Below are 57,671 nucleotides of genomic sequence, written 5' to 3' on the forward strand. Positions count from 1 at the left end.
TTTTGAGGCAATTCACTATGTTCCTAGCGATTATGTAAGCCTGTTAATCAATTCGTTATTGGGACTTTTCCTATTTGGCTTTTGCATGGCTATTATAGCGAACATCAAATGGGTAAAAAATCGCCAAGAAAAATTTCTGCATCCGATCATTCAGGCCATGAAAATGATGGCTGAAGGAAACTTTAATATCGATCTTTCTTATTATGGAAATCAACATCAGGGACGAGGTCACCCCTATTCCAGAATTGTTGAAAGTATTAGAGATATGGCAGGAAAACTCAGTGCAATGGAGGAAATGCGGCAAGAATTTATTTCGAATGTCTCACATGAAATCCAGTCTCCGTTAACTTCGATTAGTGGGTTTGCCCATGCGTTAAAGAACGAGGAGTTAAGTCCTGATGAACGTAAGCATTACTTAGAAATTATAGAAATGGAAAGCAGCAGGCTTTCGAAATTGAGTGAAAATTTACTGAAACTCACTTCGCTAGAGTCTGATAAATTTCTTTTTGACCAACAAAGCTATCGATTAGACCGCCAGCTTCGCCGAAGTATTCTGGCCATTGAACCGCAATGGGCGGAAAAGCAAATCAATATGGACATTTCTCTCGAAGAATTAACCGTCACTGCCAATAAGGATCTGATGGAACAAGTATGGATGAACCTGCTCCATAACAGTATTAAATTCACACCTAGAGAAGGGAGCATCAGGATTGAAGCGCTGAAGGCACCCGATAATCATCTCATTGTGAAGATCCAAGATACTGGAATTGGCATGGATAAAGAAACGCTAATGCATATATTTGAAAGATTCTATAAAGCGGATCCATCAAGAAACCGCAATTTCGGGGGCAGTGGCCTAGGTTTATCCATTGTCAAAAAAATAGTCGATTTGCATAGTGGCGTCATTCAAGTCCAAAGTGAACCGGGAAAGGGAACCGAAGTAACCATAACATTAAAGCAAACTTTCGATTAAAGTCTGTATGGAGAACGAGAACGCAGAAGGCCCAAAAGAACAGACCGATGCCGTAATTCCTCACGAGGAGCTATGGCTTTTTTTACATAGGGCCAAATAAACAAATGCCAAGGGTTCTTTAGAATTCTAAATCGATTTAAATTATCATATTTATACTAAATAAATATTTAAATCTATCAGTATTATTGATACACTATGATCAGGTAAAAGAAATTATGAATTTGATCCAGAAAAGGTGTGTGACCAGGTTCCGCACTGGCTGCTGTGATGCCTAGCAGGAGCGCTACATCCTTTCTGCAAATATTAGGGTATAAGGACGGTAAAAATGAGTAACAGACAAACGAGTACAGATGTTATCTTAATTGGTGCCGGGATTATGAGTGCAACTTTGGGGACACTGCTGAAACAATTAGTACCGGACTGGGAAATTACAGTGTTTGAGAAGCTTGCCAACGCAGGAGAGGAAAGCTCTAACGAATGGAATAATGCAGGAACGGGACATGCAGCGCTGTGCGAGCTTAACTATACCACCGAGAAACCGGACGGATCTGTAGATGTGAGCAAAGCGATCAAAATTAACGAACAGTTCCAGGTTTCCATGCAGTTCTGGTCTTATCTTGTAAATAGCAATCTCATCCGTAATCCGCAGGATTTTATCGCGCCATTGCCTCATATGAGCTTTGTACAAGGCAAGAAGGATGTGTCGTTTCTAAAGAAACGTTTTAAAGCGCTATCAAACAATCCTTTATTCCGGAATATGGAGTTTTCCGACGACCCGGACAAACTAATGGAATGGATTCCGCTGATGATGAAAGACCGTCCAGCCAATGAGCCTATAGCGGCGACAAGAATCGAGTCGGGGACGGATGTCAATTTCGGTGCTTTAACGCGCATATTGTTCGAGCAATTAAATGGCCAAGGCGTTGATATAAAATATAAACATAGTGTAGATAATATAAAGCGTACAAGCGACGGCTCGTGGGAATTGAAAGTACGGAACGTCGATACCGGCAGCGCCGAGTACCATGCTGCGAAGTTTGTCTTCATTGGCGGCGGGGGAGGAAGCCTGCATCTGCTGCAGAAATCCGGCATTCCGGAAGGTAAACATATCGGAGGCTTCCCGGTAAGCGGACTGTTTATGGTGTGCAACAATCCCGAGGTGATAGAACGGCATCATGCCAAAGTATACGGCAAGGCTAAGGTCGGTGCTCCTCCTATGTCCGTTCCGCATCTCGATACAAGATTTATCGGCAATAAAAAGTCGCTGCTGTTTGGACCGTTTGCCGGCTTCTCGCCGAAATTTTTAAAATCCGGCTCTATGTTTGATTTGATTACGTCTGTAAAACCGGATAATCTTGTAACGATGCTGGCAGCAGGGGCCAAAAACATTCCATTGACAAAATACTTGATCCAGCAAGTGATGCTGTCCAAAGAAAAGCGGATGGAAGAACTGCGGGAATTTATCCCGAACGCGAAAAGCGAAGATTGGGATTTGGTGATAGCGGGCCAACGCGTGCAGGTTATCAAAGATACGGATGCCGGCAAAGGGACGCTGCAATTTGGTACCGAAGTCATTAGCGCTGCCGATGGCTCGATCGCTGCATTGCTCGGCGCTTCTCCGGGTGCTTCAACCGCGGTTTCCGTCATGCTTGAAGTGATCACCAAGTGCTTCCCGCAATATATGGAGGCGTGGGAGCCGAAAATCAAAGAGATGATTCCTTCTTACGGTGCATCACTGCTAGCAAACGCGGAGCTTACCGAGGAAGTTCAGGCTTCAAGCGCGCGGTCGCTTGGTCTTAGCGGTGAAGACCTTCCGGTTGAAATGCACGCATAGCTCTATTCCGCTATAATTTCATTATTTTACGTCAAAAAAGAGAGATCTCCTGCTTTCGCAAGAGGGTCTCTCTTTTGATTTAAGAATTAATGTTTAGGTATTACTTTGTAAAGTTATCGAAATAGCCTTGAATAAACACGATCGGCGTGCCTTTGTCTCCGCTTCCTGAAGTCAGATCGGACAGAGAGCCGATGAGGTCCGTAAGCTTTCTAGGCGTAGTGCCTTGGGTTTCCATCGATCCTACGAGATCGTCACTTTTATTGCTGATGTAATCGGAAATAGCCTGCTTAAGCTCGTCGCCGCTTAAGTCCGCAAAGTTGTTATCCGCAAGATATTTCAACTTGATTTCATTTGGCGTTCCTTCCAGGCCGGCAGTGTAAGCGGGCGATACGACTGGGTCAGCCAACTCCCATATTTTCCCGACCGGGTCTTTGAATGCCCCGTCCCCATAAATCATAACTTCCACATTTTTACCCGTCTTCTCCATAAAAATTTGCTGGATCTTGTCGACGGTCTGCTGACAGTTACGAGGGAAAAGCTTGATTTCATCTTCCGTTGATTTATTCGATCCGAGCAAGCCGTATTCTTCATTAAATCCGCTATGGTCAATAGATTCCGCCAGGATGTCGTCAAGGCTGTAGACGATCTCCCCGCCATTGGCTTTCAAAATCTTCATCGTTCTGAAGCGGGAATGGATGTCGCAGGTCAGCACATTTTTGGTGTAGTCGAGAATCGTTTTTGGGCTATTGGAGAAAATGACCTCGCACTCGGTTCCCTGTTCTTCCACTAAAGTTTTATAGTAATCAATATAATCAATGCCAGTAAACGTATGCTTATTATAGCCAAAAAGCTCACGGAATCGTGCCTCCGTCAGCACATCCGTCCAAGGATTAACGCCTTTTTCATCAAGCGCGTCGAGATCGACCAAGTGGTTGCCAACTTCATCGGAAGGATAGCTCAGCATTAACACGATCTTCTTAACGCCTTTGGCGATGCCGCGGAGACAGACAGCAAAGCGGTTGCGGCTTAAAATCGGGAAGATCACGCCAACCGTTTCGTCACCGAACTTGGAAGCAACATCTTTTGCGATATGATCAATCGTAGCATAATTGCCTTGAGCACGGGCGACAATGGATTCTGTGATGGAAACAATATCTTTATCCCGAATTTGAAAGCCTTCAACTTCGGCAGCTTTTAATACGCTGTCTACAACGATATCCTCTATATGATCGCCTCGTTTGATGATCGGGCAACGAAGGCCCCTAGCGACTGTTCCAACTACTCTTTCCAATACGTTCATCTCCTTAAGATGATTAAGTTTATCTACATTATCTAACCGCCTACTTGTAATATACATCAGCTTAGTGGTATAAGTTAAATTAATATATCGAATATAGGGTATAAGGGGTGATTATATGATAAGCAAATTGGATCTATATAAAATCTTTAGCCAGGTTGCGAAAAGTGAAAGCTTTTCCAGAGCAGCCAAAGAGCTTTATATGACACAGCCGGCTGTCAGCCAGGCGATCATGCAATTAGAAAAAGATTTAGATACACGGCTTTTTAATCGAACGCCCAAAGGGGCTACTTTGACGAATGAAGGCAGCCTTCTATTTGAATACGTGAACTCGGCGATGAATTTGCTGCAAACGGGTGAAGAAAAAATAATGGAATTTAAAAATCTGACAGCCGGTGAATTGAAAATTGGCGTAGGGGATACGATTTCCAGATATTTTTTACTGCCTTATTTAGAGGCTTTTCATAATGAATATCCCAATATTAAGTTTACGATTGTGAACGGCACAACGATAGAGCTTTGTGCGGTTTTAAAATCAGGCGAGGTGGACATTACGATTTGCAATCTCCCCATTGAAGATTCTTCGCTAGAGGTAAGACCCTGCTTTGATATCCAGGATACGTTTGTTTATGGAGAAAGGTTTGCAAAAATTTTGTCACAGCCGGTAAGTCTTCATGAATTGGTGAAGCTTCCCCTGATTTTTCTCGAAACGAAATCCAATTCACGAAAATACGTGGAAGATTACATGATCTCTAAAGGGATCAAGATTGCGCCGGAGTTTGAATTAGGCTCGCATGATTTATTATTGCAGTTTGCTAAAATTAATTTGGGAATCGCTTGTGTAACGAAAGAGTTTTCCCAGGAATATTTATCGAAAGGGCTGCTGTCCGAAGTACAGCTGTTAGAGGAAATTCCAAGGAGAAGCATAGGGGTATGCAACATAAAAAGTGTACCGCTATCGTCAGCTGCCACGAAGTTTGTGGAGCTATTGGAGAATAAATGAGCTGTCCGTTCCCGCAGGAATGGACAGCTTTAACCTTTTATTAGGTTAAGTCCACGACCACTTTAATCGTTTCTTTAGCCTCGATCGCCTTATTGAATGCTGCTTGAATGTCGTCCAATTTATACACCTGTGTCACCATGGTGCCGATCGGTGTCTTCTTCTCATTGATATGGGCAATGACCTTCGTGATATCTTCGTGGTTATAGCTTTTCTGCGGAAAACTATTGAATAAGAAAGTATACATTCAAAAAAAACATATGAATAATTTTTTATACCATGATAGCATCCAAAATGTAGGAAATAACATATGAGAAAGGAAGATCAAGCTATGGATATTAGAGTCGAAACTTTCCCAAATTACCGCCTGGCATATGTACGGCAAATTGGTCCTTATGGTCCTGCCAACGTTCAGGCAATGGAAGAGCTAAAAAGTTGGGCGAGGGAGAAAAAACTGCTCACTGAACCAGCTGTTTTATTCGGAATTCCCCAAGATAACCCGCAAATAACGCCGCCTGAGAAATGCAGATATGATGCATGTATTACTATTACAGAAGAGGACCAAATTGATGACTTCGTCTCCGAAAGTAAACTTGACGGCGGGGATTATGCGATTTTCAGAATCAATCATACAGCAGAGGATATTCAAAGAGCATGGGTGGAAATTTTCCCAGCTTTGCACCGCATGGGACTCCAAACTGCCAACAAACCGATTTTAGAAAAATACACTGATGATTTGGTTAACAATCACTTGTGCGAACTATGTGTGCCAATAAAAAAGGAGCCCCCATTTTTGTAGAATGGCTCTCCTTAATTATCGTTTTTTAGACTTGCAAGGCACGCTCATTGTAAGAGAACATGTTCAACTATGGAGCACTCATTGGCGTACGCTGCACGAACTTCTTGTAATTTTGGACATTGGGGATTCTTTTATGGTGAGAGAGAAGCTTTTTATCGCTGATGACCCAAGTATGGCTGGATGAGTCTTTTCGACGTACGGCGACAAAATTATATTTTCCTGCGGAGTAGACCTTGTATCCCTGCTTTTTGCTTCTGAGGCAAAAAAGATCGTCTTCCCCGACGTTCTGATCGGGAAATTGTACTTTATTTAACACCTGCCGTTTAATGAACAACGTCGCACCGGGAAGTTTAGTGACCGGTCTGTTCTCGTCCTGGTGAAAACGCAGAATCAAAGTTTTAGACCCGCGTAAGTACATATAGTGGGCCCGTTTTCCAACAACATCCGCATTTGCTTTATGCAATGCCTGCAGGCTGTCTTTTAAATAGTAGGGTGCGTAATAATCATCGTCATCGAACTTGGCAATGTAGCTGTATTTCGTTTTGCTGACAGCATAGTTTAGGCAAGCACCGAGAGAGCTGCGGCCTGCAACGCGGTAGACTTGGATGTTCCGGTTTTTTCTAGCTAAACGCTGATAAGGCTCAAGCGGTATTTTATCGTTGTTTACAATAATGATAAGTTCCTTTTTCGGATAGCGCTGTCGAATGTAATTATGAAGCAGGTTGTTTAAAAAACTCTGACGAATCGTACAGGTAATGATGGAAACTCCCTGTGGCCTCTGTTTCATAGAGTCTTTCGATCTCGATCCCATTACATCGCTCCCCCTATCCGTGATGATTAATAGCAGCTTACTCTACATTATGTATACGGAAAAGAAGAGTAACGGCATATCCACCAAGTTGGCAAGAATAAGATATATTATGTTGGAAGATATGAGATTACCCGACGGTCATCTGCTTTATAGAATGAATCAACCAAAAATAATAGTTAATCGCCGAACACGGTAGAGGAGCCGTTTTACTTCCTGAATAACAATGCGGTATCCTCATTTAAGATAAATCAGGAAAGGAGTTACTCGCTTTGGGTGACCAGCATTTTAAAGAAACGGTGGAACTGACTTTGAAGGTGATCGGCGGGAAGTGGAAGCCGGTAATTTTATGCCACTTGACGGAAGGCACGCACCGATTTGGAGAATTGAGACGAGAAATGCCGCAAATTACGCAAAAAATGCTGACGCAGCAGCTGCGTGAATTAGAAAAAGCCGCGATTATCAATCGCAAGGTTTATGACCAGGTGCCGCCTAAGGTGGAGTATTCATTGACTGAGTATGGGCTAACTGTGAAGACGATTTGAGCAAATTCAAGCTCAAAGCTTAATATAGGCTGGATTTAAAAAGGGACAAGAGACCTCTTCATTTGAGGAATCTTGTCCTTGTTTTTGACTTATGCGAAGGTTTTCACCGCTTCATACAGCATGTCCAGCAGCCTTTGGCTCGACACGCTAACGGCGAAGTTCACGTTTTTCGCCCGGTTGGTCCGGCCTCTGAGGTCTACGACCGTTTGCCCACGGGTAAACTCGCCGCTGAGTTCAATTTCTACGTTGCAATGCTGCGTTTCGAACAGCGACGGGTCAATCAGGTAGGCAACGGCGCAGGGATCGTGCATTCCTTCGACCCGATCGTTCCGGAAATAATAGTCCAGCATCGCGGCGATCGCCTGTCCTGTTTGGTTGCCGATGTTTCGTATACGCTCGATATCCTCGATATACATCGGTACTTGGTACGTCACGTTCAGACCGAACATCGTGATCGGAATACCGGAACGGAACACGGTCTGCGCCGCCTCAGGGTCGACGTAGATGTTGAATTCTGCCACCGGGGTCCCGTTCCCCTCCGTGCTCGAACCACCCATGATGGAGAGCTGCTCGATGCGTCCGATAACCTCCGGATACTCAGTCAGCAGTAGAGCCACGTTGGTGAGCGGGCCGATAGCCACGATCGTCACCTTTTGTTCGCTTGCCATAATAACTTCACGCATCGCGTCTATCGCGGACTGTTCAATTACGGACAGCGTTGTATCTCCCAATTCCACCCCGCCGAATCCCGAATCGCCATGGGCTTTCTCGGCAACCACCAGCTCACCGTACAGCGGGCCTGTCGCTCCTCTGGCAACCGGGATGTCCGGCCGCCTGATGAACGACAGCAGCTTGAGCGTATTGGCGGTAATTTTCTCGCTGGTCTGGTTGCCGGCGCAGGTCGTAATCAGTTTGATGTCCAGCTGCTCCGAAGCTGCGGCGAGCAAAATGGCCAGAGCGTCGTCGATTCCTGGATCGCAGTCAATAATAATCGGTTTTACCATGGTGATCCTCCGTTTCTTCATCCATTAACTAAGCAATTTGATGGCGATGACTCCGCCGAAGATCAGGGCGATGCCGAGCATCTCGGTTTGCGCCATTTTTTCCTTCAAGACGACTCGCGCATAGAGCACGATCAACAAGATATTTCCCGAAATAATGGCTGACACTAGCCCCGTTACGCCCAGCTTAAAAGCCGGGAGGATAAAGATCATGGCCAGAAAATTCGTTAAGCCGATGGTCATGCCCCATAATAGGGTCCTGTGAGTGGCTGGGGTAGCCGCCTCTATAACTTTCCCGTTACCCCCGGCATGCGGATGCTCGCTCCGGTCCGTGCGTCCTCGTTCCTTGGATTGCTGCCAGCGCCAGGTGGCAAAGAACAGGATCGCTCCGGTACCGAACATCAGGATCAGCGTAGGCAGTGTCTCTGCGCCCTGTAGGACGGATATTTTACACAGAATATCCGTCATCCCAAAGAACAGCATAGCCAGCAGGCCCCACTGCGACCCCTGCAAATGCCGCCAGGAGAGCTGGTTAGAATAGCTGATCAGGAACACGCCAGAGAAGATGGTCAGGAAGGCCAGACCTTGGCCAAGGCTCATCGTCTCTCTCCACAGCAGGAAGGAAAGCGAAGTTACGACCAGCGGCGACGTGCCTATTAAGATGGCAATTAAAGAGGCTTTGCCCGCGGCATATGCCTTGTACATAGACGAGTTGGATACATAAGCGAACGCGCCGACCCATATGCCAAGCAGGGCGCCTGAATTCCATACCTGTCCGATGAATAAATTCAGAATGACGGACAGGAGGAAGGCTCCGATATAAGCGCCCAGCAGCAGCAGGTTCCGATCGAAGCCCTTGCGGGAGGACCATTGAAACATAATGGCTCTAACCCCGTAGATGATGGCTACGCATATTGCAAATATCAGCCACATACCGCCTAGCTCCCGTGGCGTTCGCGTAAAAATTGCTCAATCTCCCCACGGGTAGGGATCGAGTTCGCCGCCCCTTTCCGGGTAACCGCAATAGCCGCCGCCGCGGAGGCGAATCGAAGCTTCTCCTCGGTGGAGAGCGGCGAGCGCAGCAGCGTGGCCCAGGCTCCGATGAACGTATCACCTGCGGCCGTCGTATCCACCGCATTGACTTGGAATGCCGGTACATCGATTTTGACCAGCGACGTATTCATATACGACGTGCCTTTCTCGCCTAAAGTCAGAATGACTTCCCGCGAACCCTTATGAATCAGGCAGCGCAGCGCTTCCTCGGCTTGCTCCGCGCTGCCTGCAGAAATTCCTGTAATCGTTTCGATTTCGGTTTCGTTCAATATGAGCAAGTCTATTTTCTGCAACAGCTCATCTGAAATGGAGGTGGCCGGAGCGGGATTGAGGATAATGAAGACCCCTTTCCGGCGGGCTTCTTCAATCACCATTTCGTTCGTCTCCCATGGAATTTCGTTTTGCAGCAGCAAAAGATCCGTTTGTTCAAGTATGGAAAGGGATGAGCGAATATCGTCCGGGTTCATTTTGCCGTTGGCGCCTTCGGACAATATGATCGTATTCTCCCCTTTATCGTTGACGTTAATAAAGGCCAAGCCTGAGAAGCCCTCTTTGGACATAACGAGGCTCGTATTCACCCCGTACCCTTGCACCGTGGCAAGGAGCTGGTTCGCGAAGGAATCCTGACCGACCGAACCGATCATCGTTACATTTCCGCCGGCCAATGAAGCTGCAATCGCCTGGTTGGAGCCTTTTCCGCCGCATAGGTATTCCGCTCCCAATCCTTTTACGGTCTCGCCAGCCTCCGGAAATTCGTGCACGCGGTTAATGATGTCCATATTAATGCTGCCGACGACTAAAATATTCAACAAATCGACTCACATCCGTTTTAGTTTAATTAAGTTGTGTGTAGTAACTGCATGGTTAACCTTCTTTGGAACCTGAATTTGCAACACCTTGCACAAAATAACGCTGGAACAACAAAATCAATATTACCGGTACGATGACAGCAATAATGGTAGCGGCAAACATCTCGTTCCAGGCCGTCGCGTGCTCTGTCGTGAACATGCTGATGGCTACCTGAATGACACGGTATTTCTCCGAACGCGTCACGATCAATGGCCACATGAAGGATTCCCATTGGAAAATGAAGGTGAGCAGCGCCGCACTGATCGTAACCGGTTTACAGAGAGGCATAATAATTCCCAAGTAAATTTTCCACCAGGAGGCGCCTTCAAGGCGTGCTGCTTCGATCAAAGACATCGGAAGATCCATGAAAAATTGTCGGTACAAGAAAATGACCAGCCCGTTGGCAATCCCGGGAATAATCAAACCGTAATAGCTGTCGATCCATCCAATGCCGTTCATCAAGCTGTATAGTGGAATGGAGATGACTTCAAACGGGATCATAAAGCTGAATATGACGAGGCCGAATAGAATTTCGCTGCCTTTAAATGTGAACTTGGCAAAAGCGAAAGCCGCCATCGAGTTGAATATGACGCTAAAAAGAACGGTTGTTAAGGCAATGAAGAACGTGTTCACCACGATGGGACCGTAGCCTCTTAGCGCAAACAGATTCGTATAGGCCTCCCAGGTGAAATCGGTGGGAATGAATGTGCGCCAAGAGATCGGAGAGACGTAACGGAAAATGTCATCCACCGGCCGAAAGGAAGAAACCAGCGCGAAGATAAGTGGAAAAAAGACGATCACGAGCAACACCAAATGAATGGTATAGAGAAGCCATTTTGAGGTACTCTTCAAGGTCACAACCTCTTTCTGTTGACTTAATGTTTAGGTTTGAGCAGTTTGAATTGCGCCGCAATGATGATCAGAATTAGCACCAAAAGCATCATGACGATTGCCGAGGCTCTGCCAAGATCGGAGTATTGAAACGCGCTGTTGAAGCTCTCGTTCATCAGAACGTTCGTGCTGTTCTCCGGACCGCCTTTGGTCAAAATATACATTGGCGAGAACATGAGGAAGTTGATGACGGTGTCTGTTACCGTGACAAAGATTAGCGGACGCTTCAGCATCGGAAACGTGACGTTCTTGAAGCGTTCCCAGCGTCCGGCGCCGTCAATCGCGGCAGCTTCGTACAAGGAGCCGGGGATTTCCTGAAGTCCGGCCAGGAGGAATACGGACCAGTAACCGACGCCTCTCCAGGTGGAGATGGCGATAATGACCCATAGCGCCTGCTCGCTGCTGCCGAGGAACGGCTGTGCTGGAAGGCCCAAAGCGACCAGAATCGAGTTGACGATCCCTTGCTCCTGATTGAGCAGAAGCGCCCACAGTACGCAGGCAATCGGCTGGGATACGGCAATAGGGATGAAGTGGATCGAGCGGAAGAAGCCGATGCCCTTCAGCTGAATATTCAGCAGCAGCGCCAGCAACAGGGCAAGCCCGATTTGCAGCGGATTTATGACTACGTTCATCAGTAGCGTTACTTTAACGGAATTCCAGAAGACGGGGTCCTTGAGTAAGGTCACATAATTGTCCAAGGCAACGAAGATTTTCTCGCCTTGCAGGAAAGTCGGGCTGTACAAGCTTTCATTCAATCCTTGAAAGATAGGTAACAGCTTGAACACGATTATTCCGAATAGCGCCGGGAATAAAAATAAATAGGGTACATACGTTTTTTCACGCATCGCTTGCATTTCACCGCCGTTAGTCTTAGTCAGCAAGTATGGGGGGAGGCAGCTCTTCAACTTGCCGTCGATCTTCCCCCCATTGAAACCTACTGCTGAATCATGATGCTCGTCCTACTTTTTCAGTGAATCGTATTTTTTCAACAAGCGGTCGCTTTGCTCCGCTGCCTGATCGAGGGCTTTCTTCGGATCGGATCCGGCCTTTATATCTTCGTAAGCTTTGGTCAGCAGGGACTCCCATTCCAGATAGCCAGGGGATACCGGACGAGGCACTGCCGTATTTTGCGCTTCAAATGCCGCCAAGCGGAATACGCTCGACGGGAATTCCTCAAATTTCGGATCGGTAGTAATGAAATGAAGAACCTCTTTGCTCGCTGGCAATTCATTGCGCTGCTCGAACCAGAACTTGGCGCCTTCGCCCGTTGTCGCGAATTTGATGAATTCTGCGGCGGCCTCCTTCTTGTCAGAGAAGCTGGAGAGCCCAAGGTGGAAACTGCCCGTAGGCGTGGCTGCTTTGTTACCGTTAAAGTAAGGGAACGGCGCTGCGCCAAAAGGAACGCCTCTTTCCGTGAACATTTTGATATAAGCTGTCGAGCCGATCATCATCGCCGTCTTGCCGGTTGCAAAGTATTCCACCGTTTCGTCAGGAGTAATTTTCGGGCTGATCTTCCAGGTGTTGAACGTGTCATAATAGAACTTGGCAGCCTGCACCATTTTGTCGGAGTTCGTGAATCCTTGTGCCGTGAAGCCATCCTTGCTGATGACTTCAGCATCCAGGCTGTTCGCCAGGGGGAGCAATTGATATGGACGTCCTACTTGGCGGAAGGTAAAGCCGAATATGTCGGTTTGGCCGTCTCCGTTCTGATCGAAAGTCAGCTTCTTGGCGAGTTCAACCGTATCTTCCCAGGTCATGCGCTTATCAGGATCTTGGGCAGGGAGATCGATACCTTTCTCTGCAAAAATATCTTTGTTGTAATAAAGCACGTCCGTCGACGTATTCATCGGGGCAGCCATAAACTTGCCATCATAGCTTCCCGCTTGGAGCGATGCGTCGACCCATTTTGCTTTTTCATCATTGCTGAAGTAACTGTCGAGCGGCTCCAGAAATCCTTTAACCGTGTAGTTGGATACGAGCGGGCCATCGACCATGAAGACATCGAATGACGGTTTCTTGGAATTCATTTGCACTTCGATGCCTTCCAGCATTTGACGGAACGGCAGAGACACGAAGTTAATTTTAATGTTAGGGTTTTGCTCTTCGAACTTCGTTGCAAGCGCTTGCAAATCATCGGCCCAAGTGGACACGACCATAAAGTCGACTTCCGTTTTATTTCCGCTGTTTGCTTTGCCGCCGTTTTCGGCAGCGCCTGAAGCCGGTTTTTCTGCCTGGTTGCTACCCTTGGCGCATCCTGCAACGATCGACATAAGCATCATTAAGGATACCAATAAAAGAGATAATTTTCTCACTGATGAATTCCCCCTGGATGAATTGTGATTTTGGCTGTTGTCTACCTCTTGTAATCTTGCTTTGGTAATGGAAATCTCTTAGGCTTTTCGATTTGCGGAAATCCCTCCTTATATGCATCCAACCCAAATGCTCAAAACGTGTAACCGGTTACACAATAGGACAAAAACTTATTTCATTTTCGGAAAAATAACAATGAAATTTTTGTATTATGAACGTGGTACCGGTTACACTTTTCGTACGCTTAGTTTAATGGATGTGACTAAAGTGTGTCAATTGAATTCCTGTGGTAATTCTACCCATGGAAACCATGTGATTATAAAATGAAAAAACCTTCCATGAGAGGAAAAATCGCCTTTCCATAGAATATTAAAAATGTAGAAATAGTTAATTTGTGAAAATTGTTGCAAGGGCAGGTGAGTTAACTGGATTGCGGAATACCGGCTTTGTTCAATTCGAAGACCCTGAATACTAGGAAGGTGTAAAATGTTTAAACCGTCTCAATCAGCGATGAAGAAGATTTCAGCAGCGAGCATAAAGGCAGAAAGAGTGAAAAATTACTTTGCCGGCAGCAGTATCGCCTTGGCCGCTTTTTTATTGACCGTGGTCATGACCTTTGGCTACAATTCTTTTTCTAATATAAAAAATGAATCTGACTTTCAAGCGCTTTTTTACGACGTCCGCCAGGATGAAATTACCCGCATCAGCGAAACAGAGGAGATTAGTCAGTTTGGGCTCTACATGGAAGTAGGCAGAGAGAAGAAAGAAGATCGTTCATTGTCGATGTTGTACACGGACCAGACTATGATGGATTTAACTCATGCCCGTATCGTTCAAGGAGAATTTCCAACGAAGCCAAATGAAATTGCGATTGAACAAGATTACGTTGCATCGGAAGCCGGCAGTCCGGGTCTTGGTGAGCCGATCGTACTGGAGTACAGAAATAATGCCAGTAAACAAATGCAAACGAAGGAATTCGTCATTTCGGGCTGGCTGCAAACAACGGCCTCTGGAGATGACCAGCGTTTGGGGTATAATGCCTTAGTATCGAAAGAATTCATTGCAGCCGATCCGTTTCTCTCCCAAGCGAACTACTCTGTAGCCTTTAATATCAACGATGCTGACAGCTATTCAAACGAAGCGTTAAAGTCCAAAATTCAAGATTTAGGAAAACAAATCGGCATTTCTGAACAGAATGTCCAGATTAATCATCTGAATGTAGATACAAATCATTTATCAGGCAGCACCATACTCTTCATCGCTTGTATTCTGTTTATCATTGTGTTGGCCTGCTCGCTGGTGATTTACAATATTTTTTATATATCCATTAATAAACGAATTAGACAATACGGTCAGCTAAGAACATTAGGAACGACGAGGAAGCAAATGAAACGGCTGGTGCTGTATGAAGGAAAACATCTATCCCGCAAGTATATTCCATTAGGGGTTCTCCTTGGCTGCTTGATGAGCTGGTTAATGAATCCCTCCATCTGGATGATGGTTCCCAGTCTGTTTCTCGCGCTTTTAGCAGGAATATTTACAAGCTTGACGGTCCGAGTGTCGCTAAACGCCCCGGCCAAGTTTGCGGCAAAGACATCTCCGATAGAAGCCATTAAACATGTCGAGACCGGCAACTATACAAAGAAGGAGAGAAAAATCTCGAAGAGATTGACTCCTTTCTCTTTAGCCGCCTTGAACTTATCGAGAGGCAAGAAGAAGACGATGTTGACTTTATTGTCGTTGATTTTAAGCGGGATACTTTTTATTTCATTGGCCACACTGCTCAATTCGGTAGATCCCGTCTCCAAGGCAAAGCGGTACTTTCCAGGCAATGGTCATTTTAACGTTCAAATTAATAGTGAGCTGTACTCTGAAACTGTTAATTTAAGCGATCTCCAAAGTGAGAACCAGCTATCCACTGATTTAAAGGAGAGTATCTTGGCTATCAATGACGTGAACAGCGTCATAGAGCATCAATATCTTGAAGCAGCCGTTAAAGATGCATACACAGAGGAAGGCGCTGTGGTAGTGGGCATCGAAAATATTTCGACGAGCAACATCCAATGGCTAAGCGAGCACTTGGCTGCGGGGACGATCCCTGAAATTCAATCTTCCGACACAGCCTATATTCTCATGAATAGCGCCAGCAGTGAGTTTGAATTTTATGATTTTCAGCACGCTGTGGGGGATCGCATTTCATTCATCATAGGCAACGGCCACGAGAAGGTTGAACATGAATTTGTCATTGCAGGCGAAATTCGCGATAAAGACTCGAGAGTTCCTTTTTATTTGCCATCTGAAGCGATGCAAGCCATCGCCCCCTTTAACCCTAATCGAAGTTTTGAAGTAGTTATGATGGAAAATGCCGATGAACAGCTGGTGAAAAACGAGCTGCAGCACCTTATTGCCAACAAGGAAACATTAAACTTATTATCGTTTTCCGAAGTTGTGGCGTCGAATAAAACAGCCTTCAAAACGATCACGATGGTTATGTATAGTTTTATGGCTTTTATAGCATTATTCGGTGTCATTAATTTGATGAATACGATTATCACTACGATTTCGGCAAGAAAAACCGAGCTTGGCATTATGCAGGCTATTGGTTTGGATCGAAGAAAGCTATCAGCCATGCTAGGATACGAAACAGGATTTTTGATTATAGGAAGCTTAATAGTTGCTCTTATTGCCGGGAACGTGATTGGATACGGAATAAGTGAAGTGGTAGGAAGCCAGGGCGGGTTTTCATATATCCATTATCAATTCCCGTTGAAGGCCATTCTCCTGTATGCCATGGCTATCCTGCTTGTGCAGGCGGGAATTATTCAATTCGTCAAAATTTCCACTTCAAGGCAGACCGTTGTGGAGCTGTTAAGGTAACAGGGGAAGGCTGTCAACCATAGGTGAGAGCTAAAACAGCAGAAGGGATATAGCGGTAGCAGTTTATGCATAATTTCATTCCAAATAACCAAGCCTACAACATAGTAAATATCTAGGAAAGCAGGGGCTGTATTTGCGATGAAATTTCTTCGAATTGTGATTTGCCTGTCCATCCTTTGTTTGAGCTCCAGTTGTATGCAAAAAGATACGCAAAAAGCACAGCAGACTAAGCCGATTGCCAAGTCAGGGCAACCTAAAGTATTACAAACAAAATCTGCCACACCTGATTTGGCAAGCGGGCCGGAAAAAAACATCCGCAAGCCTCATCCTCTCTCCCTGGCAGATTTGCGCAAGAAATACCGCAGCACCTTCCTGTTGAATGGACCTTCATCCAGGCGGGCAGTGGCTTTGACATTCGACGATGCGCCGGATGCTCACTTTACACCGCTTGTTCTGGATGCTTTGAAGAAAGAGGGCGTACAAGCTACGTTTTTTGTAGTCGGAAACCGGGTCGAAGCGCACCCCGAAATTATGAAGCGGATCGTTCAGGAAGGGCATCTTATTGGGAACCACTCCTATAACCATGCCAACCTTCCAAAAGTATCGGATGCCGAGTTTCGGGATCAAGTTCAGAAAACGGATAAGTTAATTAGCCAGTATACCGGTTATACTCCGAATATTATTCGGCCCCCTTACGGAAATATTAGCGAGGGGCAGATCCAGTGGCTAGCCAGCCAAGGGAAAAAAATTATCAATTGGAACGTAGATTCCTTGGATTGGAAGGGGTTGACCACGCAACAGGTTGAGACCAATGTGCTCGCGCATGTCAAGCCGGGATCCATTATTTTGCATCACGCTGCCGGCGGTAAAGGCGAGGACTTGACCTGTACGGTCAACGCTTTGCCCCACATCATCAACCAGCTTAGAAAAGATGGGGTTGAGCTGGTTTGGGTTACGGATTTGCTCGGGCTGGACATTCCGGCTAAATAAACTAAGCGGAGCGGCGAACGATTCAGTATGACTCGTTATATGACTTAAAGTTAATCACACGTTTTTCTCATTGGGAAAAACGTGTTTTTTTATGGGCTACAAGCGCAAATCGAGTACGGCTGACCGTTACCCTACCCTTTTGACTGTTTTTTGATCCAGGGAACAATTTCAGAGTAAAATCGTCCCCCTTTGTTCGTGGATTGCTCCATCCTGACTTATGAAAGGATTGCTTTACAATGAAAATACAACGATGGGAGGGGATATACCATGCATCGAAATCGGGCAGGGGCTTATTTGTTCAGTTTTCCCAGCTTTTTCCTGACAGTGGCACTGGGGATTTATCCGGTGGTATGGGCATTGCGGTATATGTTATACGATTACCAGGGCCATGGTACGCCCAAATTTATCGGGCTTGAGAATTTCGCCAGAATACTCAGAGATACAGAGTTTTGGCAATCCGTTGTAAATACATTCATCTATGCGGGCGGGAAATTAATCATAACTTTGCCATTGTCGCTGATTTTAGCGGTTATTTTAAATCGGAGGCTATTTGGCAGACAGATGTGGAGAGCGATCTATTTTCTCCCTACTATATTTAGCGCGTCCGTAATGTCGATTGTGTTCTACATTATTTTCAACTCCTATAATGGCATTCTGAATCAATATCTGCACAAGCTCAATGCCATTTCCGGACCATTTGACTGGCTGGGCCCCAGCTATGCCATGCTTACGATTATTATTATTGCCGTGTGGGGGGCGGTAGGCAATTATATGCTGCTGTTTATCGCCGGGCTGCAGAGCATCCCCGAGGATGTGTATGAAGCCGCTTCGCTGGATGGTGTAAATGCCTTTCAACGTCTATGGTATATTACGATTCCGCTGCTGGGACCTGTCCTGCAAATGATCGTGATGCTGGCGATTACTACCTCACTGAAAGGCTATGAGAGCATCATGGTATTGACCGAAGGCGGACCATTCGGAAAAACCGAGGTGATGTACCTGTATCTTTATAAATTGTTCTTCCCGATAACGACGGCTCACACTTCTGTACAAAATATTGGCTATGGCAGCGCGGTAGGCTTCACTACTGCCCTCATTGTCGGTCTCATCACGTGGCTGTATTTTTGGATGTCCAGGAAGCTGAACAATATGTACTAACGCAAAGGGGGACACAGGAATGACGTTGAGAAGAGGATTACTGAAACTTCCTGTATGGTGTCTATTAATGGTTACAGCCGTGCTAATGCTGTTTCCAATTGTTGTGGCGATACTCGGCTCCTTCAAGACGAATCTTGAACTAACGACAGGAGCGACAGTATTTCCATCGAGCTGGCAGTTTAAAAACTATGTTCAAGCCTGGAGTCAGGCTAATTTCTCCAAGTATACGTTTAATAGTGTATTCGTATCCGTATTTACTACGGTGGGTACATTGCTGGTGTCCTCTATGGCAGCTTACGCCGTAAATCGGGTATCCTTCAAAGGGAAAAAGCTGTATATTTTTCTGCAATCCTTCACGTTATTTATTTCCATCGGTGCTGTTGTGCTGCGCCCGCAATTCGACATTATGATCAGCCTTGGGCTGCACAAATCATTATGGGGTGTTATTATTATTTTAATAAGCGCACATGCTACCGCTTTCTTTATGATGATAGGCTTCTTCAGCTCGATCCCTAAAGAATTGGACGAGGCTGCACTCATTGATGGCTGCAACTTCTACTCCACCTTCTGGCGAATTATTTTACCTCTGCTGCGCCCGGCCTTGGCAGTAGTTGCATTATTTACCTTCCGCAACGCCTGGAATGAATATATTTTGCCGCTCGTCTTCTCCTTATCGAGACCGGATTTGCAGACGTTGCCGGTTGGACTGGCTAATCTGAGGTACGGAGCGGGGGCGGCGATGGAGAATCAGCTGATGATGGCTGGCGCATGCATTTCTATTCTCCCTTTACTCATCGTCTATTTGTTTGCCAATCGTTCCTTTATGCAGGTTACAGTTGGTTCAGTGAAAGGATAGTCTACTTTGTGTTGAGATGAGGTAGAGTATGAGAAGATTATTCAGAAGAATGTCATTGAAAAAACGTTTGTGGGTATCCTTCATACTCTTGACCGTCATCTGTATTTCTGCCACGGGATCTTATGTTTCCGTGTTTTTTTCTAATCAAATGAAAACTCAGGCGACGAAAACGAGTCAGGATACATTGAACAAAACGGCGCAGGTATTCGATGAAAGATTACGTCATATCGTGGTTTCTATCTACACCTTCATGATGGGAGAGCCCTTTCAGCAGCTGATGATGGATGTTCAGGCCAATAAGCGAAGCAATTATTATAATCAGCTTTCCAGAATTCAAACTTCTTTCGCTCAAATGTTGCTGACGGAACAATCGATTGAGTCGGTGATTGTCCACACCCCGATTGGCGATTTCTATCCGTCGGAGAGCAGGCGGAACAGGGACGTTATTTTCGCTGATACGGAAATACAGAAGCGCATAACCGAGGCGCAGGACCCTTGGAACACCTTATGGATTCCTGGACACCAGGATGAGCTCTTCAATAAGCGATCGAATGTTCTTTCATTAGTGATCAGACCATTATTTGACCCTCCGCAGCCCGGGGTATATGTCGTAGTAAATATTCGTGAAGATGTATTACTAGATATGATACAGGCAAATTTGCAGGAGGGCAGCCTGAGGCAATTTTTAGTAGACCGCAGCGGCAGGCCGGTATTTTCCTCTTCATCGATATTGGAAGAAGCCGATCGGCTGCTCTATGAACAAATTGAATCCAGCGATAAAGGTCATTTTGAATATACGTTTCATGACGGAACTCATTATATGATCAACTACAAGGCGTTGGAGATGAATCCGGGGTGGGTCTTAATCGGCTATCAGTCCAAATCGGAGCTGCTGGCTCCTGTCCGGCACATGAACTGGACCCTGCTTACGATCATGGGGATTTGCATAGCACTAGCGCTGGTCATTTCCAGCATGCTGTCCGGACTATTGCTCAAACCGCTTTATAAGCTTAGAAGTCTAATGTTAAAGGTTGAGCAGAACCATTTGAACGTTCGCTTCGAAAGTGTATTTGAAGATGAAATCAGTCAAGTGGGGCACAGATTTAACCGGATGCTGGAGCAAATTGGAGAACTTATCGAAGAGGTGAAACTGTCGGAACGGGAGAAGAGAAAATCGGAGATCAAAGCGCTGCAGGCGCAAATTGATCCTCATTTTCTGTACAATACGTTAAACACAATTTATTGGAAAAGCCAACTGGAAGAGCATAAGGAAGTTAGTGAAATGATTGTGTCGCTTTCCCTTCTTTTCCGGCTGGGTTTAAACAATGGTCAGGAAATCACAACGCTGCAGCAAGAGCTGGATCACGTTACACAATATTTGAATTTGCAGGCGATGTGCTACCCCGACCTTTTTCAATATGAGCTGGTGTTAAGTGATGATCAGCTCCTGAAGGTACCTGTACTCAAAATACTGCTTCAGCCGTTGGTGGAAAATGCTATACTGCATGGTTTTCAAGGTTTGTCCCGCCAGGGCTGTATTCGAATTGAAGTACAGGCTTCTGCAGGTATGTTGATCATGACGGTGAGTGATAACGGCTGCGGAATGACGGAAGCGCTTGTTGAGAGAGTGTTGAACGATCAGGATAGAGTGCGTTCAAGCTACGCCTTGTCCAATGTAAGGACAAGACTCAGCCTTTATTACGACAATAAAGCTTCTATTAAAATTTCAAGTAAGGTAAACGTTGGTACGTCCGTCCAGATTACAATACCGTTGGCTAGAGGTGAGGATGATGAGCGGGATTAAGATGTGCATCATTGACGATGTAAGGACTGTCATTGACGGGATCATGAAAAAAATAGCTTGGTCAGAGCACGGGATCGAAGTGATCGGCACAGCGGCTAATGGCGAGGAAGGCCTGGAGCTGATCCGTTCCAAGCAGCCGCACATTATTTTGACCGATATTCGTATGCCGATGAGAAGCGGGATTGATATGATCCGTGAGCTGCAGGAGGAAGAAGGGGAGCCTGTAAAAGTCATTTTTTTCAGTGGATACTCTGACTTTGCTTACGCCCAAGAATCTATCCGTCTAGGAGCTTTCGATTATCTGTTAAAACCATTTACGATCCAGCAAGTAGTTGATGTGGTGCTTCGCGCCAAGGAGGAAATCGAAGCGGAAAGGATGGAACAGCTTGATCGGCTCGAGCTGGAGCAGCAGGTTCGGGAAAGTTTGCCTTATTTGCGTCAAGAGTATCTCCGGCTGTTCATTCGGCACGATGAGAGTCTGGAGAGAACGGACGAGAAGTGGGAAGTTCTAGGGATCGATTTGTGGAAAAACGGGTTTGTAACGATGTGCGTCCAGATGGACAGCCTTTCCGACCATAAATCGCTTATGTCGCACTGGGAGGCGGAGCTTTGCCGGTTTGCCGTACAAAATATTTTGGAGGAGACGATTAAGAAGCAAACGAAGGGTGTCGTCTTTCGAGAGCACCTGGATCAGTATGTCGTTCTCTTGAATACTTATGACGCCATGGATATTTATGACCTGGCCGAGAAGTGCCGCGACAATGTATTGCGGTATGCGAAGCAGTATATTTCCCTTGGCATAGGGAGCTTCGTGGAGGAAATATCCGAGATCAGTCTTTCGTATGAGCAGGCAAAAACGGCGTTAAGCTATCAGTTTTATTTTGGAGGCGGTTGCGTCATTTCGTATTCGGATATTCAGAGTGACGGAAGCATTACACCCCAATATGCTTTGGAGAAGGAGACGGAGCTGCTCTATTGCCTTCGTTCCGGCAATTGGAAGGGAACGAGTGTGCTGCTCGACAGCATCTTTGAAGAATGCTTGCGCTACCCGACTCCTCCCGAGCCAGAGGCGGTAACGAACTTGTTTTTTGGGCTTGTATTTTCCATGTACCGGGTCATCGCAGAGAAAGTGGATGAGGAGCAGCGGAAATGGCTCGATGAACGACTGAAACAAATCAAGAAAGGGCATTACCAATCTACGGAGGAACTGCAGCAGGACGTCAAGGAATTTGGCAGGACTAGCTGCGAATGGATGCAAAAACGGCAAAATAATGATTACAGTCAGCTTATTCAGCAAGCTAAAAGCTATGTGAACAACAGACTCGGCAGCGATTTGAGCGTCCAGGAATGCTCGAATGTTGTCCATTTAAGTCCCAGCTATTTCTCCAGCCTGTTTAAGAAGCATACAGGAATGACCTTTATGCAATATGTGACCTGGGCGCGGATGGAAAGGGCGAAGGAATTGCTGCTGGAGGGCAGGCAGGTTCAGGATATTACCTATGAACTTGGCTATAAGGATCGTCCTTACTTTACAGAGCTATTCAAAAAGCATGCAGGCTTAACACCGACGGAATTCAGGGGTAAGTATGAAGCAACGGAGTAAGGAAATAAAGCCAGGAAGTGAAATCAGGAAATGAAGAGATTCTTCCCTCTATCATCGTATGTTTGTCCTTCATGGATCGTATAGGACAAGTGCTACAATGTACCCATAGCATCGAGCACATAAAGGGGAGGTATAACAAATGAACAAACGAGGTCAAAAAAAGAAGGCGCTTTCAATCATCCTGCTTGCCCTGGTTTTTCTGTTAGCCGCTTGCTCTGGAAATCAAGGAGCTGCAGAAAATCAGAACGGGAAGGCAACCGGCACCGGCGGTGAGTCTGCCAAATCCGCTGGTGAGAAGATTAAGCTGTCGTATTGGACAATGGATCGCCATGACATGGACTACATGCAGGAGCAAGTCGATAAGTTCAATGAAACCAATGAGGATAACATTGAGGTAGAAATGAAGGTCATGGCGGATAACTACAACCAGTCAATTGAAGTAGCGTTTGTGAGTAATCAGGCACCAGATGTGTTTAAGGTGAATGATTTCCAGACCTACGTAAGCAGAGGATATCTAGCCCCGTTGGATGATATGTTCTCAGCAGAGTTTTTGCAAAAATTCGATGGGCTGCTGGTAGACAATGTTTATAAAAAGGACGGTAAAATATATTCCCTGCCAAACACGGGGCAATTCTGGAGACTGTTGTATAACGTAGATTTAATGGAGCAGGCGGGCTATACGGAGCCGCCAAAAACATTGGCGGAAATGGTAGATGCTGCCAAGAAAATTACCGAAAACGGAAAAGCTGACGGGATCTACGGCTTTGCAAGCAACTTCAAGAGCGGCTCAGGGTTTACCCGCCCGGCTTATGCTATCGGCTCCCTAAGTTCCAGCACCTCACATGAAGGGTTCAACTATCAAACGGGTGAATTTGACTTTGGCATGTTCCGGGATGTTGCGGAAGCTTTACGTCAAATCAAGGAAGACGGCAGCTTGATTCCGGGGGCTGAATCGCTGGATATCGATCCGCTGCGCGCCCAGTTTGCCCAAGGAAAAATCGGGATGTATGTTAACCATTCCAGCGAGCCTTCTGTCTACCAGTCCCAATTCCCAACGGACATTCGCTGGGCTTCGTCCATCGTACCTACCGTGGATGGTCAGATCAACGGGGTTACATGGGTCAATGCTACGGGCTACATTGGCATTAATGCCAATACGGATAAGAAGGAAGCTGCGGCAAAATTTATGGAGTTCATTTACTCTCCGGAGCTGCGTGTGGACCATCAGGAGAAAGGATTGGGCCTCTCCGTTCTTCCTTATGTCAACGAAGCCGCTGCCAAGCCGGAGTTAAAAGGAATCGAAGATTTCCTGCCGACGCAATATGACGGCATTTATCCTGCCAATCCGCTGGCCATAACGGAAAGCAAGCTTGAGGGCAAGAAAATGACGGACGCCTTCATCGAATATATTTTCACGCACAATCAAGAGATGGACGCTTTAATTGAAGATTTGAACACGAGATACGGGAAGGCGCTTGCCCTTGTAAACGCGGAGGGCCTGAATAACATCACAGCCGACCCGAGCTTTAGCGCTACAAAACTTCAAGGCACGTTGGGGAATTAGGAATAGAGATGTATGTATTCTCCTATTTTAAAACGAATGATGAGGCAATGTATCTTGCGATTAGTGATGATGGCTTAAGCTGGCGTGAGGCATGTGATGGGCTTCCTGTACTACGAAGCCGTGTAGGGACAGGGAGATTGCGCGATCCCTTCATTATTCGGGATCAGACGGGGACCTTTCAAGCTCTCTGGACGGACGGATGGGAGAGTCCGGCGATAGGGTGTGCCAGCTCAACGGATCTGATTCATTGGGAGGAGCAGCGGCTCCTCCCTGTAATGATGGATGTGCCTGGAGTGAGAAATTGCTGGGCTCCTGAAGCCTACTGGGATGAAGCAGCAGGGATGTACCGGATCATCTGGTCTTCTACTGTTCTTGCCCAGAGCGAGGAGGAGCGCAGGGATCATAGAATTTGGTCTGTCCATACAGCAGACTTCAATTCCTGCTCGCCGCCTGCTGTCTTTTTTGACCCGGGCTATAACGTCATTGATGCCACCGTGACAGGGCTGGATGATCGATATGTCATGCTGTTTAAAGATGAGCGCGGACATAACGAGCTGGGGACGGCATACAAGGCCATTCGCTCAGTCCAATGGGGGAAGCAGGCACATACTGGGCCAAGTACAGTCGAATCATCGGATTTACTGACACCAGCGCTTACGGAGGGGCCGACTCTGTATCGTGATCCAAGCGGACAATGGATCATGCTTTATGATGCTTTTCAAGATGGGTATTACGGAGGCGTGTGCAGCGATGATCTAACCGTCTGGGAGCCGCTTGGCTCCAGGCTGAAACTCCCGCAAGGCGTCCGGCATGGGAGCGTGCTCCAGATTGACGGAGATGATAATGCGTTAACAGGGAGATGAGCTCATGGAGTATTTATTTTTTTCAGAAGCGGATCGAAGGGAATGGGGGGAGCAGTTTAAGCGCCTGTTTCCGGACAGTGCGCAGAAGGCGAAGGCGGAGGCCGATTATTATTGCGAGAATAATGCTTTTCTTTGGAAAGGCCAGGTCATTGAGATGGGTACGCCGATTAATTGGCTGCACAACCCTACAGGGGACAAGGAATTTACGTGGTCAATGAACCGCTTTAAGCATTTGAGAAGTCTAGGTATTTCTTATGCTTGCACAGGAGACGAGCGCTATGCGGCGAAGGCGCTGGAGCATATCATCGGTTGGATTGAAACCCAGCCATGCCCCCGTCATTTGCCTGAGGCGGAATTGACGTACTTTCAGCGACCAGGCCCTTGGCGGCTGCTTGAGGTAGGCTTAAGACTTCGCCAATGGGTGTATGCTTATCATTTCTTCCATGGTTCGGAGAGCTGGACCACGGATTTGGAGCAGCGATTTTTTGATTCGGTAAAGGAACATGGCTGGTTTCTCTCGACGTATATGGCCAGCTTGGAAATTAACCATTCCATTATGCATATGATTGGGCTGCTGAGTGTATCCCTTACCTTTGAATCCTGGGAGGAGAGCAAGGCTTGGCGCCAGAAAGCTGTCGAGCGACTGGAGCAGTGCATTCGGGTGCAGGTTCTGCCGGATGGCGTGCATACGGAGCTGACGCCGCATTATCATATGGTATCGCTGGAGCTGTTCACCGACTGTGCCTATATGATGAGTAAAAGAGGTTATTCCTTCTCCGAGGAATATGAACGGATTCTTGGCGAAATGGTCTCCTTCGCACGCTGTATGAAGCGGCCGGACGGGGGGCTTGCGCCTTTCGCTGATTCCTACGCGGGCAACCTGTTGGATATCAACGCGACCGCTCTATATTGCCATCGTCCCGGGGACTTGCTGAAATCCCAACTGCATGAACAGTTCTGGACATTCGGTCCCGAGGCCATTGTTCAAATGCTGCATGAGGCGGAAAACACGCCATCCATAGAAGCTGAAGCAGAGCTGCCCTTTGCCTTTCCGTCTGCCGGCTATTATGGGATGGGAAACCGCGAGCATAAAATGATCTTTGATGCTGCTGGCTTAGGAGGCCCGCACGGGCACGCAGATGCGCTGTCGTTCGAACTATACGCTTTTGGCGAACCGATATTTGTGGACACCGGCACATATACGTATATGGAAAACCCGTGGCGCCGGTATTTTAAAAGTACGGCTGCACATAATACGATCCTGGTAGACGGGCAGGATCAAACGCCATACCTTAGAACACAGCGGTGGGGCGAGCCGGAGGCTCAAGTTTCTTTGCTGGCCTGGGATCCGGACGGGCAGTTCATATGCGCTGAGCATGATGGGTATAAGATTCGTGGTATAATGCATAGAAGGGCTGTATGGTTTTTAGAGACAGGAGAATGGATTCTCTTCGACCGATTGCAGCGAACGGACAACCCTGTAACGGGTGCCCATACAACGGGTGCTCATACTACCGATGATCGTACAACGGGTGCCGATACAACGGGTGCTCATACTACCGATGATCGTACAATGGGTGCCGATACAACGGGTGCTCATACTACCGATGATCGTACAATGGGTGCTCATACAACGAGTGCTCATACTACCGATGATCGTACAATCGACGCTCGTACAACAGGTGTTCATACTATAGGCGCTCATACGTATCAGCATCGTCTGCACAGCCGGTTATTGCATTGGCAGGTGCAGGACAATAGTGAAGGACCCTTCGTGAAGTTTTATGCCGAAGGTACAGGAAGCGATAACGAAGCTATCGGGTGCGAACTGCTTCTATTCGGATGTCAAGGTACGGAGCTGGATGTGGAGGACAGCTGGGAATCGGTAGAGTCCTTAAAGCTTGACCCGCTCAAAGTGGTGCAAGGGTTGCTGACAACCGGGGAGAAGGCGTGGTTTATTACTGTACTGAGTCCTTATCAGGGGCAGCGCAAGCTGCAGCCCGAACAGTGGAGTGTCGTTTTGGATGAGGCTGACCGTCCGGTGCTGCATGTCCAGAGAGCGGGCGACAGCACGTCCTATACGATGCCGGAATAGAAGGAGATGAGCGCGTGAGCAATTTGAACGAATGGGAGAACGCTGAGCCGGGAGTTAAACGCAAAATTTTTCCTCCGGGGGAGAGCGTCATGATGATGGAGGTTCATTTTGAACAAGGGGCGAAGGGCTATTTGCATCGCCATGTCCATGAGCAGTTATCTTATTGCCTGGAGGGCAGGCTTGAATTTACTATAAACGGCGAGAAAACGACTGTATCTGCGGGGGAAACCCTGTTCATCCCCAGCATGGCGGAGCACGGCTGCGAGGCGCTTGAGCCTAGCAAGCTGCTGGATACGTTTACGCCGCTGCGCGAGGATTTATTGAAATAATTTTGGTTTTTTTAACACAAAAATCATAACAAACACGCGTGCGGTAGCTGGAAGCAGGGATTGCGTATGAAAAATCATACACAATCGCCTCGCAGTGGCCAGGTGCAGGCATTGTATATGAAAAGTCATATACAAAGACCCTGCAGTGGCCAGGTGCAGGTATTGTATATGAAAAATCATATACAAACACGCGCTTAGTGGCCAGAAGTAGGATTGTATATGAAAAATCATACACAATCACGCGCATGGCGGCTGGCTACAGGTGTTGTATATGAAAAATCATATACAACACCTCCGTAGTGGTTAGATACAAGAATTGTGTATGAGAAATTATACACAATACTCCAGCAGCAGCCAGGTCTAAGCGGAAAAGATCTGAAATCCACTGCGGATTCGGCAAATAATGGGGACGGAGGCTGCTCTGTTCCCATTATTTTAGTCGAACTTCCCTTTTTTGCTGTTCCACCCTTTACATATCGATTGGCTGGCGTTAGCTGCCTCCACAAGTCATTGGCGCTACTCTTCGTCACGCCCCTCTCTGCTCTCCGCCACTCCCCATCACAACTCTCAGCAAGTGATCGTCGCTACCTTCGCCACTCCCCATTGCAGCTCTCCGCAGTGATCGTCGCTACCTTCGCCACTCCCCATTGCAGCTCTCCGCAGTGATCGTCGCTACTTTTGCCACTTCCCATTGCTGCTTCGCAAGTCATCGCCACTAACCTTCGCGGCTCTCCGTAAGTCGCACCAACCTTTCTCCACAAATCATCGCTTTTACCTTTCCGCCACCAATCCCTCGCAGCCAATTCCTCGCGGCCCTGGGAGCTAATTCCTCGCAGGCTAGCTATTTGCCGCAAGCCATTCGCCCTTGGCCACAAAAAATACTTTGCCGCCGATCCGGATATCGAATGTACCGCCGCTGCTCTTTGATGCCGCTATATGGAGGAGAGAAGGACGGCCAATCGCATATCCTTGCTCTACTCGCAGCCGAATCTCACTACTCTGCTTAAATTCGTGCTCCAGCAGGTAGCCGGCCAGATTCCCGTTGGCACTGCCGGTAGCCGGGTCTTCATAGTATCCTGTGTCATTTACAAATACCCGGACATGGAGGTCATTCTGTTCATGGACCGTTTCTTCTGTAAACACAAGAATGTTCGCATCCGCTACATTTTCCAGAAATGCCTTGTACGGTTTGTGGTCGATGACACAATTTTGAACGGCTTTCAGCGTTTTTAAAGGGACGATAACGGATGGAAGACCTGTGGAGGATACAAGGATGGGGAAGTCAGTACGGATGTCCTCCAAGCCGATTTGCAGCAGATCGGCGATGACGGCCGGGTCAATGGGCTCCCCGAAAGCGGGCTGCGGCTGTTTCATCCACAGTTCTTGAGTTTCTCCATCCGCTAAGGAAACCGGGATGGGCCCCACCCGGAGATTCAAGGTGATCAGAGGGCTTTTCTGCTGATCGAGCACATGGTGAATTACGAACGCTGTTCCCAAGGAAGGGTGCCCCGCAAAAGGGATTTCCATATCCGGGGTAAAAATCCGGACGTTATAACCTCCATTCTCCTCTCGCTGATCCGACATAATAAAAGTCGTTTCGGAGAAGTTGATTTCCTTCGCAATCTGCTGCATTTCAGCAGCAGCCAGCGCCCTCTTCGGCAGCAGCACGGCAAGCGGGTTGCCTTCATATTTTCGTTCGGCAAACACATCCACAATATAGAAACGCATACGAAACCTCTCCCTTATGGCAAAATGAACGCACCCGATAAAAAGTGAACGAACCCGATAAAAATGAATGACAACCACCGAAAACAATGAATGCCTCGATAAAAATGAATACCACCCGAAAAATAAATAACACCCGAAAAAATGAAAACAACAAAAAATCAGTAAATTCGGATACAGCCGAACCGTCTTTTACATAAAATCATAAAAATAACGAACTACGTGGAAAAACACCGGCGAAGTATAGGCCAAGCTGTCGACTTGGCTAAGGTAGCTTCTTTTTAAGACGTCGAGCTTATTATCGTCCCCGATTAACAAATCCCGTTTCAACACGGAAACCGTCAAGCTTCCAAAGTAACCGCTAAGGCTGATCAGCATGCCTATAAAAAGCCCGAAAGCCGGATCAAGCGGCGTCAGGTAAGGGGAAATCGCATACGACACCCCAGTCGTCACGAGAAACGCACATATGAAGCCTTCCCAGGTCAAATTCGGATTCGCGGTAGGCACCACCTTGCGCTTGCCGAAATAAATCGAAGCCAGATGGTGGACAACATCGTTCAGTTGGGTCAGCACGACCAGAAACAGCACAAGCCCCCCTCCGTACTCCGGTGTAGCAAATTGAAAATAAGCGAGATGGCTGAGCCCGAAGACCATCAGCATAAGTCCCCATTGAGTAGAGCTTACGCTGCGCAGAAAGCCGACCGTTCCTTTGTTGATCAAGCGCGGCAGCGGCATGAACAGAAATACATAGATTGGGATAAAAATAATAAACATCCCGTACCATTCAATGTATATCCAATAAAATTGCACAGGAATAGACAAGTACGCCCACAAATATAACCTGCGGTCGGCTTTTCTTGAACGGATCATGGAAAAATACTCCTTCAACGCGAAGAAGGTAAGCACCATGAGGGATAGCAGCGATACTACCGGGTTAAACAGGGTGGCCAAACAAAAGATGACGAACATGCCCCACCAGGTCTTGATCTTTGTGCCAATTGCTTTATAATCTTTGTTTGGCTGCGTTCTGCTTAGCACATAATAAATGCAATGAATGGCCAATAAGGCCGTAAAAATAACCGTTAACGTTATTAGCGAGCTGTTCAATGCTTATCACCAACTTGTTATGGTCTGATCTCATTAAAGCGATCTTATGTTATTATGAAGGAATAATTCATTTTTGATAAGGGGAATTCGTAAATGGCAGCTGATCGATCGGTTTTTATTTTGCTAACGAATACCGGGACGCTTTTTACGAAGATCATTAAAGGCTACACGAGAGCGCCGTACAATCACGCCTCGGTCTCCTTTAACCGGGAGCTTTCGGAGCTGTACAGCTTCGGGCGAAAGAACCCGAGCAACCCGCTAAATGGCGGGTTTGTTAAGGAGGATATTAAGACAGGCACGTTCAGCAAATATCCGAATACAACGTGCGTCCTTTACGAGCTTCAGGTCACCGATCGGGAAGTTGAGAAAATGAAGCGGGTGCTGCAAATTTTTATCCGCAGCCGCAATAAATATCTTTATAATATTTTGGGCGTCGTTGGCATTACACTCAAAGAGCCCGTTGAATTCAGCAACTCATATTTCTGCTCGCAATTCGTTGCGGAAATTTTGGAGCGGTCCGGGATCAAGCTGTGGGATAAGCTGCCTGCCCTCGTCACGCCGGATGATTTTCGGAAGTGCAGCCGGTTGAAGCTGATCTACGAAGGAAAGCTTAGCGAGTACGAGCCCGAAAAATATGAGTCAGGCACTTGATTCAAGTTGTATCCCTTGATTCAGGTTACATCCCTTGAATCATGTTGAATTAGTTTGATCAGCCGCTGGTTGCAGCGGCTTTTTTGCGGTTTTCGTCAGGCAGACATGTAACAACAAACCGGCTGTTCATCGATAGGCAGACGTTTCTATGGACAAACCGACTGTCTATCGATCAGCAGACATGTCAATCGATAAACCGACCTGGTCTACCGGCCAGACAGATGGTCTATCGATAAACCGACCTGTCTATCGACAAGCAGACATATTTATCGATAAACAGACATGTAAAATGTGCTGTTTGTACGTGCATTTTTTAGGAATAAGGGTAAACTGTAAATTTAGGTGTATAAGTAAATGGTGCGCCTGCAGCAACTTGGAGGTTTATTGGACAGCTGGATCACGGAGACTGGAAGGAGTCGGGAAATGTCGAATCAGGAGAGGGAACATAAACATATAAACAATCAGGAACAAGGTGCGCTGCACAAGAAGCTGCAGCCTCGTCACATTACCTTTATGGCGATGGGCGGTGTGATCGGGACGGGAATATTCAAAGGCAGCTATGAGACGATTAGTATCGCGGGACCGGGCATCGTCATTTCGTACGTGCTGGCAGGCTTACTGCTGCTGATCGTGATGGCAGCCATTGCCGAGATGGCGATGGTGTATCCGAACCGGAATATGAAAGATTTCATCCGGGAGGCGTTCGGGGAGCGGCTGTCTTTTATAATCGGCTGGCTCTACTGCTTCATGTGGTTGACGGTATGCGTCATAGAGGTGCTTGCCGCGGGCAGTTTTTTGCAATACTGGCTTCCTGATGCCCCTTTATGGCTGTTGACCTTAGGGTGTGCTGTGCTGGTTCTCGGAATAAATATGCTGAGCGTCAGCGGTTTTGGGGAAGCAGAGTTTTGGCTGGCGGGCATTAAGATCGGCATGATCATAGTGTTTATTGTGCTGGGCGTGCTGATTCTGTCCGGTGTATGGTCTGTAGGGGGCACGGGAGGACTGCATAATCTGGTGGAGTACGGCGGATTTCTGCCGAATGGCTGGACGGCGATAATTGCTGCCCTGCTCGTGGTGATGTTCTCCTATGGCGGTTCAGAGCTGATCGGGCTTACCTTGACGGAAACGAAGGACGTAGAAAGGGTGCTGCCCAAAGTAGTGAAGAGCTTTATTTTACGCGTCATTCTTTTCTATACGCTGCCGATCCTCGTGATTTGCAGCCTGATTCCCTGGAATCAGTTGAACAGCGAGAGCAGCCCCTTTGTGCAGGTGCTGGCCAGCACGGGGTTGCAGGGATCAGCGCACGTGATGAATTTTATTCTCGTGACAGCGGTATTGTCCGCAGCCAACTCGGGTATTTACGGGGCCACCCGCATGCTGCATTCGATGGCGGCAAGCGGGGAAGCATCACCTTATCTGGCCCGCACGACGAAATGGGGAGTCCCGATGAACAGCCTGAAGCTGTGTGCGGCGGTATTAATCGGGGGTGCTATTCTGGCCTACCTGTTCCAAGACGGCTTATTCCGCTTTCTCATGGCGGTCCCGGGGTTTGTCGTACTGCTGGTTTGGATCAGCATCTGTTTATCCCAGTTGAAGCTGCGCCGCAGCTACCCGAAACAGCCAAGTTTTCGCGTCTGGGGCTTTCCTTACATTACGATATTGGCTGCGGTAAGCTTAACGGTGATCGCCGTACTGTTCCTCTTTGACCGTCAAAATGTACTTAGCATCGGTGCTTGTTTGGCATTCCTGCTGTTTCTGTATCTTTGGTCGCTGGTCAAGTTCAAGAGGGCTCGGAGGTAGAAGCGGAAATTTGCCCAACTTTTGGCTTGAATCTTGCTGCGAACTAGTTCTATATACCTATATAGAGTTAACGAGAGTTAACCATTAATTAGGCGGGGGGACTAGTTTTGGCCGATTTATATTCTTCTTTGTTTAACATGATTGAGGCTCGCAATAATCATTTACGTTCACTGAATGTATCCGAAGGCGTAACAGGCAACCTTGAATTGAGATCTGGCAACGGCGAGGTTTTTGGAGAACTCCGTGAAGGGGTTCTCGGGCAAGTGGAGATGGCCATCGGCGGTGATACGGCGACCATTACCGATAACGTCATGGGCGGAACAAAATTGACTTTGGGAATGGTGAGGTCATCAACAGCTATGAGAACATTTATGGTGGCGGGACATTTCACAGCCTTTCTGAGGTAGTCGGTTAAACGAAACCTGACCCTTTGTCCGACGGCATGGATTTATTCAATGGGGGCTACGATGGATTCATTTATGCTTAAGGCATGGCCGCACAGAAACATTGCGTGTATTGTTGGATTATGGGCTGAATGCTGAGCCGTAATCATGATGGGGAATTTTATCAAGGGGAGCAGGGCTACGAGCAGCGCGAAGACATTGATGGGAAATTATGGTACAAGGTTACCTTACTAATGGTGAAACTGGCTGGGTTAGCAGCAAAACTGTAGGTGGGAAGAGTAGCAGGTAAAAATATTGACCGTTCTTCATAAAGTAGGAGAACGGTCTTTTTTTGTTGCCCAGCACGGGCGTCATCTATATGGTGGAAATCCCCAAACCCGTGGTCATGATTTAATTACCCCAAAATTACAGTGAAAGCCCCAGGCCTGAAAATAACGCCTATGTTTGGAAGCTTGAGGCTTATTAGAAACTATTGTCCATCACCCTGCAGAACATTTACAGATTTCTGCATCCTATACTTCTGCATCCTATACTAAGTATTTACGAATGGCCACGCAGTCACGCTGGAAAACCACGTCGTTAACTTCGGTTTTGGAGAATGTTATTCCTTACAAATTTAGATATCAGCGACTGTTGTTTGATTCTAACGAAACTCATCCACGCTATTAGCACATATTTGCGATGTTTTTAAACCTAACGAATCTCAGACACTCTATTTGCGGTTTATCCTCTGTTTGGAGCATTAAAGAACTGAAATAACGTTGCCCAGCTTCGTTACATTTTGGGAAGGGTTATTTTTACACAGTTAGCGATCATCAGCTTCGTTATAAAATTCCGTTCCCGTTCTGAGTCACATTTTCGATCTAAGCCCTGGGCAGAAGGATATGAAGTAAGTACAGTGGGCCTAAATGAAGCTACTGTAGCGGAACTGTAGCGAAATACATTCGTGAACAAGAAGCACATGATCAAGCCATAGATATGCTGAGTGTAAAAGAGTATGAAGATCCGTTCAGCAGCAACAAGAGCAAAAAGAAATAAACCAGTTTAACTGGTAAGTGAAAGTGACAAATAACACTGAGCCTGAACAGATTTGTGGTCAGGCTAGCGTCTTTAGGCGCAGTTTGGCAACAGGGGATTATCCCCCACAAGAGGTCCCCTACTCTTTGGACGGGTGGTCATGATTGAATATATCAGTGAGTATTGAGTGCGCAGCTAGAACCTCCTAATATTGCAACCAGCTACTTTTTGATACCGAAGTAGGTATCGTTATACTCCCAATGCCCCGGTTCTTAAATCCTATTGATTTGGAAAAATTTATATCGGAAGATATTTTTAATGATTGACAAAATACAATAGCAGTAAAGGATATGCTAGTTTTTTAAGGTGGAATGATCAGCTGTGAATATATGGTTAACTCTGGGGATTGACCCTACGGATGACATGTCATTGATTCGGAAGACGTATGCCCGCTTGTTGAAGATTCATCATCCTGAAGATGATCCGGCGGGATATCAGAGGCTGCGCGAGGCTTATCACGAGGCCATGCGATGGGCGAAAGAGCAGCGCCAGCCTCACCCTGATACCGGGAGCAGCCGGGAAGAGGCTGGCAAGGCCACCGGGGCTGTGGATCGGGATGAAGGTTTTGCCGGGCAGGCCGCCGGGGCTACCGGAATTACAGACCGGGACAAAGACTTTGCGGGACAAGACGCCGGGGCTACGGATCGGAACGATGGCTTTCCGGGACAAGACGCCGGCATCTTTGAGGATGGCCACGATGACAAGCCGCTGGCGGACATGAGCTCGCTCCCCCGGATTTCTGCCTGGCCAGAGCCAGAGCCGGATACGCTCCCGGTTGACCGGGAGCAGCGGCGGGGAAGCCGGGAAGAGTTTATGGCTCAGTTGGATGCCTTGTACCAAGACCTTCCCTCACGCCTTAATGTAGACCTGTGGCTGGAACTGCTGAATCAGGATGCCCTTTGGCAGATGGACCGGGAAAATGATCTGGCACGCAACATACTCTCTTATTTAAATGAACATTATTTCTTGCCTGAAGAAGTATGGGATTTGCTTGTAGGCACCTTCCATTGGAAAGAGCTGGCTTCCGAAGATCCCGAGGCTTTTCTGGGGGAACTCCCTAAAGTATATGCCTATGCGGTTAACAGGGCGCCGGAGGCACGTATGTCGTATTCCGCTGTTCTCGCTGCGGGGGACGTCCCGTTCGATACTTTTTTCCGTTACCGGGAAGCTTTGGCATCGGCGTTGATCCGGCAGGAGAAGGAGGAGGCACAGCAGGCGCTTGCCAAGGCGCTCGCCCTATTCGAGGCGGACCCCGATTTGCTCCGCTTGCAGACTGAATATTACTGGCAAGCGGGGGACACGGAGAAGAGCCTGGCGGCCTGTGAGCATTATATTCGCCTTGCTAAGCCGGATAACGATATGCGCCTGCTCCGCGTACGCCTGCTTATTCAGTTGGAGCGGGTATCTGAAGCACTGGATCAACTTGATCAAATTGCAGCGATCGCTCCTGAGCTTCCAGAGGTACTATCGCTAAGGGGACAATGTTATAGAAGGCAAGGGCGGCTGGATGCTGCTGAGAGTACATATAATCATCTGCTGGAGCTGAACAGCAGAGATGTTGAGGCTGTGGTAAGCCTGGCCCAAATTCATACATCTACAAGGGAAAGCTTGCCCCGGTTGGACCCAAGCCAACGCAAGGAGGCTAAGCAGAAGCTCAGAAGCAAATTGAGCCGGCATTCCTGGGGAACCCGGTTGGGGGTGGCAGTCCATTTTCTGATGGCCAGCAAGTGGCTTACTTTGATTGGCATTTTTCTGCTTCTTGTGCTCATAGCGGGTTCCTGGCATAAGCATGTCGGTATTGCTCCATGGGCGTATGCCAGTCAGCAATATAAGTCGGAAGCTCAAGTAATTACGACCATAGACGAGCTGGAGAACTTGCCTAAAGGTATAAATGCAGTTCGAGTGAAGCTGTCGAAAGCGACTTTTGTCAACATTCTGGAGCTGAATGAAGCAAGGGGAAAAGGTTCAGGGCAGAGCTCCTTTATTTTCAACAATCAGGTGGAGGATTTGAGTCAGCTGGTGAAAGTATCGGGATATTTATGCATGGGCTATTTGGATGGCACGGCGGTTATCTTTTTGGCGAATGAAGATCAATTTAATAAACTTAAGGACACGCGGACAATTGAAGTGGACGGGATCGTGCGAGAGCTGCCATCAGGAAGCTTTATGACCCTATTTGAACAGCGAGACAAAGAGGTCAACTATTTGGGGAGCAAGCCGTTATCCAATTATTATCTGAATACAAAATATGGCATCTCAGGCAGTGATGTCTTGCCGCCTATCCCGTTTCGGATTTATGTGTACGTCATGCTGCTCGGCATGTTCCTGATTTCGTTAAATGTCGAACTGCGAAGAACGAGAAGATTTTTGCAATACCGTTAATAGACGAGGAGAGAAGTTCATGAGTCAGAATGGTGCATTGCGGCGAGAGGTGCTGCAGTTGTACGTGGATGCGGCAGTGGCATTCATTCCTATGGATCTCTATGCTGAATACTACATTATGAACCCAGAGATGCTGGTGGATGTAAGCAGGCAGACGATGTGGGAAATTTTAAATACTTTTCACATTCGCAACGAGGACGAGCTCCGAAGGGATATCGCCTGGACTATTGCCGTCGGCAGACGGCTTGAATTTGCCCGGACTTGCCAGCAGCTCTCCATTCTTTCAGAGGCCGAGCGGAACAAATTTATTGAAGAAGCCGAGACGGCGCAAGACAAGCATAAAAGGGCTGTTGCGAACTATTATTTGCGGCGTATGCCGGCGGGCGGAATCGGCGCTTATGATTTCAGCTATGCCGTCTTCAAATGCCTCGGGGGCAGGCAACTGAAATGCTTGTCGGAGGACGAAATGTGGGGCTATATCGGCAGTCTGGCAAACTTGATGCGAAGTAGCTACTCCAATTGGTACGATTACACGATGGGCTTCGCCGTAGGATTCGAATATTTTTCCCCGGAGATGTCCCAGACTTACCTGTCGGCCGACAGGCAGCGTTTGATGAGGCTGCTAAATCTTAGGAAGAGCCCGCTGCTGCAGATTAGGTTGTAATGGAAGCCGGGCTGTGCTTCGGATGCAAAGAAGAAAGTATTAAAATACTTAAAAAAATATTAAAATACTAGCATGAATAGAATGACGTTGATAGATTGAAGGGACAAATGATGTCTGAGCATGACAATGATTTGGAATATGTAAAAACGAGCCGAAGCGGGGACCCTAGACCGGATCTGCATGCAGATTGCGGCAGCTGCTTCGGTTTATGCTGCGCTGCGCTGCCCTTTGCAGCATCGGCGGATTTTGCAATCGATAAAGCAGCCGGGGAGCCGTGCGCCAATTTGCAGCCCTATTATCGCTGCGGTGTACACAACAGCCTTAGAGAGCTGGGCTTCCGGGGATGCACGGTCTATGATTGCCTCGGCGCCGGGCAGCAGGTCTCGCGAGTGACCTTCGGCGGACAGGATTGGCGGCAAGCTCCACACTCTGCGAAGCAAATGTTCGAGGTGTTCCCGATCATGCGGCAGCTCCATGAGCTTCTCTGGTATTTGACGGAGGCGCTGACATTCCAGTCTGCCCGCTCGATCCACGATGATCTCAGCGAGGCGCTCGAAGAGACGGAACGGCTGACCCGTCTTGATCCTGACTCCATCCTCGGCTTGGATGTAGCGGCTCACCGGGCTGGAGTCAACGCCTTGCTCTTACGGGCGAGTGAACTTGTGCGCTCCCCGGTGCTTCGCTCGCAGAAGGGCGCACCAGGCCGCCGGAAGCCTTACGGCCGCGGTGCTGACCTTATTGGAGCGAAGTTAAGAGGAGCCGATCTTCGAGGCGCCAATTTAAGGGGGGCCTATCTTATAGCCGCTGACCTAAGGGAGGCGGACATGAGAATGGCTGACCTCATCGGTGCAGATTTGCGGGATACGGACCTTCGGGGGGCCAATCTTACGGACAGCATTTTCCTGACGCAAGCTCAGATCAACTCCGCCAAGGGCGATGTCCGCACCAAGCTGCCTCCGGGTTTCAGCCGGCCGGGGCACTGGCTCTAGCCCTTGCCTAGCGGGGGCCGGAACTGGTCCTCGTTGCATCTATCCTAAAAATTCGTACTAGAAATGTATAGCTGCAGGCTGTATTTTTACATCCGGTCTACCATAACCCCCTAGCCCTGAAAAGTCTTCGCATCGAAATAGGAAGCTTCTTCCGCAGTAGTGAGCATTGAAGACGCTTTTTGGGGTGACCGAATGGAGGCGGTCAGCTTGCTGAGGTCATTTTCTCCTCCAGATGCAGATTGGTCCGTTCATGGAAGGTCGGTTCGTCATGCGTCTGCTGCCCGTCTACTGTTCCATAATGACGCCGTTGTGTGTTCGCTTCAATATGCCTGCCCATTCAATTTTTGCTAAATCCCGGCGAATCGCAGCTCCGTGCACGTTGAATCCTCTAGCTGCTGCGAATGCTGTGACTATGCGGTCCGGTATTAGACGCACATAGTTCACGATCCATCTAGTTCTCTCCAGGGACCAGTAAAATTTATCCTTCTCTTACATTTACTTTGGGTTTAGTGAGTAACCTTTTGGAGAAAATTTCGTTTTATGGAGAGAGGAGAAAGGAGAGAAATCATGAATAGATTAAGTAAAATAGGATTTACGGTGATTGGAGCTATTCTGGTGGGGATGCTGGCGGCCTGCAGCGGCACGCCTAATGCAGCGCTGGAGTCAGAAGGCCAGGTCCAGAACCAGCCTCAAGTTTCGCAGCAACCGGAGCAAGAGCAATCCCAAGCCCTGCCGCAGGATTCATCCCCTGCACTGTCGGAAGAGCAAGCGTCTCAAGAGGATTATCCGGAGAATCAGGAGCTGTCGGAGGGAATGCCTGCGACAGCATTGGAAGCTGCCGCCACGGTAATGAGGGCTCTGAAGAGCGAGAATATGGACACGCTCGCGGCCTGGGCAGATGCGGAAGGAATTCGTTTCTCGCCGTATGGTGATGTGAATGCGGAGGAGGATCTCGTAATTTCCAGGGATGAAGTAGGAGGTTTAATGAACGAGACCAAGAAGCGGGTGTGGCGCTCGTTTCCTGGCATCGGCGATCAGATCGAAATGACCTACGCTGAGTACCATAAGCGATTTGTCTACGATGCAGACTTTATCGAGGAAGCCACAATCGCGAAGAATAAAGGAATATCTCCTGGTGGAGAGATTAGCAATTTAAATGAAGTATATCCCAAGGATAACTACGATTTCGTCGAATATTATATAGAAGGCAGTGATCCGAACGCCGAAGTGAGCGACTGGCGCAGCCTGCGTCTTGTCTTCAAGAAGATCGGGGAGGACCGTGCGCTCGCTGGGATTATTCATGATCAATGGACACCCTAGACGTATAGTCAGGGGCAGACGTATTAGGAAGGGGCCGCAACACCATTCAGGTGGCTGGGGCCGTTTTCTTAATTGCCCGGATCTGGTAAATCAAGCTTTTTTAGCAGGTGCAAAGATTTCCCTAAAGGAGGAGGACATTTACGCATGAATACGAAACAGCAGGGCGGTATAGCCGTGAACCAGCTTGGTTATCGCAGCAGAGATGCAAAGATGGCTATGATTGCAGGAGAGGTAGGCCGCTTTCGGCTAGTCAACCATGTAAGCGGCGAGACAGTCTGGAGCGGGGACACATTGCCAGCGGTTGCCGATGCGGCTAGTGGAATTACGGTGAGCCGGGGTGATTTTTCGGCTTGGGAGCGGCCGGGGACATACCGGATTGAAACCGAGGACGGGCAAAGCTCGTATCCGTTCGTCATTTCAGAAGCGGTATATGAGGAAGCCCATCAGGCATTGTTGAAAGCGTTTTATTATTTTCGCTGCGGCATGGAGCTGGAGGAGAAGTATGCAGGCCCGTGGAAGCATGCGGCCTGTCATCTTACGCCTGCGCTGGTCTATGGCGAAGAGCCGCGAACAGTCGATGCTTGGGGAGGGTGGCACGATGCCGGGGATTACGGCAAATATGTAGCGCCAGGAGCCAAAGCAGCAGCGGATTTGCTGCTGGCCTACGAGTGCTATCCGCAGGCCTTCCAGAGGGCGCTGCCGCTGCCGGAGAGTGATGGCGTCTTGCTGGATGTGCTTCACGAATGCCGGTACGAGCTGGAATGGCTGCTCCGCATGCAGGATGGCGGGAGCGGCGGCGCATTCCATAAGCTCACGACATTGCAGTTCCCCGGCCCGGATGTGATGCCGGAGGAGGATACGGCGGCGCTGTACATCACCCCGATATCCGCGACGGCAACGGGATGCTTTGCCGGCGTTATGGCCATGGCGGCGCGGGTCTATGCTCCGTATGACGCCGCCTTTGCGGCATCTTGCCTGCGGGCAGCGGAGCGGGCCTGGGCCTGGCTGGAGCGCCATCCCGAATATCCGGGGTTCCGCAATCCGCCGGAAATTGTCACCGGGGAGTACGGGGACGAGCAGGATCAGGATGAACGCTACTGGGCTGCGGCCGAATTGTACCGTACTACCGGGGATGCCCGTTATCATGAAGCATTCCGCGAGCTTGCCGGGCAGGGAGCCTTTGATCAATATGAGCTGGGCTGGGCCGACATGGGCGGATATGGCACGATCTCCTACTTGATGTCGGGGAAGGAGCGGGAGCAGGATGCTGAACTGGCTGCACGTTTACTGGCCGGTTTGCAGCAGCGCGCCGCTGAGCTTGCAACGGTTAGCAGCCAGGACGGGTTCGGCATATCGCTAAAGCCGGAGCAGTATATTTGGGGCAGCAACATGCTGGTGATGAATCATGCCATGCTACTGCTGATCGCTGGCCGTTTGTCGGGTTCCACAACCTATGAGCGATGTGCGCTCGAACATGTTCATTACTTGTTTGGAGCGAATGTGGTTGGCATGAGCTTTGTTACCGGATTCGGCAGCCGGCCGATCCTGCATCCGCATCATCGTCCCTCCGAGGGAGACGGCGTCGAAGCGCCTGTTCCCGGGCTGGTCTCAGGCGGACCGAACTATGGCAAGCAGGATGATTATGCGCGAGAGCATTTGGCGGATAAGGCGCCTGCCGCCTCTTTTGCTGATGTCATGGAGAGCTACGCGACCAATGAGGTCACGATTTATTGGAACTCTCCCGCGGTGTTCGTGCTGTCTCATTTTGTATAAAGAACAGAACAAGCAATCAAAAGAGCCCCGCTGAGAACGGGGCTTTTGCTGTGCCATTAACCAAATCGCAGTTGTCCTGCTATTGTAAATTTACAATCTCTAAATTTTGTTTTTTTAGAAATTGAATGATTTGCGGCAGCGCGTCTATCGTCGCTTGAGATTCGTGAAGCAGGATGATTGATCCGTCCACGTCGGCTTTTGCAACGGAATTGTAGATTTTACCGGCATCCCGGCTCTCCCAATCCTTCGTATCAATATCCCAAAGCACCATCTTATGATTCATCCCGCGCAATATGTCGATGATAGAGTCATTTTTGGCGCCATAAGGCGGCCGGAAGAGAGTTACCTGTTCCTGAATGATTTCTTCAATCAACTTGTTGGACTGCAAAATTTCATATTTCAGCTTGTCATCAGACAGTTTGGTCAGCTCCAGATGATTCATGCTATGGCTGCCGATCGCGTACCCGCTTGACTTGGCATATTGAACGGATTCAGGGTATTTTTTAACGTTTTTACCTATGAAAAAAAAGGTACCCCCCACCTGATACTCCATTAAGATGTCGGTGATCTCCTTGGTGTATTTAGAGGGGCCGTCATCGAAGGTAAGTGCTGCTTTTCCGCCCGGAAGGCTAAAGGTGACTGTGTCCTCCAATGCGATCGACGGCAAAACGGGCTTCACCGGCTCTTTTAAAGTGACGAGCCGCTCATTTAATGGGATGCCCAGTTCGCTATCGGAGGCGGATTTGAGTTGTGCGCTAACAGTAACGGCTCTATAACCATCAACATAACCGCCCATAGTTCTATTTATTTGGCTCTCCGTAACCTGTATGTCCCTATCTTCGCCGCTGGCTGTTTTGCTAATGAACGCAGGCATGGAAGAGCCCGATAGTATCGTTAAGATGATACTCATGAAGGCGATAACCGTCCAGGTTAAAAGACGGCTGCCCCTGCTTGCCCGCTCTTGCTGCGTGACTAGAGCCAGATGAGATGTCCATGCTTCGGGCAAGGACGCTTGAGTCTGGATTTGGCTGACGGGCTCGTTACTTTTGATAGAGTTTAAACCGCTTACATAGGCCTCGGAGCAGGGGAAGTAAACTTTTTCGCTTTGATCGCGATAAGTTTTGGTCAAGAAGCTTACATACTGGTTTTGGGCGGAATTCCACGAGCTGTGGAAGGATAACCTGTATTTGTAGATTCTTTCGGACTCCATGATGGACTCGAGACTTTCCGCCGTCTCCTCATCAATATTCCACAGCAGCTCCGTAACTTGATCAGAGATGAGCTTGAGCCGCAAATGGGATCGGTTCGATTCTCTATGGACAGAATGAAGCTCTAGCAGCTTCATTTGATAGACATGCACGGACATAGTTATCTCCTTTCTCTAGTAGTGACTAGAGAGCAGGTGGTCGTTATTCGGAATTTACCGTTTTTGAAGAGAAGGAGAAAGACATTCGCTCGGTAAAATCGTTGATCGTCTGCATTAACTCGGCCTTTTCCGCCACGATTTTAGCGCTTTGCGTCTCCAGTTTCTTGTTCTCTGCTTCCAACTCTCTGATTTTCTCTTCCAGTTCTCTTATGTTCAGCATGTTTTGATTTTGAATATTGGCCGACTCTTCCTTGAGCAGGATATACTTGCTAGTTTCTTTCTCCAGTTGATTCGACACCTTTTCGAAGTCATGGTTTGCCGTGCTCTGATATTCTTTATAGTCCTCGAGAAGCTGGTCATATCCCATTTGCTTGTTAGTCAGACTTGTCTCCAGAGCGCGGATTTCCTTGTTGCGATCCTGGATAAGCTGATCTTTCTTCACCAGGTCATACTTTAGCCGGTTTATCGTTTCATTCGCCGTATCTAGCTGCTGCTCGTAGTCTTCATTTTTGTACAAAATCAATTGCCGCTCATTCAGCATGTTCTCCAGAGAAACGACCAAGTCCAGCGATATTTTGTCGAGATTCTCTTTCGATAGGATGTATTTCTTGCTAGCGTTTTCAGGCGGACTAGGTATTTCCATGTTACTAGCGATACTTTCCATTCGCTCTTGAGATTCTTCATTCCCTTCCTTTTCAGCTGAAGCGGGTTCATTTTGATTAGATAGAACGCCTTTTAACCAACCTATTGACTTGTTTTTAGCATCCCTAGCCATAGCTTCGTCTCCTAATTGAAATAGTTTTAGACATTCAAGAACTGGTAGATGTGAAAACTATTACTAAAGTAACTATTATGTATGGTAAAAGTTGTGTTTTTTTAGAAAGAAGTGATCTAATCACATTGTATTATTATGTGGAATAATGTCAATATAACCCCGAAGTATTAGTTCTTATATCCTATAAAAATAGTTGGATAAGCTGCGAAAGAGCAGGATTTTCCGATAAAACTCCCTGTTTTGTAATTTGCAGGGATGGTATTATTACTTTATGTAATAGAAGAAACGCATTGAATGCAGATGAAAAGGACGTTTAAAGTACGTTTTAAGGTGGAATGGTTATTTTGAAAAGCTGGTCGATTCTTGGCATTGCCCCTACCGATGATCTCTCGCTGATCCGGAAGGCATATGCCCGGCTGTTAAAGATTCATCATCCAGAGGATGATCCAGAGGGATATCAGCGGCTGAGGGAAGCTTATGACATGGCGATCAAGCTGGCAAAGGAGCGCCAGCGTCTCGCGGAGGCGGCTGAGGACGTGGAAGCAGATGAAGCCGATGAAGCTGATGATTCGGATGACTTAGATGAATTAGATGACTATGAAGCAGGCGATATCCCGCTGGACCTTGGGGGAGATATCCATGACGATGGGGCCTGCGAGGATTGGGAGGAGGATGACACGCTGCAGTTTCCGCTCATCCCGCCGTGGGGAGAGCAGCATACAGTGCCGGTAATGCAAGAGAAGTCTATGTCGGAAATCGCCGAAGAGTTCATGGAGCAGGTCGAATCCTTGTACATGGAATTAGCCTCCCGCCTGAATGCACATTTATGGGCCGAACTGCTGAATAGCGATGCCGTTTGGAGAGTGGAGTATCAGAATATGTTGTCGGATCGGCTGCTCTACTATTTGAACAAGCATTACTTCTTACCGGGAGAAATTTGGGCATTGCTAGAGGCTACTTTCCATTGGAAGGAAAGAGCGCGTCTCGATGAGGAGTATTTTGTGAAGCAATATCCTAAAGTATATACATATGCCATTAAAAAATCCCTGGAGTCCAGACTGGGCTATGCCGCTATTTTAAAGGCGGGTGTGGGGGAATACGAGGAATACGAGGAGTATTTTCGCTGTCGCGAAGCCTTTGTGCTAGCATGGAGGCGACAAAAGATGAAGCAGGAAGCCGGTCAAGCGTTAGAGGCAGCAACGAAAATTTTTGCGGACGATCCGGATTTGCTTCGTTTACAAATTGAGTTCTGCTGCGACAATAACGATTTCGAGCAGGGGCTGGCTGTATACGATCATTATATCCGGCAAGCCTCTGAGGACATCGGCGCGTATTTGCTGCGGTCACGCCTATTGATGGGGTTGAATCGGTTTCCCGACGCGCTGGAGCAGCTTGAACAGGTATTTGCGGCTGAACCGGATCATATAGAGGCGCTGTCGCTAGCGGGACAATGCTATATGAGGCTCTATCAGTTGAAATCTGCGCGGGATGTTTACAGCCGCATTCTGGAATTGAATGGAGAAGATGCTGAAGCGGTCGTAAACCTGGCCAAAATTCACGAGTATTGTAAAAGAAGCTTGCCACGCATGCAAAGAAGTGAGCGGCGGGAGGCGAAACGAGAGTTAAAGACGGAAATGGCCAAGGCGAGGCCAGCTGCCGGTAAACGGTTTAAGGTCGCTGTACTCAGCCTTATAGGCTATAAATGGGTGACTTTATTTTTCCTTGTTCTGTTTCATATTATTATAGCCAGCTCCTGGCATAAACATATGGGCATGTCGATGGGCTATTATTTGCAGCAGCAGTTCTATGGGGATGCTCTGCTGCCGGCCATCCCGGTGAGAATTTACATCTATGCAGTCATTTTGGGCTTGTATTATTTTTCGCTTTTTAAAGAGCTAAGAAGAGTAGGAAGGTATTTGCGGTACCGTTGATAGATTTGAGAGGAGGGTGTTTATAATCGTCGGAAATACGGAGAGCCCGTTAGTACGGACAACGGAGGAAAGGCGAAAATTTTTGAAGCCGTATGTGGATGCGATGCTGGCCGCTCTGCCCATAGGAGAAGCCGCAGAGTACTATATGATGAATCCCGAGAGATGTACTAGCGGCACAAATAAAGCGTTATGGAGCAGATTATCCATATACAACATTAAGGATGGAAATACGCTTAAAGCATTCACAGAATGGAATCTTTCTGACGGCATGCGCCAGGAATTTGAAGAGATTCAGGAGGCATTGTTGTATCTTCCTGAAATAGAGCGGGCTCAATATGTTGAAGCTGCGGGAGAGCCGGAGGCTATCCATAAGCGAAAGGTCGTCCATTATTATTTACGGAGGCTGCCCCCTGGCGGAATCGGAGCGTATGACTTTACGATTGCTCTTTGCAATTGCTTAATTGGCCGTAATCTCCGTTTAATAACGGAGGAGGAAACCTCGGAGTACGCCGAGAGATTGGTATACAGAACAAAGGAAAGTTACCGCAGCTGGTATGATTATACGATGGGGTTTGCGATAGGGCTGGAGTTTTGGTCTTATCCGATGCCGTCTAATTACATATCCAACGAACGAAATCGGTTAATGAGAATGCTGACGCTTAAGAACAGCCCGATGCTGAAAGTTCCTTTGTGATCAGTATGCATATTTGCCAATAAGAGAAGACTGTGACACTATATAAGGCATACGGAAGCGCCTGTATGTCTTGTCTTTTTTTGCGGGATTATAAACTTTACAATGAATCATAATGAATGGAGGACATGGAAATTATGCCATTGCCAAATTGCCCGAAATGCAGTTCAGAATATACATATGAAGATAGAGAGTTGTTGATTTGTCCGGAATGCGGCCATGAGTGGCCGGCTCATGACGGCGGCAGCGGAGGAAGCGCGGGAGAAGAAGGCAGGATTGTGAAGGATGCTAACGGAAATATTTTGAAGGATGGCGATTCGATTACGGTTATTAAAGATTTGAAGGTGAAGGGCAGCTCTTCCGTAGTTAAAATCGGCACTAAAGTGAAGAACATCCGCTTGATTGATGGGGACCATGATATCGATTGCAAAATTGACGGCTTCGGAGCGATGAAGCTGAAATCGGAATTTGTGAAAAAAATATAGATTCGGAAATATAGACTCAGAAAATAGGCCAGAAATGTAGATTCGGTTGGGGATCATCCTCCAAAGCCTGATTGATTACCCGCCTCTGTCCTGGAATTAGCCAAAGCGGCTGGAATAGGATAAAATGAGGGGAAGTATAACTCACTGTTTGAATGGTTCTTACTTTTAGAAAGTTATTAGAGGCCATAAATGAAGTGAAGTAGAGGGCTGCAGGAGGGATTTGAATGGAAATAGGGATAAGCACTTTTGTAGAGACGTCGCCGGACGCACATACCGGTGAGGTGATGAGTCATGCCCAGCGGCTGCGCGAGGTAGTCGAGGAAATCGTCCTGGCTGACAAAGTAGGACTGGATGTCTACGGAGTTGGCGAGCATCACCGCAAGGATTATGCGGCATCTTCCCCAGCCGTTGTCCTGGCTGCCGCGGCGGCTCAGACGTCACGGATTCGGCTGACGAGCGCGGTTACAGTGCTCTCTTCCGACGATCCGGTGCGGGTGTTCCAGGATTTCTCTACGCTGGACGGGATATCGAATGGGCGGGCGGAAATCATGGCGGGACGGGGGTCTTTCATCGAGTCTTTCCCGCTGTTCGGGTATGATTTGCAAAACTATGACGAGCTGTTCGATGAGAAGCTGGATTTGCTGCTGCAAATATGCGAGCACGAGAAGGTTACTTGGAGCGGCAAGCATCGGGCGGCGATCAATAACCTGGGCGTCTACCCGCGTCCGGTGCAAAATCCACTGCCCGTATGGATCGGCAGCGGCGGGAATAGGGAGTCCGTGATACGTGCCGGGCTGCTCGGGCTTCCACTCGTGCTGGCCATTATCGGCGGCCGGCCGATTCAGTTCGCCCCGCTCGTGCAGCTGTACAAGCGGGCCGCCGCTCAGGCAGGTCATGATGTATCCAAGCTGCCAATCGCTTCGCACTCCCACGGCTTCGTTGGGGAGGAGACGGAGGCCGCTGCGGACAAGTTCTTCCCTTCCACGCAGGCGACGATGAATGTCATTGGCCGGGAACGGGGCTGGGGCCATTACGACCGGGCCAGCTTCGATGCTGCCCGCAGCTTTGAAGGGGCGCTGTATGTAGGCGATCCGGAAACGGTGGCTCAGAAGATTATCCACTTGCGCAAGCATGTCGGGATCACCCGCTTCTTCCTTCATGTTCCGCTTGGCACGATGCCGCACGAGGATGTCATGCGGGCTATCGAGCTGCTGGGGACCGAGGTCGCCCCGCGGGTGCGGGAGGAAGTTGCCCGCTGGGAGGCGGAGAACGAAGGGAGCATCTGATTCCAGTTAGCGGATGAAAGCTATACATTGACAAAACTCTAGTAAAGCAGTTATGATTTAAAAAACTTCATATCTTCCTAAAGGGGAGTAGCTGATACAACAAAGTCGTCAATTCGAAGACTGGCGTCTTCCGGCTTTGTTGGCAACAGAATTGTTGTTAGCAAGACCTTTGCCTATGTTTATTCAGGCAGAGGTCTTTTTTGAATTTAAAACCTTTGCCTGAATGGGCAAAGGTTTTAGTTTTTTAGACTCGGTTGGGGGGCGGATCTGATTGAAGCAGCAAGAATGATTGCATGGATGGTTGCAAGTATAAAAGCTAACAATAACTAAAGTAAAGAACGAATCAGGAGAGGGGATGGAGTATGGATTTTTCAATTTTGCTGGAATACGGTTGGGTCTTGGTATTGTTAGTCGCCCTGGAGGGCCTGCTGGCTGCGGATAACGCCCTGGTGCTGGCGATCATGGTGAAGCATTTGCCCGAAAAGGATAGAAAAAGAGCTTTATTCTACGGGCTCGCGGGCGCTTTTGTGTTCCGGCTGGCCTCGCTGTTTATCATTTCATATCTGGTCGATGTGTGGCAAATTCAAGCGATAGGGGCTCTGTATTTATTGTTTATTGCGATCAATCACATCGTCAGAAAAGTGTTTTTGAACAAGGGAGAGGTCAAGGCAGAAAAGGAAAAGAAGCAATCCGGCTTCTGGGTTACCGTTTTGAAAGTCGAATTGGCGGACATTGCGTTCGCGGTAGACTCAATTTTGGCGGCCGTCGCGATGGCGATGACGCTTCCCGATACACCGCTTCCGGCCATTGGCGGCATGGACGGCGGCAAATTTATCGTCGTGTTTGCAGGGGGGCTAATCGGGCTGATCATTATGCGGTTTGCGGCTAACCTGTTTGTGAATTTGCTGCAATCCAGACCCGGGCTGGAAATTGCCGCTTTCGCGATTGTCGGCTGGGTCGGCGTCAAACTGGCTGTGTTAACGCTCGGACATGAGGACGTGGGCATTATTTCAACTGAATTTGCACATTCTACGCTGTGGAAAGTCATTTTCTATTTTGTGCTTATTGTAATTGGTGCGTCAGGCTGGTTTCTCTCCAAGGAGAAGAGGCCGTCTACGGTTGGATAATACCTTGGGCAGACTGCAGCTTCGATAGGTTATCAACTCGGATAGACAGCAACAATAACAACTTAGATAGGGTAACAACTTGGGGAGGTTTATCTTTAATAGGTACAACTCCAAGGGGTAGTAAATTGAGTAAAAAATTAATTTAACGGGCATAGCCCGTTGGGAATAGAAGTAAACTTTAAAGGGGCTGTGCCGCAAGTCGAAGGACTTGGGGGCAGCCCTTTTAGAGTTGAAGCTCCCGATTTAGTTCAAAACCGGCTTCAGTCGTTCATTAGTGATGCAGGCCAGCGGCAATAGATCGCCGGTCTCGGGCTCGTCGGATTGCAGAAGGCGTAGGATTTTGCCGCGAAGCTGAATGAATCCGGCTTCCGTTCTAATGCGCGGCCGGGGGAGGGAAACCGGAATATTGTCTTTGATTGTGCCTGGTCCGGGCGTCATGATAATAATTCTGTCGGCCAAATAGATCGCCTCCTCCACATCATGGGTTACAAGTATGAACGACTTGTTTTCCCGCCGCCAAATGCGGACCATCTCCTCTTGCATCTTTTGCCGAAGAATTGCATCCAGCGCAGCGAACGGCTCATCCAGCAGGAGCAGCCGGGGATTCAAGCACAGCGCCCTTGCGATCGCAACCCGCTGGCTCATGCCGCCGGACAGCTGCTTTGGATACAACCGGGCGGCCTTTTCCAGGCCGAGAAGGCGCAGATAGTCGTTGACGGTGTTCTTTTTCGTTTTCCTATCCAGTCTTTTCATATCGAGACCGAAAGAGATATTATCACGAACATTGAGCCACGGAAATAGAGCATGTTCCTGAAAGACAAACCCCCGTTCGGGCGAGGGGCCCGACATATGAGCTCCCCCGACCTGTACGCTGCCTGAAGAAGAGGATTCAATGCCGGCAATCAGTTTAAGCAAAGTGCTTTTTCCGCAGCCCGAAGGTCCAAGAAGACAAACGAACTCGCTATTCTCTATAGTTAAAGAGATGTTATCCAAAGCTTTAACGGCATATCCGCCGCCTGAGGCATACGTCTTGGACACGTGTTGAATTTTTACATGCAATGGCCATCCCTCCTGATGATAGGGTGAAGGTGAGTTCTCATTTCCATTTAATTACCGTACGTTCAAGCCCCCGAACTAGGGCAGATGAGGCGAAGCCAAGCATGCCGATCGTAAACATCCCTATTATGGATTGCTGGTAATCGAGCAAATGATAAGCCTGCCACGTCGTATAGCCAATACCTGTCTGCCCCGACATCATCTCTCCGGTGATTACCCCCATCCACGATGCGCCGACTCCCACGGACAGACCGGTGAATACTTCCGGTAACATGGCTGGCAAATAGACGCGCCAGATTAACCGTGCAGGGCCGCAGCCGAGGCAGCGCGCTGATTGTACAAGGCTGGGCGGGACTCTCCCGGCAGCATCCTTCGTGCTGATCAGGATCGGAAAGAACGCCCCGAGAAATGTAATAAAAATGATGCTGCTCTCAATAGTAGGGAACAGCAGCATGGCGACAGGCAAAAAAGCGATTAGCGGAATAGGGCGGAACAGCTCGAGGCTAGGGAACAAGGCGTCCCTGGCCAGTTTGCGCTGCCCGATCCACATCCCGATCGGCAGCGCCGTAAAGAAACCAAGAGCGATTCCGCTCAGAACCCGTGCCGTGCTCACTAAAATGTTCTTATAATAGCTGCCTTGCTTCAGGTAGGATAGCCAGGTCGCGATGACATCTATAGGGTCCGGGAGGTTGCCGAATTGCAGCGGCCAGATCAGATTGGCCCGGACCAGCCACATCCATACCAGCAAAAATCCGGCAACGGAAAACATACGAAGGGCATAAGACAACAATTTGGTTGGCCGGTTCATCGTTTAATATACCTTGCCTTCCACCCATTGGCCCTGTAATTCCGTATCGGACAGATAGGTTTTTCCGTTGGCTTTTACCGCAATCTTTAAGTAGTTGTCATCGACGAAGGTTTGTAAATCGAGCTTCTTCTGGAGTTTGCCTATCCCGGTCAGAAACGCTATGCTTCCGTTAAGTGTGTCCAGATCTTTCTGGTAGATCGCCGAATCAAAACGAATATGCTGCACCATTTGCAGGCAAATTTCCAGCGGGAACTGGCTTTCCGCCTCAAAAATTTTGGCAGCTTCCTCCGGATGTGAAATCGCGAATTCATGAGCTTCGTTCAAGGCCTGAAGAAAAGCGGTAACATACTGCTCATTGGCTTCAGCCCAGTCCAGATTGGCTACTACACCAGCTAAGTAGTCGATTTTCGTTTCTTCACCGAATTGCAGCACGGTGCCGATGTCCTTGAATTGGATCAAGCTCGGGTAAGGCTCCCATGTGGAATGGGCGTCTATTTTATTCTGCTCGATACTTTGCATGCCTACCGTAACGGATTGATCAACGATCGTCACCTGGTCTACCAGGTCAACGGCTCGAAGGGATTCCAGCAGCATCCGATGGGCGCTGCTTCCGATCGGCGTTGATACGGTTTTTCCTTTCAGATCGGATATTTTCTTAATGTCGCTGTTATTAGGTACCAGAATGGCCTGGTTCCGGCCCTGTTCTCCTTTACCGTCAAAGGCGAGAAACACGGAGCGATAGTTCGCTTGCGTGATGCTCAGCACCCCATTCAGCAAGGAGGGCATATCGCCAAGAAATGAAATCTGGATTTTGCCGCCGGCCATATTGTTATTCAGAATAGAGCCGGCTGGCGCATCGAACCATTCGACCTTAATGTGTTGATTGGGCGCTTGCTGCTCCAGGTATTTCTCGAACAGCTTCTGATGCTTGATGATCAGCGCGCCCCATGTTTGGGCGGTCGGGGACTGATAGCCGACCGTGATCGTTACCGTCTCTCCCTCCCGCGAGGCGCTGCCTGATGCGGAAGAGGAGCTTCCTGTGCTCCCGTTTTCTCGGGGGGCCGCCGGCGGATTGGGCGCGCAAGCCTGCAGCAGCAGGAGCACGAGGATTAGCGCCGTGACTTTTTTGGCGGCTTGGATGGGAATTCGCTTATTCATGCATTCAACCTTCCTTTTTTAGGGGAAATAAAATTAAAGCTATCTCACCAAGTAGGGGATATTGACTGTGACGGCATCTACCGGGCAATCCGTCTGACAAGGTGTGCAATACCAGCATTCGTCATATTGCATATAGGCCTTGCCGTCCTGATCCAGGGTGAGAATTCCCATCGGGCAAACTTGAACGCAAATGTTGCATCCGATGCATTTGTCCCGGTCGATAATGACGCTGGCTTCTACTCGCTGCGGAACAAAGTTCGCGGATAAATTACTCATGTCGGTTACGCTCCTTTTTCCTTTTCTTATTGGTTAATGGGTTAGGGCCTGTTGATCGGTGCTATCCGCCTCCGCTTCCACCCCCGCCTCCGGTTCTGGCTCCGGCTTCAAAATATACGGCGGGAGCTCCTTAGTATACAGCTCGCAATCGCCGCTTGCGCTCTTTCGGACAATGACACGTTTCAGCCAGTTTTCATCGTCGCGTTCCGGATAGTCCAGGAAGTAATGGTAGAATCCCCAGCGGCTCTCTTTACGAAACAGCGACGCTTTGGCCATCAATTCTGCGCAGTCCACGATGCTGTGGACTTCCAGCGCGCGGCCGACCTCGTGCGGATCCCTTGCGCCAAGCAGCTGCAGATCCACCTTCCGAAAATGGGCGATCTTCTCCAAAGCCATCTCCATTTTGACGATAGTTTTAGGCGGCATAAGGTATTGCGTGACAATACGCCTGATTTTATATTCCACCTGTTGATGAGGGACACCGTCCGAATGGCCTGCAATGCGGGCGATTCGTTGTTTTTCCGCTTCAATTTGTCCGGGGTCGGGCTCGATGTGGGTCACGCTATCCGCAAAGTGAGCGGCATTGGTGCCCGCGATTTTGCCGAAGGTCAGTGCGCCCAGCAAATATTGGTGAGGGACGCAGGCCATATCGCCAGCTGCGTATAAGCCTTTCACGGAGGTTTCCGCCTCATGGTTGACAAGGACGCCGGAGGCGCTGTGCCCGCTGCACAGGCCGAGCTCCGAGAAGTGAAGCTCCACCATATCCGTACGGTAATCCTTTCCGCGCCCCGCATGGAATCGATCGCGGCTCGGCCGCTCGTTATTGTGGAGAATGGCTTCGATTTGGGAAATGGCCGCGTCATCCAAATGGGACAGCTTCAAGAATAACGGCCATTCCCCCTTGTTGGCCATCTTCCACATGTTCATGATTAGCTCGCCGCTCCAATAGTCGCAGCCCGTAACGCGTTCTCCCTTGGCGTTTGCGGTATACCCGCCGAACGGACCGGCGACATAGGCGCATGCAGGACCGTTATAGTCCTTCATCGTCGGGTTGATTTGGTAGCATTCGATCCCTGTCAGTTCCGCCCCGGCATGATAAGCCATAGCGAATCCCTCACCGGAGTTGGTCGGGTTCTCATACGTGCTGTACAAATAGCCCGAGTCCGTCAGCCCCATTCTCCCGGCGGCACCGGCCGTCATCACGACCGCCTTGGCCTGCACGATGACAAGCTCGCCGGTCCGCACATCATAACCGATCGCTCCGACCGCCTGATTTCCTTTCGTAAGCAGTCTGGTCGCCATGACCCGGTTTACTACTTTGCAGCGCATTTGCTTGACCTTTTTGGCTAGAATCAGTTTCAGGTCGCTAGCTTTCGGCATGGGCAGCACATACCGGCCTTTCCGGTGTACCCGGTAAACTTCATAGTTTCCGTTTACGTCTTTTTCGAAGTCTACTCCCCAGGAGTCGAGCTCCTGGACAATGCTATAGCATTCCGAGGCTTGCCGAAAGACGGCAAGCTGGTCCACAATTCCGTCATTGGAAGCCGTAATCTCAAGCGTATACTCCTCAGGCGTAGCTTTGCCTGGAATAACCGCATTGTTCAGACCGTCCATCCCCATACTGATCGCGCCGCTTCGGCGAATATCGGCCTTGTCGAGCACGAGCACCTCCAGTTCGGGATGGGCAGCCTTCGCTTTGATTGCGGCCATCGTGCCAGCCGTTCCGCCCCCGATAATCAGCACATCGGTAGTATAAGTTCTTGTTTCCATCCGGATATCGATCCCCCTTTAAAAATAAATAAAGACACAGTACCTTGTATAAAAGGCAGCTGTGTCTCTGGCTTTCCAGTCGACATCTGTTATTCCAATGGAATTACTGTGTCTTTAGATTTGTTATGCATCTTATCATCGGGACCAAAGAAGCGTCAAGACATTACGGACCGATGAGGAGCTATGAGGAACAATGAGGGAGATTGAGGAATGGAAGCTACAAATGAGTTGTTTCGGAGGAAAGAATTAGTTTACAATGATAAAAATCACATTATTCACATTAATTTTATCGGATTATAGTGGAGGTGGGAGGGATGACCCAGAGCGGGTTGCGTTTGATTACGCTGCAGGAGGCAATGAATCTCTTTGGCGTAAGCCGGGCGACGATTGACCGCTGGCGGCAAACGAAAGGATTGCCGTATATTAAGATCGGCAAGGAGGTATTTATCGATTCGGTGCAACTGCAGGGGTGGGTGCGCGGCTTTACTTATGAGCAAAGCCAGCCGGAACCGGAGAAGAAGGAAAACGGGCCGGTCAGGGTGGGGGTCGGCTATCAAAGCGGAACCGCTCATATGTGGAGCGCGCTCCTGATCAAGGAGGCTGGTTTTTTCGAAGAAGAGCTTAGCCGCCTTTTCCCGGGGCGGCATGCCGAAGTCGATTGGTATAACGGCAGCAGCGGTATTGAACTGGTGGAAGGGCTGATTATGGGACGTATTCAAATCGCCTCATTGGGTGATTATCCTATTCAAATCGCCCATAAATTGAGTGAAATGCTGCCCTCTTTTCAATCCGTGCTGCTTGCCTTCGATGGCAAGACTTCAAACGGGAAGGGTATTTCGATTGTAGTTCCACCGGGCTGCCTGATTCAGCGATTTGAGGATCTTGAAGAGAGGGAGATATTTACAGTGCCGCATTCGAGTGCAAGCTCCCGGTTGGAGCGGCTGCTGACTGCCGCCGGGCACAAAGCGGCCGGCCGCCAAATCGTGGCGAAGCCTATGCGTGAAAGCATGGAACGGATGATGAGCTGCAAAGCTGGCGCATGTGCGATGTGGGAGCCTTATCCGAGTCTGCTTCAGGATGCGGGAGCGGGGAAAATACTGTTCGAGGAAGGGATCGGCGAAGATTACTTGACCGGCGTTGTCGCGAACAAGGCATGGGCGGCTGCCCATCCGGCAATGACCACTGCCTATCTGAAGGCTCATCTGAGAGCCCATCAGCTGATCCGGGCACATGTAGACAAGGCGGTGACGCTGATCCACCGCTCCACGGGGGTTCCTGAAAGAACCGCGGCCAAGGTTCTGCAGCGGGTTCGTTGGGACGCAGCGATTTATGAGCGCGACCTGCATACTTTGCATAAGCTGGATGCGCCTGATGCTGATCCCAAGGATCGTGAAACCTCTCCATTCCATGTTGAGACGGCGTATTTGCAGGCTGCTGTAAAACACGTGAGGCTGCCTGCCGTCCCCGATGCTCCCATCCGGGGAGAATGGTCCTCTGCGGCTGTGTATTAAGATGGCTTCTCCGGTGACGTTCTCCGGTGACGGGGGGCGTTGCCGGGGAAGTCTGAATTACGGCAAATTTATGGATTGGAGGCGATATAACTTAAATGATATATCGAGCTATCAGTGGATGATCCCCGTCCTGCATGGCAGGGGCAAGGTTTAGAAGGGATGCTGTTATTTTTGAAATACATAAATAGGAGAAATATCGGTGTGTCAAGGATTAAAAGGGGACAGAACGGCAAGGATTATGGGAGCGCAGCGTCGAAGTAAGAGCACTACAAGGCATTCGTGTGCCCCATCTGTAAAAATTGGAGTGAGTAATTTAAGTGGCAACGATAGAGGATTTTTTGAAGTTGGATATTCGTATAGGCACCGTGATCAAAGCAGAGCCTTTCCCGGAAGCGCGAAAACCTGCGATAAAACTAGAAATTGATTTCGGCGAGATCGGCATCAAGCGTTCTTCTGCGCAAATCACGAAAAGATATGAACCGGAGCAGCTTATAGGCCGGCAAGTGGCGGCCGTAGTCAACTTTCCAGTCAGGCGGATTGCCGGTTTTGCATCGGAAGTGCTGGTCATTGGGGGTGTGCCGGGAGAAGATGACGTCGTACTATTACAACCAGATCAGCCCGTTAAAAATGGTACGCCCATTGCTTAGCTACCTTTCGTAAAACATTTCATTCAACGATAAGATCTAACGTAAGCTGAATAAAAAGAATGAATAAAAAGAGCCTAGCGGCATTGCCGTCAGGCTCTTCGGATTACGTTCTCAATAGCACCTGATTATTCGCCTCGTCCCGGCGGACACGGCTGTATTCACGTCAGTAGAGGCTTAGGCTTAGTTGCGTAGGTTGGCACACTCTTTTTTCCTCAATAAAATACCTTCTGATGAATCACATCCAGCGCACGATCAATTTCCTGCAGCTCTTCCTCAGAAAGATTCGCAATCCGCTCTTTAAATTGGGACTCTATACGTCCAAACGCATCGTTCATCATCGTCTCCCCTTGCTTAGAAAGCCGAATATATTGCTTGCGCCGGTCTTTCTCGTCCGTGACCTTGTCGCATAGCTGTTTCTCGCTTAACTTTCGAAGCTCCCGGCTGGTATTTGGCATGGAAATATGCAGGCATTCGCTGATCTTGCTTAGTGTCACCGGCTGGCTGATTGCAATGAATTCAAGCATTTTATATTGAAGGGGGGTAATATCTTCAGATCTAACATCTTTGGTCATATCATTCGTGATTTGATGCACAGACGCTATAAAAGCCACGAGCTTTTGGAATAATGCACCTTTGTCCACAGGATCACCTCAACAAACACGATAGCAAAATGATTGTCATAAAACAATTATCATTTAATAATTATCATTTGACAATTAAATTAGGTATGTGATAATCTTTGCTTATCATTTGATAAGTAAAAGTTGAAGGGGCGTTTGGCCATGAAACTATTAATTGTATTTACGCATCCGAATCCTCAGAGCTTGAATTATGCATTTTTACAGGAGGTCATCCGGGGCAGTCAGGAGAATGCGGCAATTGAAGAAATGAAGGTGCTTGATCTGTATGAAGAAGGCTTTAATCCGGTGCTGGTGTTCAATGAACATAAGCGGAGGAGAGATATGCATCTTGATCCGGATCTCGCTCCCTATAGGGAGCAGCTTATGTGGGCGGACAAGATTGTATTTATTTATCCGATCTGGTGGGGGCGTCCTCCAGCGATGCTGCTCGGATATATTGACCAGATGTTTGCTTCAGGGTTTGCGTATAGAGATAAAGGCGGAATCTTTCCAGAGGGATTGCTAAAAGGGAAGTCCGTCGTTTGTATTTCTACAATGATGGGGCCGACCAGCTATCCGCTATTCTGGTTGAACAACGCCCACAAAACGTTAATGCGCAAAGCACTGTTTAACTATGTCGGCATCAAGAAGGTGAAGTTTTTTGAGTTCGGCAGCATGGAGAGTCCGCGGGGCAAGCAAAAGGAGAAGCTGGAGAGGGTGTATCGTTTTTTCAGGGAAGTGGCAAATTAAAGAGGCCCGATATCCGAAAGAAA

The 57,671-nt window shown here is 48.3% G+C and carries 54 protein-coding genes and 1 pseudogene (1 of these 55 cut by a window edge); 33 read left to right on the forward strand and 22 right to left on the reverse strand.

Features of this window, described 5'->3' with window-relative positions; all coding sequences use genetic code 11:
• Together G358_RS0113760 and G358_RS0113765 are read left to right on the forward strand one after the other, a co-directional pair.
• Nucleotides 1-973, forward strand: the 3' portion of a protein-coding gene (locus G358_RS0113760) for a sensor histidine kinase (RefSeq protein WP_019637817.1). Its footprint begins 101 nt before the window's first position; the window shows 973 of its 1,074 coding nt (coding positions 102-1,074); its start codon lies off the left edge, out of view; the stop codon is at nt 971-973.
• Between the two features lie 325 nt (nt 974-1,298).
• A complete protein-coding gene (locus tag G358_RS0113765) occupies nt 1,299-2,807 on the forward strand; it encodes a malate:quinone oxidoreductase (RefSeq protein WP_019637818.1) in 1,509 nt (502 codons plus the stop codon).
• Nucleotides 2,808-2,907: 100 nt separating this feature from the next.
• On the opposite strand, the gene G358_RS0113770 is transcribed toward G358_RS0113765, so the two are convergent.
• A complete protein-coding gene (locus G358_RS0113770; protein ID WP_019637819.1) occupies nt 2,908-4,098 on the reverse strand; it encodes a coenzyme F420-0:L-glutamate ligase in 1,191 nt (396 codons plus the stop codon).
• 124 nt (nt 4,099-4,222) lie between these two features.
• On the opposite strand from G358_RS0113770, the gene G358_RS0113775 reads away from it, so the two are divergent.
• Nucleotides 4,223-5,107, forward strand: a complete 885-nt coding sequence (locus G358_RS0113775; protein WP_019637820.1) for a LysR family transcriptional regulator — start codon at nt 4,223-4,225, stop codon at nt 5,105-5,107.
• A gap of 40 nt (nt 5,108-5,147) precedes the next feature.
• Here the strand turns inward: G358_RS0113775 and G358_RS0113780 are convergent, their stop codons facing one another.
• Nucleotides 5,148-5,351 carry a hypothetical protein gene (locus G358_RS0113780; protein ID WP_019637821.1) on the reverse strand — a complete coding sequence of 68 codons (204 nt, stop codon included), beginning with the start codon at nt 5,349-5,351 and terminating at the stop codon, nt 5,148-5,150.
• Nucleotides 5,352-5,414: 63 nt separating this feature from the next.
• Between G358_RS0113780 and G358_RS0113785 the strand changes: the two genes are divergently transcribed.
• Nucleotides 5,415-5,903, forward strand: a complete 489-nt coding sequence (locus G358_RS0113785) for a GyrI-like domain-containing protein (protein WP_019637822.1) — start codon at nt 5,415-5,417, stop codon at nt 5,901-5,903.
• A 67-nt stretch (nt 5,904-5,970) separates the two neighbouring features.
• Here the strand turns inward: G358_RS0113785 and G358_RS0113790 are convergent, their stop codons facing one another.
• Complete coding sequence (locus tag G358_RS0113790; protein WP_019637823.1) at nt 5,971-6,714, reverse strand: glycosyltransferase family 2 protein; 744 nt, start codon at nt 6,712-6,714, stop codon at nt 5,971-5,973.
• A 269-nt stretch (nt 6,715-6,983) separates the two neighbouring features.
• Here G358_RS0113790 and G358_RS30165 point away from each other — a divergent pair, with 269 nt between their 5' ends.
• Entirely contained in the window at nt 6,984-7,256 is a 273-nt protein-coding gene (locus tag G358_RS30165; RefSeq protein WP_019637824.1) for a winged helix-turn-helix transcriptional regulator, read from the forward strand.
• A gap of 89 nt (nt 7,257-7,345) precedes the next feature.
• Here the strand turns inward: G358_RS30165 and G358_RS0113800 are convergent, their stop codons facing one another.
• The 6 genes from G358_RS0113800 to G358_RS0113825 form a co-directional block, all read right to left on the reverse strand.
• On the reverse strand, nt 7,346-8,260 hold the full coding sequence (locus tag G358_RS0113800) for a nucleoside hydrolase (RefSeq protein ID WP_019637825.1): 915 nt from the start codon (nt 8,258-8,260) through the stop codon (nt 7,346-7,348).
• A gap of 24 nt (nt 8,261-8,284) precedes the next feature.
• Nucleotides 8,285-9,190 carry a DMT family transporter gene (locus G358_RS0113805; RefSeq protein WP_019637826.1) on the reverse strand — a complete coding sequence of 302 codons (906 nt, stop codon included), beginning with the start codon at nt 9,188-9,190 and terminating at the stop codon, nt 8,285-8,287.
• 5 nt (nt 9,191-9,195) lie between these two features.
• Complete coding sequence (gene rbsK / locus G358_RS0113810; protein WP_019637827.1) at nt 9,196-10,122, reverse strand: ribokinase; 927 nt, start codon at nt 10,120-10,122, stop codon at nt 9,196-9,198.
• Nucleotides 10,123-10,174: 52 nt separating this feature from the next.
• Complete coding sequence (locus G358_RS0113815) at nt 10,175-11,017, reverse strand: carbohydrate ABC transporter permease (protein ID WP_157274369.1); 843 nt, start codon at nt 11,015-11,017, stop codon at nt 10,175-10,177.
• A 17-nt stretch (nt 11,018-11,034) separates the two neighbouring features.
• On the reverse strand, nt 11,035-11,895 hold the full coding sequence (locus G358_RS0113820; RefSeq protein ID WP_019637829.1) for a carbohydrate ABC transporter permease: 861 nt from the start codon (nt 11,893-11,895) through the stop codon (nt 11,035-11,037).
• A gap of 114 nt (nt 11,896-12,009) precedes the next feature.
• Nucleotides 12,010-13,362 (reverse strand): ABC transporter substrate-binding protein, encoded by a 1,353-nt coding sequence (locus tag G358_RS0113825; protein ID WP_019637830.1) that lies wholly within the window; start codon nt 13,360-13,362, stop codon nt 12,010-12,012.
• A 484-nt stretch (nt 13,363-13,846) separates the two neighbouring features.
• Between G358_RS0113825 and G358_RS0113830 the strand changes: the two genes are divergently transcribed.
• From G358_RS0113830 to G358_RS0113875, 10 genes are all read left to right on the forward strand, one after another.
• Complete coding sequence (locus G358_RS0113830) at nt 13,847-16,237, forward strand: ABC transporter permease (RefSeq protein WP_019637831.1); 2,391 nt, start codon at nt 13,847-13,849, stop codon at nt 16,235-16,237.
• Between the two features lie 138 nt (nt 16,238-16,375).
• Nucleotides 16,376-17,227 (forward strand): polysaccharide deacetylase family protein, encoded by an 852-nt coding sequence (locus tag G358_RS0113835; RefSeq protein WP_026342254.1) that lies wholly within the window; start codon nt 16,376-16,378, stop codon nt 17,225-17,227.
• A gap of 267 nt (nt 17,228-17,494) precedes the next feature.
• Nucleotides 17,495-18,385 carry a carbohydrate ABC transporter permease gene (locus G358_RS0113840; RefSeq protein WP_019637833.1) on the forward strand — a complete coding sequence of 297 codons (891 nt, stop codon included), beginning with the start codon at nt 17,495-17,497 and terminating at the stop codon, nt 18,383-18,385.
• Between the two features lie 19 nt (nt 18,386-18,404).
• Nucleotides 18,405-19,241, forward strand: a complete 837-nt coding sequence (locus G358_RS0113845; RefSeq protein WP_019637834.1) for a carbohydrate ABC transporter permease — start codon at nt 18,405-18,407, stop codon at nt 19,239-19,241.
• A gap of 49 nt (nt 19,242-19,290) precedes the next feature.
• Nucleotides 19,291-21,045, forward strand: coding sequence for a cache domain-containing sensor histidine kinase (locus G358_RS0113850; protein ID WP_240480029.1), 1,755 nt, complete (start codon nt 19,291-19,293; stop codon nt 21,043-21,045).
• Entirely contained in the window at nt 21,029-22,648 is a 1,620-nt protein-coding gene (locus G358_RS0113855; protein ID WP_026342255.1) for a helix-turn-helix domain-containing protein, read from the forward strand. The genes G358_RS0113850 and G358_RS0113855 overlap by 17 nt, the downstream gene beginning before the upstream one ends.
• A 139-nt stretch (nt 22,649-22,787) precedes the next feature.
• Entirely contained in the window at nt 22,788-24,212 is a 1,425-nt protein-coding gene (locus G358_RS0113860; RefSeq protein WP_019637837.1) for an extracellular solute-binding protein, read from the forward strand.
• Nucleotides 24,213-24,220: 8 nt separating this feature from the next.
• Nucleotides 24,221-25,075, forward strand: a complete 855-nt coding sequence (locus tag G358_RS0113865) for a glycoside hydrolase family 43 protein (RefSeq protein WP_019637838.1) — start codon at nt 24,221-24,223, stop codon at nt 25,073-25,075.
• A 4-nt stretch (nt 25,076-25,079) separates the two neighbouring features.
• On the forward strand, nt 25,080-27,170 hold the full coding sequence (locus G358_RS31750) for an alginate lyase family protein (protein ID WP_019637839.1): 2,091 nt from the start codon (nt 25,080-25,082) through the stop codon (nt 27,168-27,170).
• 14 nt (nt 27,171-27,184) lie between these two features.
• Nucleotides 27,185-27,499, forward strand: a complete 315-nt coding sequence (locus tag G358_RS0113875; RefSeq protein ID WP_019637840.1) for a cupin domain-containing protein — start codon at nt 27,185-27,187, stop codon at nt 27,497-27,499.
• A gap of 584 nt (nt 27,500-28,083) precedes the next feature.
• Here the strand turns inward: G358_RS0113875 and G358_RS0113880 are convergent.
• From G358_RS0113880 to G358_RS0113890, 3 genes are all read right to left on the reverse strand, one after another.
• Nucleotides 28,084-28,353 (reverse strand): hypothetical protein, encoded by a 270-nt coding sequence (locus G358_RS0113880; RefSeq protein ID WP_019637841.1) that lies wholly within the window; start codon nt 28,351-28,353, stop codon nt 28,084-28,086.
• On the reverse strand, nt 28,337-29,227 hold the full coding sequence (locus G358_RS0113885; RefSeq protein ID WP_019637842.1) for a PhzF family phenazine biosynthesis protein: 891 nt from the start codon (nt 29,225-29,227) through the stop codon (nt 28,337-28,339). The genes G358_RS0113880 and G358_RS0113885 overlap by 17 nt, the downstream gene beginning before the upstream one ends.
• A 189-nt stretch (nt 29,228-29,416) precedes the next feature.
• Complete coding sequence (locus G358_RS0113890; RefSeq protein WP_019637843.1) at nt 29,417-30,331, reverse strand: phosphatidate cytidylyltransferase; 915 nt, start codon at nt 30,329-30,331, stop codon at nt 29,417-29,419.
• A 93-nt stretch (nt 30,332-30,424) separates the two neighbouring features.
• Here G358_RS0113890 and G358_RS0113895 point away from each other — a divergent pair, with 93 nt between their 5' ends.
• From G358_RS0113895 to G358_RS0113925, 8 genes and pseudogenes are all read left to right on the forward strand, one after another.
• Complete coding sequence (locus tag G358_RS0113895; protein ID WP_019637844.1) at nt 30,425-30,982, forward strand: hypothetical protein; 558 nt, start codon at nt 30,425-30,427, stop codon at nt 30,980-30,982.
• Between the two features lie 423 nt (nt 30,983-31,405).
• Nucleotides 31,406-32,782, forward strand: coding sequence for an amino acid permease (locus G358_RS0113900; RefSeq protein ID WP_157274370.1), 1,377 nt, complete (start codon nt 31,406-31,408; stop codon nt 32,780-32,782).
• Nucleotides 32,783-32,889: 107 nt separating this feature from the next.
• Nucleotides 32,890-33,189 (forward strand): hypothetical protein, encoded by a 300-nt coding sequence (locus G358_RS0113905; RefSeq protein ID WP_019637846.1) that lies wholly within the window; start codon nt 32,890-32,892, stop codon nt 33,187-33,189.
• A gap of 128 nt (nt 33,190-33,317) precedes the next feature.
• Nucleotides 33,318-33,455, forward strand: a complete 138-nt coding sequence (locus tag G358_RS33095) for a hypothetical protein (RefSeq protein WP_019637847.1) — start codon at nt 33,318-33,320, stop codon at nt 33,453-33,455.
• 596 nt (nt 33,456-34,051) lie between these two features.
• Nucleotides 34,052-34,224: pseudogene (locus G358_RS32350) on the forward strand (IS200/IS605 family transposase); the annotation flags it as partial.
• A 1,398-nt stretch (nt 34,225-35,622) separates the two neighbouring features.
• On the forward strand, nt 35,623-36,645 hold the full coding sequence (locus G358_RS34565) for a tetratricopeptide repeat protein (protein WP_420836060.1): 1,023 nt from the start codon (nt 35,623-35,625) through the stop codon (nt 36,643-36,645).
• Nucleotides 36,646-36,664: 19 nt separating this feature from the next.
• Nucleotides 36,665-37,309 (forward strand): DUF1266 domain-containing protein, encoded by a 645-nt coding sequence (locus G358_RS0113920; protein WP_019637849.1) that lies wholly within the window; start codon nt 36,665-36,667, stop codon nt 37,307-37,309.
• Between the two features lie 110 nt (nt 37,310-37,419).
• Nucleotides 37,420-38,298, forward strand: coding sequence for a pentapeptide repeat-containing protein (locus tag G358_RS0113925; RefSeq protein WP_019637850.1), 879 nt, complete (start codon nt 37,420-37,422; stop codon nt 38,296-38,298).
• A 202-nt stretch (nt 38,299-38,500) separates the two neighbouring features.
• Here G358_RS0113925 and G358_RS34295 read toward each other — a convergent pair whose 3' ends face one another.
• Together G358_RS34295 and G358_RS34415 are read right to left on the reverse strand one after the other, a co-directional pair.
• Nucleotides 38,501-38,635 carry a hypothetical protein gene (locus G358_RS34295; RefSeq protein WP_276203568.1) on the reverse strand — a complete coding sequence of 45 codons (135 nt, stop codon included), beginning with the start codon at nt 38,633-38,635 and terminating at the stop codon, nt 38,501-38,503.
• Nucleotides 38,584-38,742, reverse strand: coding sequence for a DeoR family transcriptional regulator (locus G358_RS34415; protein WP_338042702.1), 159 nt, complete (start codon nt 38,740-38,742; stop codon nt 38,584-38,586). The genes G358_RS34295 and G358_RS34415 overlap by 52 nt, the downstream gene beginning before the upstream one ends.
• Nucleotides 38,743-38,865: 123 nt before the next feature.
• Between G358_RS34415 and G358_RS0113930 the strand changes: the two genes are divergently transcribed.
• Together G358_RS0113930 and G358_RS0113935 are read left to right on the forward strand one after the other, a co-directional pair.
• Nucleotides 38,866-39,618 (forward strand): hypothetical protein, encoded by a 753-nt coding sequence (locus G358_RS0113930; RefSeq protein ID WP_019637851.1) that lies wholly within the window; start codon nt 38,866-38,868, stop codon nt 39,616-39,618.
• A gap of 144 nt (nt 39,619-39,762) precedes the next feature.
• Nucleotides 39,763-41,391 carry a glycoside hydrolase family 9 protein gene (locus G358_RS0113935; RefSeq protein WP_019637852.1) on the forward strand — a complete coding sequence of 543 codons (1,629 nt, stop codon included), beginning with the start codon at nt 39,763-39,765 and terminating at the stop codon, nt 41,389-41,391.
• Between the two features lie 79 nt (nt 41,392-41,470).
• Here the strand turns inward: G358_RS0113935 and G358_RS31755 are convergent, their stop codons facing one another.
• Nucleotides 41,471-42,757, reverse strand: a complete 1,287-nt coding sequence (locus G358_RS31755; protein WP_019637853.1) for a polysaccharide deacetylase family protein — start codon at nt 42,755-42,757, stop codon at nt 41,471-41,473.
• A gap of 43 nt (nt 42,758-42,800) precedes the next feature.
• A complete protein-coding gene (locus tag G358_RS0113945) occupies nt 42,801-43,532 on the reverse strand; it encodes a hypothetical protein (protein WP_019637854.1) in 732 nt (243 codons plus the stop codon).
• A 344-nt stretch (nt 43,533-43,876) separates the two neighbouring features.
• On the opposite strand from G358_RS0113945, the gene G358_RS0113950 reads away from it, so the two are divergent.
• From G358_RS0113950 to G358_RS0113970, 5 genes are all read left to right on the forward strand, one after another.
• Complete coding sequence (locus G358_RS0113950) at nt 43,877-45,463, forward strand: J domain-containing protein (RefSeq protein WP_019637855.1); 1,587 nt, start codon at nt 43,877-43,879, stop codon at nt 45,461-45,463.
• Between the two features lie 16 nt (nt 45,464-45,479).
• Nucleotides 45,480-46,157: a DUF1266 domain-containing protein gene (locus G358_RS31760; RefSeq protein WP_019637856.1), complete on the forward strand. Its 678-nt coding sequence runs from the start codon at nt 45,480-45,482 to the stop codon at nt 46,155-46,157.
• A 134-nt stretch (nt 46,158-46,291) separates the two neighbouring features.
• Nucleotides 46,292-46,639: a zinc ribbon domain-containing protein YjdM gene (locus tag G358_RS0113960; RefSeq protein ID WP_019637857.1), complete on the forward strand. Its 348-nt coding sequence runs from the start codon at nt 46,292-46,294 to the stop codon at nt 46,637-46,639.
• Between the two features lie 224 nt (nt 46,640-46,863).
• On the forward strand, nt 46,864-47,925 hold the full coding sequence (locus tag G358_RS0113965; protein WP_019637858.1) for an LLM class flavin-dependent oxidoreductase: 1,062 nt from the start codon (nt 46,864-46,866) through the stop codon (nt 47,923-47,925).
• 362 nt (nt 47,926-48,287) lie between these two features.
• The gene (locus G358_RS0113970) at nt 48,288-49,052 is read left to right on the forward strand and encodes a TerC family protein (protein ID WP_019637859.1); all 765 of its coding nucleotides are present in this window, start codon (nt 48,288-48,290) and stop codon (nt 49,050-49,052) included.
• Nucleotides 49,053-49,295: 243 nt separating this feature from the next.
• Here the strand turns inward: G358_RS0113970 and G358_RS0113975 are convergent, their stop codons facing one another.
• Genes G358_RS0113975 through G358_RS0113995 form a run of 5 tightly spaced genes read right to left on the reverse strand, consistent with a single transcriptional unit; the run spans nt 49,296 to nt 54,120 of the window.
• Nucleotides 49,296-50,111, reverse strand: a complete 816-nt coding sequence (locus G358_RS0113975) for an ABC transporter ATP-binding protein (protein ID WP_019637860.1) — start codon at nt 50,109-50,111, stop codon at nt 49,296-49,298.
• A gap of 37 nt (nt 50,112-50,148) precedes the next feature.
• Nucleotides 50,149-50,916 carry an ABC transporter permease gene (locus G358_RS0113980; RefSeq protein ID WP_019637861.1) on the reverse strand — a complete coding sequence of 256 codons (768 nt, stop codon included), beginning with the start codon at nt 50,914-50,916 and terminating at the stop codon, nt 50,149-50,151.
• A gap of 3 nt (nt 50,917-50,919) precedes the next feature.
• Entirely contained in the window at nt 50,920-52,074 is a 1,155-nt protein-coding gene (locus G358_RS0113985) for an ABC transporter substrate-binding protein (protein WP_019637862.1), read from the reverse strand.
• A 39-nt stretch (nt 52,075-52,113) separates the two neighbouring features.
• Nucleotides 52,114-52,350, reverse strand: a complete 237-nt coding sequence (locus tag G358_RS0113990; RefSeq protein ID WP_019637863.1) for a 4Fe-4S dicluster domain-containing protein — start codon at nt 52,348-52,350, stop codon at nt 52,114-52,116.
• A gap of 33 nt (nt 52,351-52,383) precedes the next feature.
• Nucleotides 52,384-54,120 carry a fumarate reductase/succinate dehydrogenase flavoprotein subunit gene (locus tag G358_RS0113995; protein WP_019637864.1) on the reverse strand — a complete coding sequence of 579 codons (1,737 nt, stop codon included), beginning with the start codon at nt 54,118-54,120 and terminating at the stop codon, nt 52,384-52,386.
• A 314-nt stretch (nt 54,121-54,434) separates the two neighbouring features.
• On the opposite strand from G358_RS0113995, the gene G358_RS0114005 reads away from it, so the two are divergent.
• Both G358_RS0114005 and csaA read left to right on the forward strand, forming a co-directional pair.
• Nucleotides 54,435-55,631, forward strand: a complete 1,197-nt coding sequence (locus tag G358_RS0114005; RefSeq protein WP_019637866.1) for a helix-turn-helix domain-containing protein — start codon at nt 54,435-54,437, stop codon at nt 55,629-55,631.
• 317 nt (nt 55,632-55,948) lie between these two features.
• Entirely contained in the window at nt 55,949-56,278 is a 330-nt protein-coding gene (gene csaA, locus G358_RS0114010) for a chaperone CsaA (RefSeq protein ID WP_019637867.1), read from the forward strand.
• 212 nt (nt 56,279-56,490) lie between these two features.
• Here the strand turns inward: csaA and G358_RS0114015 are convergent, their stop codons facing one another.
• Nucleotides 56,491-56,919 carry a MarR family winged helix-turn-helix transcriptional regulator gene (locus G358_RS0114015; RefSeq protein WP_019637868.1) on the reverse strand — a complete coding sequence of 143 codons (429 nt, stop codon included), beginning with the start codon at nt 56,917-56,919 and terminating at the stop codon, nt 56,491-56,493.
• Between the two features lie 141 nt (nt 56,920-57,060).
• On the opposite strand from G358_RS0114015, the gene G358_RS0114020 reads away from it, so the two are divergent.
• Nucleotides 57,061-57,648, forward strand: a complete 588-nt coding sequence (locus tag G358_RS0114020; protein WP_019637869.1) for an NAD(P)H-dependent oxidoreductase — start codon at nt 57,061-57,063, stop codon at nt 57,646-57,648.
• The last annotated feature ends 23 nt before the right edge of the window (nt 57,649-57,671 follow it).

The sequence above is a fragment of the Paenibacillus fonticola DSM 21315 genome (assembly GCF_000381905.1).
GTDB lineage: Bacteria > Bacillota > Bacilli > Paenibacillales > Paenibacillaceae > Fontibacillus > Fontibacillus fonticola.

Bases quoted from the DNA above. Each gene is read 5' to 3' on its own strand.
- G358_RS0114020 (WP_019637869.1), top strand. From the start codon at position 57,061: ATGAAACTATTAATTGTATTTACGCATCCGAATCCTCAGAGCTTGAAT.
- G358_RS0113985 (WP_019637862.1), bottom strand. From the start codon at position 52,074: ATGAATAAGCGAATTCCCATCCAAGCCGCCAAAAAAGTCACGGCGCTA.
- G358_RS0113930 (WP_019637851.1), top strand. From the start codon at position 38,866: ATGAATAGATTAAGTAAAATAGGATTTACGGTGATTGGAGCTATTCTG.
- G358_RS0113800 (WP_019637825.1), bottom strand. From the start codon at position 8,260: ATGGTAAAACCGATTATTATTGACTGCGATCCAGGAATCGACGACGCT.
- G358_RS0113835 (WP_026342254.1), top strand. From the start codon at position 16,376: ATGAAATTTCTTCGAATTGTGATTTGCCTGTCCATCCTTTGTTTGAGC.
- G358_RS0113860 (WP_019637837.1), top strand. From the start codon at position 22,788: ATGAACAAACGAGGTCAAAAAAAGAAGGCGCTTTCAATCATCCTGCTT.
- G358_RS33095 (WP_019637847.1), top strand. From the start codon at position 33,318: ATGCTGAGCCGTAATCATGATGGGGAATTTTATCAAGGGGAGCAGGGC.
- G358_RS0113775 (WP_019637820.1), top strand. From the start codon at position 4,223: ATGATAAGCAAATTGGATCTATATAAAATCTTTAGCCAGGTTGCGAAA.
- G358_RS0113920 (WP_019637849.1), top strand. From the start codon at position 36,665: ATGAGTCAGAATGGTGCATTGCGGCGAGAGGTGCTGCAGTTGTACGTG.
- G358_RS0113820 (WP_019637829.1), bottom strand. From the start codon at position 11,895: ATGCGTGAAAAAACGTATGTACCCTATTTATTTTTATTCCCGGCGCTA.
- G358_RS0113845 (WP_019637834.1), top strand. From the start codon at position 18,405: ATGACGTTGAGAAGAGGATTACTGAAACTTCCTGTATGGTGTCTATTA.
- G358_RS0113765 (WP_019637818.1), top strand. From the start codon at position 1,299: ATGAGTAACAGACAAACGAGTACAGATGTTATCTTAATTGGTGCCGGG.
- G358_RS0113805 (WP_019637826.1), bottom strand. From the start codon at position 9,190: ATGTGGCTGATATTTGCAATATGCGTAGCCATCATCTACGGGGTTAGA.
- G358_RS0113855 (WP_026342255.1), top strand. From the start codon at position 21,029: ATGATGAGCGGGATTAAGATGTGCATCATTGACGATGTAAGGACTGTC.
- G358_RS0113900 (WP_157274370.1), top strand. From the start codon at position 31,406: ATGTCGAATCAGGAGAGGGAACATAAACATATAAACAATCAGGAACAA.
- G358_RS0113830 (WP_019637831.1), top strand. From the start codon at position 13,847: ATGTTTAAACCGTCTCAATCAGCGATGAAGAAGATTTCAGCAGCGAGC.
- G358_RS0113945 (WP_019637854.1), bottom strand. From the start codon at position 43,532: ATGGCTAGGGATGCTAAAAACAAGTCAATAGGTTGGTTAAAAGGCGTT.
- G358_RS34295 (WP_276203568.1), bottom strand. From the start codon at position 38,635: ATGGGCAGGCATATTGAAGCGAACACACAACGGCGTCATTATGGAACA.
- G358_RS0113885 (WP_019637842.1), bottom strand. From the start codon at position 29,227: ATGCGTTTCTATATTGTGGATGTGTTTGCCGAACGAAAATATGAAGGC.
- G358_RS0113850 (WP_240480029.1), top strand. From the start codon at position 19,291: ATGTCATTGAAAAAACGTTTGTGGGTATCCTTCATACTCTTGACCGTC.
- G358_RS0113780 (WP_019637821.1), bottom strand. From the start codon at position 5,351: ATGTATACTTTCTTATTCAATAGTTTTCCGCAGAAAAGCTATAACCAC.
- G358_RS0113965 (WP_019637858.1), top strand. From the start codon at position 46,864: ATGGAAATAGGGATAAGCACTTTTGTAGAGACGTCGCCGGACGCACAT.
- G358_RS0113990 (WP_019637863.1), bottom strand. From the start codon at position 52,350: ATGAGTAATTTATCCGCGAACTTTGTTCCGCAGCGAGTAGAAGCCAGC.
- G358_RS0113925 (WP_019637850.1), top strand. From the start codon at position 37,420: ATGTCTGAGCATGACAATGATTTGGAATATGTAAAAACGAGCCGAAGC.
- G358_RS34565 (WP_420836060.1), top strand. From the start codon at position 35,623: ATGCGCCTGCTCCGCGTACGCCTGCTTATTCAGTTGGAGCGGGTATCT.
- G358_RS0113935 (WP_019637852.1), top strand. From the start codon at position 39,763: ATGAATACGAAACAGCAGGGCGGTATAGCCGTGAACCAGCTTGGTTAT.
- G358_RS0113960 (WP_019637857.1), top strand. From the start codon at position 46,292: ATGCCATTGCCAAATTGCCCGAAATGCAGTTCAGAATATACATATGAA.
- G358_RS0113970 (WP_019637859.1), top strand. From the start codon at position 48,288: ATGGATTTTTCAATTTTGCTGGAATACGGTTGGGTCTTGGTATTGTTA.
- G358_RS31755 (WP_019637853.1), bottom strand. From the start codon at position 42,757: ATGTCCGTGCATGTCTATCAAATGAAGCTGCTAGAGCTTCATTCTGTC.
- G358_RS0113980 (WP_019637861.1), bottom strand. From the start codon at position 50,916: ATGAACCGGCCAACCAAATTGTTGTCTTATGCCCTTCGTATGTTTTCC.
- G358_RS0113785 (WP_019637822.1), top strand. From the start codon at position 5,415: ATGAGAAAGGAAGATCAAGCTATGGATATTAGAGTCGAAACTTTCCCA.
- G358_RS0113840 (WP_019637833.1), top strand. From the start codon at position 17,495: ATGCATCGAAATCGGGCAGGGGCTTATTTGTTCAGTTTTCCCAGCTTT.
- G358_RS0114005 (WP_019637866.1), top strand. From the start codon at position 54,435: ATGACCCAGAGCGGGTTGCGTTTGATTACGCTGCAGGAGGCAATGAAT.
- G358_RS0113865 (WP_019637838.1), top strand. From the start codon at position 24,221: ATGTATGTATTCTCCTATTTTAAAACGAATGATGAGGCAATGTATCTT.
- G358_RS0113895 (WP_019637844.1), top strand. From the start codon at position 30,425: ATGGCAGCTGATCGATCGGTTTTTATTTTGCTAACGAATACCGGGACG.
- G358_RS0113995 (WP_019637864.1), bottom strand. From the start codon at position 54,120: ATGGAAACAAGAACTTATACTACCGATGTGCTGATTATCGGGGGCGGA.
- G358_RS0113790 (WP_019637823.1), bottom strand. From the start codon at position 6,714: ATGGGATCGAGATCGAAAGACTCTATGAAACAGAGGCCACAGGGAGTT.
- G358_RS31750 (WP_019637839.1), top strand. From the start codon at position 25,080: ATGGAGTATTTATTTTTTTCAGAAGCGGATCGAAGGGAATGGGGGGAG.